Below are 57,671 nucleotides of genomic sequence, written 5' to 3'. Positions count from 1 at the left end.
GAGCGCGTTGCGCGTCTGCCGGGCCTGCCGCGCGCCCTGCATGTGCACGCCCATGCGCGCCAGCACTTCCTTGGGCTTGATCGGCTTGGTGACGTAATCGACGCCGCCCGATTCGAGCGCGGCGACCAGGTACTCGGTCTCGGTCAGGCCGGTCATGAAGATGATGGGGACGTGCGCGGTAGCGGGCGACGACTTCAGCCGCCTTGCCACTTCGAAGCCATCCATGCCCGGCATCATCGCGTCGAGCAACACGATGTCGGGGACGACCTGGGCTGCACGCTGCAGGGCTGCCTCGCCGCTGGTTGCAACGAGCACGGTGTAACCCGATTCGTCGAGCGCGTCGTGCAGCACGGCCAGGTTATCGGGCACGTCATCGACGATCAGCACGACTTCGGCTGTCGCGCGGTCGAAGCTCGCGCCCGGCAGTTGCGGCTGGCGCGCGCTCATCGCAGGTTCTCCTGCACCGGCCCGGCCCAAGCATCTGCGCCCGCGAGCCGGCGCGTCATGGCCTCGAACTGGAATTGCCGCGCGAGTTCGCGCATGTCGGCTGCGAACGATGCGCAGGCAGGCTGTGATGCTTCGATAGCGTCGAGTTGATTCATGATGCCCCGGTAGTAACCCAGTTGAACGGCCTCCTGCAACGCAGCCAGCGCGTCAGGCGCGGGCCATGTCCAGGCCGCTGCACCCGATGCTGCCGCTGGCAATCCGGCCGGTTGAACGGGCGCCGCGATCCACTGCAGCGCGAGTTGCCGCTCCAGCCAGTCGAGCAACTCGCTGTGCCGCACCGGCTTGGTGATGAAGTCTTCGGGGCGTATGCCGCAGTCGTTTTCGAGGTTCTTGTCGAAGGCGTTGGCAGACACCACCGCGACCTTCGCGCCGTGTTGCCCGATCTGGCGAATGCGCCGTATCGTCTCCCAGCCGTCGATGCCCGGCATGGCCAGGTCCATGAAGATGGCATCGGGCGCGAGGCCCGCAGCCACCAGGTCCAGCGCATCGTGGCCGCTCGCAGCCGTGCGCAACTCGAAGCCGAGCGGCTCCAGCAGGTGAACGAGCAACTCGCGATCGGCCTCTTCGTTGTCGACGACCAGAATCCTGCGGCGCGCGCCCAGGTAACCGCGCCGCGGCTGGGGCTGTGCTGCGGGCTTCAATCGAGGCGTGCTGCGCACTTCAGGCAGGAACAGCTTGATGCTGAACTTCGAGCCTTCGCCCGGCGCGCTCACCACCGTGAGCTCGCCGCCCATCAGGTCGGTGAGCATCTTGGCGATGGTCAGGCCGAGCCCCGCGCCCGGCGCCATCTGCGCGACGCTGCTGCCGCGCGCAAACGGCTCGAAGATGCGTTCCAGATCGGTTTTCGACATACCCGGCCCGGTGTCCTCGATGTCGATCCACGCCATCTCGCGCGCATGCTTGACGCGAAAAGTCACTTGCCCCTGGCTGGTGAACTTGATCGCATTGCCCAGCAGGTTGATCAGGATCTGGCGCACGCGCTTCTCGTCGGCGCGAACGACATCGGGCAACACGCCCACATGCTCAAAATGAAACGCCAGCCCCTTGGCCGCTGCCTGCGGTTCGAACATGCCAGCCATCTCGTGGACGAAGTCCGCAAACTCCATCGGCCGGACATTGAGCGTGAGCTTGCCGCTTTCGATGCGCGCAATGTCGAGCGTGCCTTCAATCAGTGACAGCAGATGCTCGCCGCCACGCTTGATGACACTCACTGCCTGCTTGCGATGCGGCGGCACTCCGGTATCTTCGCCCATCAATTGCGCATAGCCCAGGATGCTGTTGAGCGGCGTGCGCAATTCGTGGCTGATGGCGCTGATGTAGCGGCTCTTGGCCTGGTTGGCCTGCTCGGCCGCATGGCGCGCGTGCTCGGCTGCGAGCTTGGCTTGCTCGGCCACGAGCCTGGCTTGCTCTGCGAGCTGCCTTGCGTTCTGCAGCGCCTCGTCGGTCTGCTTGTGCAGCTCGATTTCGCGCAGCAACAGGTGCGACTGGCGATTGGATTCCTCTTGCGCGACCTGCCGGCTCTTGTGCGCGAGCACCAGCCACCACGCGACGATGCCGGCAATGACGACGAGCGCGAGATAGGCCTTGAGGAAACCGGAGCGCAGCGACCCCTGCGAAAGCCCGGCACTGTCCACCATCAGGGCCAGCGTCTGCACTTCCTGGTGGTAGAGCAGCCCGAACACGGTGGCCAGCAACGGCACGACGACGAGCATCAGCAGCAGGAAGTGCCCCAGGCCCGTGTCCAGGTAATGCCATGCGCGCCGGGGCAGCACCCACCGCAAGGCGCCTGACCACTGCGCCGACAAGGCTGCATGCGGCTTGCACAGATCGCCGCAACGCGCGTCCAGCGTGCAGCACAGCGAGCAGATATGGCCCTGGTACGCAGGGCAGTGCGCCATGTCGGGTGCCTCGTATTCGCGCTCGCAGATGACGCACTTCTTGAGCGTCATCGACTGGTTGTCATCGGTGGGCGCGTTGCGGGCGATGTAGTACTTGCCCTGGGTTGCCCAGGCGATCAGCGGCGAAGTGACGAACGCCACACTGAGCGCGATGACGGCCGAGAACGCCTGCGCGGTCGCACCGAACAAGCCCAGGTGCGCGGGAATCGACAGTGCAGAAGCCAATGCCATCGCACCGACTCCGACCGGGTTGATGTCGTAGAGATACGCGCGCTTGAATTCGATGCCCGGGGGCGACAGGCCCAGCGGCTTGTTGACGACCAGGTCGGCGACCACGGCCATCATCCAGGCGATGGCGATGTTGGAGTAGAGCCCCAGCACATCGCCCAGCGCCTGGAACACGTTCATCTCCATCAGCATGAACGCGATGAGGGTGTTGAACACCACCCACACGACGCGGCCGGGGTGGCTGTGTGTCACGCGCGAGAAGAAGTTGGACCAGGCCAGTGACCCGGCGTATGCGTTGGTGACGTTGATCTTCAACTGCGAGATGACGACGAAGATCGCGGTCGCCGCCACCGCCCAGCTGTAGTTCGGAAAGACATATTCGTACGCGGCCAGGTACATCTGGTTGGGGTCCACGGCGCGGTCGACCGGCACCATGTGCCTGATCGCCAGGTACGCGAGCAAGGCGCCGCCCAGCATCTTGATCACGCCCAGCACCACCCAGCCCGGGCCGCCCACCAGCACACCGAACCACCAGCGCTTGTTGTTGGCCGCCGTCCTGGCGGGCATGAAGCGAAGGTAGTCGGCCTGCTCACCCATCTGGGTGATCAGCGCGATGCCCACCGTGAGTCCAGCCCCAAACAGGTGCAGGTTGAAGTCGGAATTGACGCCTTTCTCACCGGCGTAGTGCATGACACCGGCAAATGCACCGGGATCGCGCGCCAGCACGTAGGCAAACGGCACCACCAGCATCACCAGCCAGATCGGCTGCGTCCAGACCTGCAAGCGGCTGATCGCCGAGATGCCGTGCGTGACCAGCGGGATCACCACCAGGGCGCAGATCAGGTAGCCCCAGCTCGGCGGGATGCCCAGGGCAAGGTCCAGCGCATAGGCCATCACCGCCGCTTCGAGCGCGAAGAAGATGAAGGTGAACGAGGCGTAGATCAGCGAGGTGATGGTCGAGCCGATGTAGCCAAAGCCCGCGCCGCGCGTGAGCAGGTCCATGTCCACCCCATAGCGGGCCGCGTAGATGCTGATCGGCAGCCCGGTGAGAAAGATGATGAGCCCGGTGGCGATCACCGCCCAGAACGCATTGAGAAACCCGTACTGCACCATCAGCGTGGCACCGACGGCTTCCAGGATCAGGAACGACGCCGCGCCGAAGGCCGTGTTGGCGACGCGAAACGCGGACCATTTGCGAAACCGCTGCGGCGTGTAGCGCAGCGCGTAGTCCTCCATCGTCTCGCTGGCGACCCAGCTGTTGTAGTCGCGCCGCACCTTGACGACGCGTTGAGGCGCGTCTTGCATCGGAACGCGTTGAGGCGGGTCCGCGGGGTAGATGGGGATGACTTCACTCACCCCTGCTGTTGCGCAGTTTCCGTGCCCGGTCTCTCACGAATAGGCAGCGGCCTTCCACGCGGCAAACTTTTCGGCCGCCTCGTCAGCCGACATGCGCGGTTCGAACGTACGGTCGTAGGTCGCAAAACCAGCCACCTCAGCGGCTCCCAGCAACCCGACCCCCCGTGCGGCACAGATGGCAGCGCCCGCCGAGGCCGCCTCCCGAAGTGCGTGCCGGGTAACAGGCAGGCCCATGATGTCCGCCTGCGCCTGCATCAGGCTGTCTGAATGGGTCAGCCCGCCATCGACCTTGAGAAGGTCGCAAGGCGGCAGTCCGGCTCCTGCCCTGACGGCATCCACCGCCTCGCGTACGCGGCAGGCCAGACCCTCCACCGCTGCACGGACAATCTGGCCCTGGGTGGTGGCGCTGTTGAGGCCGCCAATCAGGCCGCGCCTGGCAAAGTCGCCATGCGGCGCGCCCAGGCCAAGCAGCGCCGGCAGGAACACCACGCCACCCGCATCAGGCGTTGCAGCAGCCAGCGCCTCAAACGCTTCATGGTCCTGGATGGCGAAGAGTTGCCGCAGCCAGTCCAGTGCGGCACCGGCAGTCAGCACCATGCCTTCCAGGCAGTACTGTGTGCGCCCACTGCCCGACGAGAGCACATGCGGCGGCATGGCCAGCGATATGAACTTCATCGCCGCACCGGTCGACACATTCACCGTCGCCGAGGTGCCATAGCTCACCTTCATCTGCCCGGCCGCTTCACACCCATGGCCGATGAGCGCACTTTGCTGGTCGCCAATGACAGCGGCGATGGGGACCTCGGCACCGAAGACGGCGATGGTGGTCGTGCCCAACACGCCCCAGGTATCGACCAGTGCCGGAAAGCTTTTGGGATCGACGGCCTGCCCTGCGATGACTGGCCCGTTCCAATCCAGAGTCTTGCCATCGATGTAGCCCATGGCCCAGGCCTGGCTGCGGTCCGTCACGTGCAGGCTTGCACCGCTCAGCTTCCAGATGATCCACGAATCGACATTGCCCCAGGCCAGGTTGGCGCGATCCAGGCCGGCGAGAACGACCTCAAGCTTGACAGCCACCAGGTGCGGATGAGCCGGGTAGCCAGCCTTCTGGTACTCGGTCGCACGGGGAGCACCGCGCAGGTCGCTCCAGACGACCACCGGGCCCAGTGGCTCGCTGGTGATCCTGTCCCAGCACACGATGCTTCCGCGCTGCGAGGTCACCCCGATGGCGGCCAGGTCGCCAGGCGCAATACCGGCCCGGGCGAGCGCCTGCTGGATCACATGGAGCGTCGAGGCCCACAACTGCGCCGCGTCCTGCTCGACGTGTCCCGGCAGCTTGCTCCATGAGTGCACCGGCGCGAAGGCGCTGGCCTTGAGCTGGCCGCCAGGGGTAAATACGCACGCGCTCAGCGAGGTCGTCCCGATATCGAGGGCGAGGATGAGTTCCGGCATTGGGCTTATTTTCACCGAACCCGCAAGCCTCCCAAAACCGGAAAACCGCAAGTCCGCAAGTGCCCATGTTCGTCTTCTGGCGTATAGCCACTGCCCGCCCTTGCACTAAACTGATCCCGCCATGGAACTCACCCCCCGCGAGAAAGACAAGCTGCTGATCTTCACAGCGGCGCTGCTGGCCGAACGGCGCCGCGCGCGCGGCCTGAAACTCAATTACCCCGAAGCGATGGCGCTGATTTCGGCAGCCGTCATGGAAGGCGCTCGCGACGGCAAGACCGTGGCGCAGCTCATGAGCGAGGGCCGCACCATCCTCACCCGCGCCGATGTGATGGAAGGTGTCGCCGACATGATCCCCGACATCCAGGTCGAAGCGACCTTCCCCGATGGAACCAAGCTGGTCACCGTGCACCAGCCGATCGTGTGAACAACGCCTGACGAACAAACCCCAGGAGAAACCAAGTTGACGCTCAACCAGCTCGCCGTCGCCGCAGCAGCGCTCTACACCGGGACCCATGCCTTCGCCCACAGCGGACATGGCGCCCACGCTGCCTTGCACTGGCACGCCACCGACACTTTTGGGCTCCTGGTCGTGGGCAGTCTCGCGGCAGCCGCCGTCTGGCTCGCCCGCAAGTAGCGTGCAGATCGTGGCCCAGGCAATGATCCCCGGCGAACTCTTCACCGACGAAGGCGACCATGTGCTCAACCCCGGTCGCCGCACGCTCACGGTGGTGGTGAAAAACACCGCCGACCGCCCCATCCAGGTCGGCTCGCACTATCACTTCGCAGAAACCAATGGCGCGCTCGATTTCGATCGCGCGGCCGCGCGCGGCATGCGGCTGAACATCGCGTCGGGCACGGCGGTGCGCTTCGAACCCGGCCAGCAGCGCACGGTGGAACTCGTCGATGTTGCAGGCGATAGAACCATCTACGGATTTCGCGGCCTTATTCAAGGAAAGCTCTGACCATGGCCACGATTGGACGGCGCGGCTACGCCGAAATGTTCGGCCCGACGATTGGCGACAGGGTGAGGCTGGCCGACACCGACCTCATCGTCGAGGTGGAAGACGACTACACACTGCGCGCCGGCGGCTACGGTGAAGAAGTGAAGTTCGGCGGCGGCAAGACGATTCGCGACGGCATGGCGCAATCGCAGCGCACCAGGGCCGAAGGCGCCATGGATTGCGTGCTGACCAACGCACTCATCATCGACCACTGGGGCATCGTCAAGGCCGACATCGGCATCAAGGACAGCCGCATCGCCGCCATCGGCAAGGCCGGCAACCCGGACACGCAACCGGGCATCGACATCATCATCGGCCCCGGCACCGAAATCATTTCGTGCGAAGGCAGCATTGTCACGGCCGGCGGCATCGACAGCCACATCCACTTCATCTGCCCGCAGCAGATCGAGGAAGCGCTCGCCTCCGGCGTGACCACGATGCTGGGCGGTGGCACCGGTCCGGCCACCGGCACCTTCGCCACCACCTGCACGCCCGGTCCGTGGAACATCGAGCGCATGCTGCAGGCCGCCGACGGGTTCGCGATGAACCTGGGCTTTCTCGGCAAGGGCAATGCGAGCCTGCCTGCTGCCTTGCACGAACAGATCAACGCAGGCGTGATCGGCCTGAAGCTGCATGAAGACTGGGGCACGACGCCTGCTGCGATCAGCAACTGCCTGGACGTGGCGGAGCTGACCGACACGCAGGTTGCGATCCACAGCGATACCTTGAACGAATCGGGCTTTGTCGAGAACACGATCGCCGCGACCAAGGGCCGGTCGCTTTGTGCGTTCCACACCGAAGGCGCGGGCGGCGGTCATGCGCCGGACATTTTGCGAGTGGTTGGTGAAGAAAATTTTCTTCCGTCATCGACCAATCCGACGATGCCCTACACCCACAACACGCTCGACGAGCACGTCGACATGCTGATGGTGTGCCATCACCTGGACCCGGCAATTGCCGAAGACCTCGCGTTTGCCGAGAGCCGCATTCGCAAGGAAACGATTGCAGCCGAAGACATCCTGCATGACCTGGGCGCGATCAGCATGATGTCCAGCGACAGCCAGGCGATGGGGCGCGTGGGTGAAGTGATCATCCGCACCTGGCAGACGGCGCACAAGATGAAGGCGCAGCGCGGATCGCTGGCGTCCGACGGTTCGCGCCATGACAACTTCCGAGTCAAACGCTACATCGCCAAGTACACGATCAACCCGGCCATCGCACACGGCATCTCGCACGAAGTCGGCAGCATCGAACCCGGCAAGTGGGCCGACATCGTGATCTGGAAGCCGGCCTTCTTCGGCATCAAGCCGGCTGTGATCATGAAAGGCGGCTTCATCGCCATGGCCGCGATGGGCGACCCCAATGCGTCGATTCCCACACCGCAGCCCGTGCACTACCGGCCGATGTTCGGCAGCTTCGGCGGCGCCATCGCGAAAGGCTCGATCACGTTCGTTTCGAAGTCGGGTCTGGATGCAGGCATAGCGGACAAGTTCGGGCTGCGCAAGAATCTGAGCGCCGTGAAGAACATCCGTGGCGTGAAGAAGCAGCACCTGATCCACAACAACTACCTGCCGAAGATGGAAATCGATCCGCAGACGTATGCAGTGCGCGCCGATGGGCAACTGCTGGTGTGTGAAGCAGCGACGGTATTGCCGATGGCGCAGAGGTATTTTCTGTTTTGAACCGGCAGTGATTGCGCACCCGAGGCTGTGATTGCGAACCCTTCGACAAGCTCAGGAGAGCCTTGATCCGCTCCAGAGGCTGTCATTGCGGACTTGATCCGCAATCCATGCTTGATCAGGCGCAGTCGCCGCTTCGCGGTGGATTGCGGATCAAGTCCGCAATGACAGCCAAGCCAGGTCCTCACTGACAGCGATTTGAAACTACCATCCCCTCATGCTCCAAGTCTCCAAAATCCTGGCCGGTGGTCACGGCCTTGCGCCGGTGTTGCTCAAGCGTGCGGCCACCGTCCAGCTCGACTGGGACGTGCGCCAGAAAAGCCGCTTCGACTGCACCGATTCGCAGGGCCGTCACCTCGGGGTCTTCCTGCCGCGCGGCACCGTGGTGCGCGGCGGTGATGTGCTCGTTGCCGAAGACGGCTCGCTCGTCAAGGTGATTGCCGCGCCGCAGCCGGTGCTGGTGATCACGCACTGCACCCAGCACGGAACGCCCTTCGACCTGACCCGCGCCGCCTATCACCTGGGCAACCGGCACGTCGCGATCGAACTCAAGCCCGACCATCTCAAGATCGAACCCGACCATGTGCTCGCGGACATGCTGCGCGCGATGCACCTGATCGTGCGAGCCGAAGAAGGCGCGTTCGAACCGGAAGGCGGTGCCTACAGTGCTGGCGGACATTCGCACGGCCCATCGCACGCGCACTCGCATGCACACGCCCCGGCAGTCGGCCCCCTTGCGCAGGGAGCCTATGGAGACGATGGCCACGACCACACTCACTGACGGCGACCTGCTGGCCCTGGTGTGGCTTGCGTCACCCGCGTTGCCCGTGGGCGGCTTCTCGTATTCGGAAGTGCTGGAAGCCGCAGTCGAGAGCGGCCTGGTCACCGATGAGGCCACAGCAGCCAGGTGGCTCGCGGACCAACTGCATCTCACGCTGTCACGCGGCGACCTTGCGGTGCTTGCCGCCGCTGTCACCGCATGGCGGGACGGTGACATGGCACGCATCGCACAGCTCAACGACTGGGTGCTGCACACGCGCGAAACCAGCGAGCTGCGCCAGCAGACCGAGCAGATGGGCCGATCGATGGTCGAGTGGTTGCGCTCGATCAGGCCCGAGACCACGTCCGCCCACTGGACCTACCCGATCGCGTATGCGCTCGCATCGTCTGCGGGCACGGCATCGCCGCGCGCCATCGCCCTCACCTTTGCATTCGGCTGGGCCGAGAACATGATCCAGGCGGCCATCAAATCGATACCGCTGGGACAAAGTTCGGGCCAACGCATCCTGTCGCGGCTGGCCAGCGAAATTGCCGCAGCCGTTGACCACGCGCTCGCATTGCCTGAGGATGCGTGGCAGGCCTTTTCACCGATGCTGGCCATCCTGTCGGCGCAGCACGAAACCCAATATTCAAGGCTCTTTCGCTCATGACGTTTCACCACATCGCCAACCGCACCAAAAAACTGCCACCGCTGCGCGTGGGCATAGGCGGCCCGGTCGGCTCCGGCAAGACGACGCTGCTTGAAATGCTGTGCAAGGGCATGCGCGACAAATACGACCTGGTCGCCATCACCAACGACATCTACACCAAGGAAGACCAGCGCCTGCTCACCGTCAGCGGCGCGCTCGCAGCCGAGCGAATCATGGGCGTGGAGACCGGTGGCTGCCCGCACACCGCGATCCGCGAAGACGCATCGATCAACCTCGAAGCCATCGACCGGATGCTGGTGGATTTTCCGGATGCGGACATCGTGTTCGTCGAATCCGGCGGAGACAACCTTGCCGCGACATTCAGCCCCGAACTGTCGGACCTCACGATCTATGTGATCGATGTGGCGGCGGGCGAAAAGATCCCCCGCAAAGGCGGCCCCGGCATCACCAAGAGCGACCTCTTCGTCATCAACAAGACCGACCTCGCGCCGTATGTGGGCGCGGACCTGGGTGTGATGGAAGCCGACACCCAACGCATGCGCCGAGACAAGCCGTATGTGATGACCAACCTCAAGACCCAAACCGGCCTGGCCGAAGTCATCAGCTTCATCGAACGCAAGGGGATGCTGGAGCAGGCGTGAACGCGCTGATCATGGCGAGGCTCGCAGGGCAAGGCTGTCATGCCGAGGCTGTCATGCGGGGGGCTGTCATGCCGGACTCGATCCGGCATCCACTGCGAAGCGGAGACTGCGCCTGATCGTCGATGGATTGCGGGTCGAGCCCGCAATGACAGTTCAAGCGTGGCTGTCATGCCGGACTCGATCCGGCATCCACCGCGAAGCGGAGACTGCGCCTGATCGTCGATGGATTGCGGATCAAGTCCGCAATGACAGCCACTGGCTTCAGGGTCGATTGGAACGCCGGACCGGCAACCGCCTAGAATACGTGCCTTCGGAGAGTTGGCAGAGCGGTTGAATGCACCGGTCTTGAAAACCGGCGATGTTGAAAGACATCCGTGAGTTCGAATCTCACACTCTCCGCCGCTGTTTCTTGCCAAGAGCTGCGGCCGCTATGCAACCAGCTCCATCAACTTCCCATAGCCATCCACGACGTCGTACTTAACCTGGTCAGACGTGATCCTGGCGAAGAATTTACGGGCGCACTCGATCTTGCTTTCCTCGATTTTTCGCAAGTCCATGCTGGACATCGATCCCTTGGTTTCGGCAACAAAGTAAACGTGCTTGACCTTGCCTTCCTGGAAGGCAATGGCCCAGTCGGGGTTGTAGTTGCCGACCGGCGTGGGAATGAAGAACCCACGCGGCAGCTTGGCATACACCACAACCTCGGTGCTGGTATCCAGCTCGCGTACAAAGTCGCGCTCGTTTTTGGAATCCGTGAAGACGTAGTCGTAGATGTGGTGGTCGGCCTTGACCGCCTTGCTGAAATCTTCCTTGGGCTTGTCCTGGGTGAAGATTTCCATGGTGTGCGTTTCACCCGTGGGGTCGTAGGCGATGTGCTCCACGATCACCGTTGCCTTCTGCTCGTTCATCAGGCGCGCTGCCTTGCGCATGAAGTCTTCGGGGTTGGTGCGGTACTGGCTGAACACGGCCTTGTTGATGCCCTGCAAGATGCTGGCGACCGTGGCTCGCGTCAGTTGTGTCTCGTCGGCCAGTCGGCCAATCAAGTCGTACTTGACGGCGGAATGCGCCGAGGCACGGTGGTAGTCCGTCGTGGACTCGCTTACCTTGAAGGACTCGCCCAGGCGAATGCCGTCATAAGTTGCCGTTTCGGCCTGCTCCCCGGCCACCACGGTGTACTGCATGGGGCTCACTTTGAGTTCGGCCTCCAATGCCTTCACGCACTTGGCTACCAGTTCCGGCGTCTCGAATTCCACCGTGTACGCGGCCTTGCGGTTGATGCGACTCCACAGCGCCTTGAATTCGGCCTTCTCAAAATTGCCGTTCAGCGGATTGGTCCTGGCCTTGCGATCGTCATCCGGCAATGGCAACTTCGCATCGCTGAATACGGTGTCGATCAGCGCAAAAACCGCTTCGGCATGGGCTGCTAACTCTTCGGGCAGGTCGGTAAGCTGGCCTTCCTTTTTGGCGTCGTGATACTTTTGCGCTATTTGGCGCTTCATGTCTACGTAGCCGTTTTGGATCAAATAGAACTCGATGACAGTCGCCATTTCGGAACTGACTTCGACATCGCCGCCAGATGTTTTGAGAACCTTGCCTTGGAAATAGGCTTGGTTCGCCACCCGTGGCCGCTCCGACAACCCCTCGCTCATGTCCCGCTGCAAGGCGGTGACGAAATCCTTGTAGCTCTCGCTGGCCACAACCGTCAACACGTTGACCTGATGCACCGTGGCGGGGTCGTCCATCCGGTCGCCATGCTGATTGACAGATATACGCAACCCGCGCCCCACTTCCTGACGGCGGCTGATGGTGTTGTCGCTGTGCTTCAACGTGCAGATCACGAACACGTTGGGGTTGTCCCAACCTTCGCGCAGAGCGGAGTGAGAGAAGATGAAGCGAACCGGCTCGTCGAATTTCAACAATTGCTCCTTCTTGCGAAGGATCAGGTCATACGCATCCACGTCGTCTGTTTCCGTGGACTTCTTCCCGGTCTCGGGGTCCACCATGCGCTTGCTCTTCTTGTCGATTGAGAAGTAGCCCTCATGCGTGCGCGCGGTCGCAATGCCTTTGAGATACCGGTTGTAGGCTGTGTCTTCCAGCGTCATCACCTCGGCCAGTTGCTGGTTGTACTCCTCCTCGAACATCTGGGCGTACTCGCCATTGCGCTCGCCTGCTTCGTCATAGCTGCGGTACTTGCTGACGGCGTCAATGAAGAACAATGACAGCACCTTGATGCCCTGCGCAAACAAAGCCTGCTCTTTCTCGAAGTGGGCTTTGACGGCCTCGCGGATCTGGATGCGGCGCAACGCGGATTCGCTGACATCGCCCGTCGCCTCCCCCGCCACCAGCTCATGCCCATTGAGGAAGCTCACGGTGTTGGTCAACGCATTGATATCGGCCACCACAAAGCCTCGGTACTGCTCCAAGCCACCGGACAGATCGAACAGGTTGTCGTTGCGCGACAGCTTGCGCAGCACCCGTTTGATGCCGCTGTTCTGCTTGATTTCCAGCTCCACGCGCGCCACGGGTGCAGCGGTGGACACCTCGATGGACTCTAAAAACAGATAAGCATTGGTGCCGGTCAGACCCTTGACCGAAATGCCGCGCACTGCAATCTTCTTGACCAGCTTCTGGTTGTAGGCATCCAGGGCATCCAGCCGGTGGATCTTGTTGTGCGTTGTCTTGTGCGTGGCCGAATACCGCAGCACCGCCAGCGGCTTGAAATTGGCCAGCGAGTCCAGCGTCTTGGCGCCTTCCATCTTCTGCGGCTCATCCAGGAACAGGATGGGACGGTTGGCGCTGATCACATCAATCGGCCTGCGGGACTGAAAGTCGTCCAGCTCTTCATAAATCCGGCGCGCATCCTTGCCCGTGGCATGGAAGGCCTGCACGTTGATGACCATGACATTGATGCCCGCATCGCTCGAAAAGCTTTCCAGGTTGTGCAGCTGTTTGGAGTTGTAGATGAAAAAGCGGGCGCGCTTCTTGTAGTCGTCCATGAAGTGCTCGGCCGTGATTTCCAGCGACTTGAACACGCCTTCACGAATCGCAATGCTGGGCACCACCACAATGAACTTGCTCCACCCAAACCGGGCGTTCAGCTCGAACATGGTCTTGACGTAGCAATACGTCTTGCCCGTGCCGGTCTCCATCTCGACGTCCAGATTGATGTCGCACACCCTGGTTTTGACCAGAGCGGCAGACTGCGGTAGGTTTTGCCTGCGCTGCACCGCGTGGATGTTTTCCAGCACCTGGCCGGGGGTCAGCGCCAGATCAGCGTTTTTGAAGCCGGATGACTCCAATGCCGCCGTCGCCTGGCCGCTGGCGTCCACCGCGCGGCCCGGGTCAATGCGGTAGTTCAGCCCTTCGCGCCTGGGCTGCCCGGCAAAGCAATCCGCCACGGCCTCCACTGCATGGGTCTGGTAGGCCTGTTTCTTGAATTTCAGCTTCATGAGCAAGCCTCCTCTGTGTGGAAGATCCCACTTGGTTGTCCCCCCAACTCGTGGGCCGAGCCCAATCGGTCCAGAAGCACCTCACCCTTGGCACTAAGAGATTCGCCAGACACCGTCTGTTGAATCTTTTGGAGTCCATGGACTCCGAATATCCTTTTGTGGAGTGCGTAACCGGAAATAGGCTCCACAAATGATTTCGTGGTGGATGCAAGCTCCGTAAACACCTTAGAGCACCTCACGGCCTTCGGCCAAGTTGACCAGACGAGGAAAACACAGCGTAGCGGGCCTTCGGCCGCTGCCTGATTGCAGTTCCCTCAAGATGCCAGCCTCCTTCATCTGCCGGAGCAAACCAGGGGTCGTTTTTTCGTGAATGCCAAACTCCTTGTGCATCTGTGCCGTGAGGTCGGATGAGCGAAAAATAGGCTTGCTGAAAATTGCATCCAACACATGCACCGTGTACTGCGAGTGAGTGGCCGCCTGGATCGCCAGCTTCATCTCTTCGTACAAAGCCTGAATGGCCGAGACACGAGTACTGTTTTGGGCTGCCTGCGTGGTGATCGCTTGCAAAAAGAATGCAATCCAACCGTTCCAATCGCCCTCAGCCGAAATGGCTTTGAGCCTTTGGTAGTAGTCTTCCCGATGGGTTTCGAGATACTCAGACAAATAAAACATGGGCTGGGACAACGCCCGCTTTTGATACAAAAACAGCGGGATCAAGATGCGACCGATCCGCCCGTTGCCATCCTTAAACGGGTGAAGTAACTCGAACTGTGCATGCACCACTGCCGTTTGCAGCAAAAAATCGAGATCGTCGCTGTCCATGTAGTGCTCCCAGTCCTGCAAGTGGTCTGGCAGCTGTATGGGGTTGGGCGGCACGAAACTGGCTTGCTCCATGGTGCAGCCATGCCTGCCAATCCAATTCTGGTCCAGGCGGAAAGCCCCCGGTGTCTTGTCTTGCCCACGAACACTGCTCATCAGAATACGATGCAGCTCGCGCACAAAACTCAGTCGGATGGGGTAATCCTTCAAGTATTCACGTGCTGAATAAAGGGCCTGTCGGTAGTTGGAAATTTCCCGAATGTCTTCGTATTTTTCCCCCTCCTTGATCAACCCTGCCTCCTGCTCCAACACCTCATCCACCGTGGCCTGCGTGCCTTCGATCTTGGACGACAACACCGCTTCCTGCGTTGTCAACGGCGAAAGCATCACGGCTGCGTTGGGAATACCTTGCAATAGGCCGTCGTAGCGGGCGAGCGCTGCATTGGCTTGCCCAACCAATGGCAAGAGCACACGGTAGTCCAGGGTAGTAATCGGCAATGCGTTGGGAATGTAGGGCTGCATGGTTACGCCCCATCAAATGCACTTGACTTCGGTGCCGGGTGACATCAGCCGGAAGATTTGTTCCACGTTGATCTTCACGCTGTCGCTGGCGAAGCCCGCATCGCGAAACACCACGCGCAGCGGCTCGCGCCTGGCCAACAGCTTGACGAACTCTTCGCTGATACCTTCTTCAAAGCACGCCGCCAGCGCATTGCCATCAACGAAAAAAACCGTCTTTCCCGCAATGGTCTCCTGCGTGATGGGCAGCGCCAGATCAACGCCCCAGTCCAGCAACACCTGGAACAACAGATCTTCGGAGGTGCGGTCTTCGCGGATGTTGTTGACCTGATCGGACAGCAGGTCTTGGGAAACCGCGTTGGGGGTGTAGAACACGTCCTTCATGTTGGAGCTGTCGATTTTTAGGACGCGGAAGCCAACTTCCGCTTTCGCTCCATCGATCTGCCCGCGCACCTCAGCTCCATAGTTGCGCACACGGGTAAGCCCCATCTCAAAGATAGAACCGAGCCCCGGCTCTGGCTTCGGCAAAGGCTCAGCAATCTGGACACCGATAAAACGCCGGTTGCCGCCATCCTCAAAGTTTTGTTTCAGTACAGCGTGGGCTGTCGATCCGCTGCCACTGAAAAAATCCAGAACAATGCTGTTGTCATTCGGTTTCCCAGCCAATTGCAGGATGCGTTGCAACAACTCCACCGGCTTCACTGAATTCAGGACGTTTTCCGTTTCCCGAAAAGGCACGTATTTGAGCAACGTCTTCTTGGCGTCTTGCGTATGGCCTACTTCCTTGTACGACCAGAATGTTTGGGGAGTACGGCCTTGTTGAACTTCGGACAAAAAGCGTTTCAGGCGAGGCATGTTGTTGCCTTCATCACCCCACCAAATACGGTTCTCCTGCATCAGCTTCGCGAAGCTTGCCTCGCTAAACCGCCAATAGCTACCTCGCGGCGGGCCGTCAATGACGCGGCCGGAAGGGCAAGTAACGGGATACAGCCCAGCGTCATATCGGTTTCTTGCGGCAAGGTCGCTTGATGCCCAGGGGCCGCGCGGATCACTGTCTGGATTCTTGTAGCGTGCTCGCATCTCGTCTGTCTGCGGCAAGAGATTGGGAGTCCATTGATCAGCCGACTTTGCATAGACGAGCACATAGTCATGGTCCTCGGAAAACCACCTTGCCGAATTTTTAGGCGAAAAAACTTTTTGCCAGATGATTTGCGCTACGAAGTTCTCTTCTCCAAAGACCTCACTGCACAACTTGCGCAGGTTGTCCACCTCGTTGTCATCAATCGAGATGAACATCACGCCATCATCGCGCAATAGGTTACGGGCGAGTTTCAGTCGCGCGTAGATCATGCTCAGCCAGTCGGAGTGAAAGCGCCCATTGGCATCGGTGTTCGCTACCAGACGTGCGCCCGACTCATCGGCTTGGTTCGATCGGATGAGGTAGCTCTCCGCGTCATCCGAGTAGTCATCGTCGTAAATGAAGTCGCGGCCAGTGTTGTACGGCGGATCGATATAAATCAACTTCACCTTGTTCAAGTAGGTCTCTTGCAGCAGTTTCAGCGCGTCAAGGTTGTCCCCCTCGATGAACAGGTTCTGCGTGGTGTCGAAGTCCACGCTCGCTTCTCGGCAAGGGCGTAGTGTCTTGGCAATGGGGGCATTGGCGGTCAACAACGCCTCTCGCTTGCCGGGCCAATTGAGCTGGTAGCGCTCCTGCGGACCTTCGACGATGCTCCCCGACAGCTCCTGGCGCAACTGATCGAAGTCGATGCTGCGCATGACCTCACCATCGGCACCACGCGTTTCGGTCAGGCAGTTTGGAAAAAGCTGGGCCAGTTTGTCGATGTTGGCCCGCGTCAGGTCGGGGCTGTGCATTTTTAGTTTATTCATAGTCAATTTGGGCCAGCGCTTGAAGCTCGTTGCGAATGGTACGCAACTGGGCGTTGATTTCGACCTTGCGGTTGAATTGCTTTTCCTGGGTCAGCCGGGACTCCAGCCTGGCCGCTGCGGCCTGCCCGGCTTGCAGCTGCGCCATCCGTTCCAACTGGTCGCGCAGCGACTCGCCAGCCCGTGCTGGCACCGCCAGGTGCCGGCGCAACAGTTGCTCGTACAGGCCTTGCAGATCCAGCGCAACGGGCAGGCCGTGTCGGGGCAAGTCGTCTGGCTGCCACGGCGCTGCATGGTAGTCGCCCAGCACCCACTGGCCGCTGACGGCTTCGCTGGGGCGTTTGTAGGCTGCAATGGGTTGGCTGCGACCGGCATGCCGCAGAACAAACAGGATGGGAAAAGGGATGGCCTTGTCGATGCAACGCAGCACCGAATGACTGACATCCGGCAGCTTCAAGGCGATTTCAAACACCTCGATTTCAGGCACGTCGAGTTTGGCAGACAGGTTGATGCTCTCGGGGGCTAGCTTGTGGGTCCAGGTGATGCTTTCTACCTGCTTGACAAAGAGCGCGCGCAATGCGGCGGTGGGTTTCCCATGCGCGTAGATTTTGGCCTTGGACACTGGCCGCGACACAGCGGCTTTTGCAGGCCATGCAAACAATGCGCAGGCGATCGCGGGCGAGGAGTTGAGCGATGAAACTGGTGCGGTCATACAGGCTGCACCACGAGGAAGCTGACCAGCTCGAAGTCTTCCAGCCCTGCCAGGTCTTGCACCAAGGCGCTGGTCTTGCCTGGCGAGAACAGGCTGTCCACGTCCTGCTCTTGTTGGCGCTCGATCATCGAGTGGATGGCCTGGTCGAGTAGCGACGAATACACCGCCATTTCGCGGCCATCGCTGGTGGCTGCGTTGAAGGGCTCAAATGCGTTGGGCACTGGGTCACTGCAGCCCTTGCAGGCGTTGCGGGCCAGGTCCAGAAGGGTCTTGACCTCTGTGTGGTCGGCAATGATGGTGCCGTCCATGCCGATGTAGATCAGATAGTAGGGGTGCAGGCGGTTCTTCTGCCGTACCACCGCCCCGGCCGTACCACTGAGCAGCCGGTTGCGCAGCGTGAAGATCACGCCAGGGTGAAGGCCTCTTTCTGCATCGGCGGGCACCACGGCATGCAGGCCATTGGGCAGGCGCGACAGGTCGCCATGGGTCTTGATGTAATTCAGCAAGTCCATGCGGAAGTCGTTGAGCCCCAGGTCGGTGATGGAGACGCCGGTTTTGAGGTCTTCCATCGCGATGACATCTTCTTGCAAACGGCGCAATTGCTCCTTGCGGTAGGCCACATCGTTGGACTGCGCGGACAGCACGTTGTCATCGCCTGTGGCCGTCACGTCGGCAATCATCATGCGGCTCTCTACGCGCTCTTTCAGGCGGATGTATTCGTCCAGGCTGATGTCGGGCCAATAGTTGACCAGCTGGATGCGCGCATTGGGCGAACCAATGCGGTCCACCCGGCCGAAGCGCTGGATGATGCGCACAGGGTTCCAGTGGATGTCGTAGTTGATGACGGTGTCGCAGTCCTGCAAGTTCTGGCCTTCGGAGATGCAGTCCGTGGCGATCAGCACGTCAATCTCGCCGGGTTCATGGGGCAGCGTCAGCGCCTTCTCTTTGGCACGGGGCGCAAAAAGGGTGAGCATGGTCTGAAAGTCGATGCCTTGGCGCGGGTTCGCGGCCAGCCGCAGGGTGGTTTTAGGCTCTGTGGTGCCCGTGACCTTGCCAACGTGAATGCCATGGGCCTGAAGCAGGCCCATTGCCAGGTTGTCGTAGAGGTAGTTGGCGGTATCTGCAAACGCGGTAAATATCAGCAGCTTGCGGTTGCCCGGATTGATGGGGTTGGCCAGCTTGTGCTCGATCTGGACTTTGAGGTGTTGAAGCTTGGCGTCGTCAGCCGGGGTGATCTTGTCCATTTCGGCCAGCAGGCCATCAATCACGCCCATGTCGGCGCTCAGGTCGTACTCCCACGATGGCAGGTCCATATCGGCCAGGTCGATCTTGACCTTGCCGCCCGTGTTGCTGTCGCCTGTGTCGTCAAACTCGGGTAGCTCTTCGTCGTCGAAATCGGCATCCTCAAAAACCGATGCCTGATCGGTGAAAGGCCTTGCCCGACCCGTTTTCTTGAATGCGTCGATCTGGGCCAGCGCCTTCTGGTGGTTGTCTTGCAGACTCTGCAAGGTGAGCCGGAACGATGCGACTGAACTTTCAAGGCGCTTGAGCAAGTTGACGGTCATCAGCGCTTGCAAGCTCTTTTCGCGGTCGGCCTGTTTGAGCTTGCCGCCGCCACTGGCCACCTCAGTGTCGTACATGTCTTCGTACTTCTTGATGCGGCTGGGCAGGATGTAGCCTACAGGCGCATACACGGCCAGCTTCAAGAGCGAGAGCTGGTTGAAGATGTCGTTGAAGTCGATGACATCGGTTCGCTGGGTCAGAGGGCAGTGGAACGACAATGGTTTGAGGCGTTCGGGGAAGGTCCCAATGTCCTTGGTGTCGTAGAACGTCTCGATGTGTCTGCGGGATCGGGCAATGGTTACGCTGTCCAGCAGCTCAAAAAAATCGAAGTCCAGGGCACCCAATATGGCGTTAGCAGTGCGCTCTTCTGGCGGCAGCCTGGTCCAGTTGTTAAACGCTGCCTGCGCCCTGCGAAAAATCTCCTCAACGTCCTTTTCGGTGTGCAGCTTGTCACCAAGTTGCAACGAGTTGCCCTCGTAGGCCAGCGCCAACTGGTTGCGCAAGTCGTTGAAACGGTTGTTGACCGGCGTGGCAGACAGCATCAGCACCTTGGTCTTGACGCCTTGCCTGATGACGGAGTCCATCAGCTTCTGGTAACGCGTCTCCTTGTCCTTGTAGGCATCGTTGTTGCGGAAGTTGTGCGATTCGTCGATCACCACCAGGTCATAGTTGCCCCAGTTGACCCGGTTCAGCGGTGTGCCGAAAGACTCGCCACTCGTGCGCTGCAAGTCGGTATGGCACAGCACTTCGTAGTTGAAGCGGTCCCTGGAGAAGATGTTGGTTTTGAGATTGCGGTTGTAGGTCAACCAGTTGTCGGCCAGCTTCTTGGGACACAGCACAAGCACGGACCGGTTGCGCAGCTCGTAATACTTGATGACGGCCAGCGCCGTGAAGGTCTTGCCCAGGCCCACGCTGTCGGCCAGGATGCAGCCGTTGTATGTTTCGAGCTTGTTGATGATGCCGGTCGCGGCGTCGCGCTGGAAGTTGAAGAGCTTTTGCCACACCAGCGTATCGAGGTAGCCCGTACGATCGTTGGGCAGCACATCCTCGTTGAGGTCTTCGAGGAACTCGTTGAAGATGTTGTAGAGCATCAGGAAGTAGATGCGCTCGGGGGAATTCTCCTGGTACACCGATGCAATGTGCTCGCACACGAGGCTGGTTACGTCGTTCAGCTTGACCGGATCGGCCCAAATCTGGTCGAACAAGCTCAGGAAGACGCTCGTGTTGGCGGGCTCATCGAACTTGTTGACGATGTTCGATACAGCGTTGCCCGGTCGGTACCCCAGATCGACGGCGGTAAATCCATGCAAGGGCATATAAACGGCACTGGGCACGTCCCCGGTTTCACTTGCGGCCTGCACCGCGGCGAACTGCTGCATGGGCGCGTTGCCACTGTTAGTGCGGAACTTGGCCTTGCGGCGCATCCAGTCCGCGCATTCACGGGCGATGGCGCGCTGGGTCAGTTTGTTTTTGAGCTGCACCTCGAACTCGGTGCCATAGAAGCTACGCTCGGTCTTGGTGTTTGATGGTGGCTTGGGGATGTGGAACTCGCGCCGCTCTTTCCTGGCTGCGTCCGTCGCCTCGTCGGGCATGAACGACGGCGAGGTGAAGATGAACTCGAAAGACTCGACCGATTCCAACTCGAGCTTCAAGGCCTCGTAGGCATAGATGGAAAAGCAGGAGGCCGCGATCTTGAGGCGTCCGCCCGGCTGCACCGCCTGCTTGATGTCATCGCCCAGCAGCTCGTTAATGTTGTCGATGAGTTTCACGCCCTTTTCCAGCCGCTCCTTGGTTACAACATTTGCGCCCGCTCAATGTGCGTCCGAGTTTGGACGCGCAACTCTCTACCGTCAAACCCGAGCCCGCCGAGGCGCCCTGGTCAGCGACTCATCCAAACCCCATCGCTTCGCAAACTCCGGGTCTAGCAATTCATGCGCAGGCACATTGACTGCGACGCACAATCGCTCGACATTGTCGATTGAAACGTTTCGCTCACCACGCTCCAGCGTCCCCACAAAGGCCCGGTCGAGCGAGGCCTCGGCGGCCAGGGCTTCTTGCGACATCCCGAGATGCAGTCGCTGCAACCTGAGATTTTTCGCAAACACTTCACGCAGTGACGGCGGCTTCTTAGACCTGCTTGTTGCTCCAGACATCCGCCGCATGCTCTGTTAATGTCGTGTTTAAATCCACGGTGTTTGAGCATCTTTAATTCAGCGGTGCCGAACATTGGCTCGACCTTGGACCCACTCGGCGCAAAACCAGATGCACATCGCGACCCCAGCTTTGCAGGTATCCCGTCTGATCGACGAAGACCTGACCATCCTCCATGCCCTCTCCATCCTGCGGTCCCGCTTCAAGCGCCGTGACGTCTTCGATAGCCCGTCCTCCGTCATGCACTTCCTGCGCCTGCAGGCCCAGGGCCTTACGCACGAAATCTTCGCCGTGATGTACCTGGACACGCATAACCGCCTGATCGACTACGAGCGGCTCTTTCGCGGCACCCTCGCCCAGACCGCCGTGTACCCGCGCGAAGTGACCCGGCAAGCACTCGCAAAGAACGCCGCTTCGGTCGTCCTGCATCACAACCACCCGAGCGGCATGTGCCTGCCCAGCAAGGCCGATGAGTCGCTGACCCAAACGCTCAAGGTCGCACTCGGCCTCGTTGAGGTCCGCGTGCTCGATCACATCATCACCAGCGATTGCGGAGCGGTTTCCATGGCTGAGGCCGGGTTGCTCTAACGACTTGCGTAAAGAGTACGACTTCTCTGCGACGAAGATGAGCCCATATGCTTCGGGCAGCACCGAACCCGCCAGTTTCAGGTACAAACCCACTTCACTCCCCGCATCAAGAGGCCCCCGACATGCCCACCGGAACCGTGACCCTGCATCGCGTGCTCAAGGCCCCGCCCGAGCGCGTCTATCGCGCATTCATCGACGCGGATGCCAAGGCCAAATGGCTGCCGCCTTACGGCTTCACCTGCAAGGTCCATCACTTTGAAGCGAAGGTCGGCGGTACCTACAGGATGTCGTTCACCAACTTCACCAACGGCAGCGCGCATTCATGGGAGGGTCGGTTCCTTCAGCTGGTGCCTCACGAAAAAATCGTCTACACCGACCGCTTCGACGACCCCAACCTGCCCGGCGAAATGACCGTAACCGTGACACTGCGGCAGGTGATCTGCGGCACCGAACTCAGCGTGGTGCAGCAAGGTATCCCGGAGATGATCCCGACCGAGATGTGCTACCTGGGCTGGCAGGAATCGCTGGCGCAGCTCGCAACGCTGGTGGAGCCGGAGATCCAGGGTTGATGCCGCGCATGTTCACCCGCATTCGCCCCTTCATCGCAGCGCTCGGCCTGATGCTGTGCGCTATCGCCGCCACGACCGCCAGCACGGCCAATGCAGCCGATGCGCCCGCTGACAAGGTCGTCTATGTCAGCCCCCACACCAGCGAAGAGCCTTTCAGTTCGTACTACGCGGGATTTTTCAGCAAGCTCGTGGTGGGCAGCATGGCCGAGCCGCCCAAGGGGGTCAACGGTCAGCCGGTGGAAGGCAGCGTGCTGTTCGTCGTCACGGTTGCGCCAACCGGTGCGGCCGAGCGAATCGACATCGTCGAATCGTCGTCGCCTATCGTCGAAAAGCATGTGCTGGCGTTGATCCGAAAATCGCAGCCCTTCGCAGCCTTCAGCCCCGAGATCCGCGGCAAGGCATCAAAGCTCGTGATCACGTCGCACCTGAACTACGTCAGGGAGCGATAGCGGCCCCTTCGCCGCGTGCGATAGCGGCTCCCTCGATATGGGCAGGCACTTCACCGCCCATCGCCTGCAGCAGTGTCGCGGTGACGTCCTGCGTTTTCACGACGGGCAGCCGCACGCCTTTGCCGAAACCCTCGCCGATCGCGAGCATGAACCCGACCGTGGAATGACCCCCCGTGCGAAAAAACGGCACCGGACCGATGCGCCCGTACTTCGGATGCTCCACAACATCGGTGACCACGCCTTCCCGCCACTGCACCATCAGGTCGGCGGGCGACTGGTCCGGGTTGTTGTCCATAGCGTCCTGGCGCACCTGCAGCACCTTGGATGCCAGCGGCTTTCCGGTGCGGGCGTCGACCAGCCCCGCCACCACGGCGCGCAGTTCGTCGCACACGGCGGTGAAGTCTTGCGGCGCAATGCCGTCAGGCCCGTCGCGCCCGGCAATATTCAGGCGGATCAGCCCCTCTGAATAACCCGGCAGCGCAAAGGCGCGCATGCCGGCCCACTGCGGGCGGAACCAGTTGCCCGGGTCCCAGTCGAGCGGGTCGCCGCGCTCGCTTTGCACCAGCGGTGACTCCAGCGCCTGTTCGCCGTGCGGGGTTCGCAGGCCCCAGACTTCTTCGCGCCAGTGCCGGGAGTAGCCCAGGCTGGGCTCGGGGATGGGCTCGGCAATGTCCTGGTAGCACAGCGCCGGCTTGCCGGTGCTCCAGCGGTAGATCAGTTCCGGCAAGAAGAGCATCGACGACATGTCGAGCGTGTTGCTTCGCATCCCGTGCGGCGAGAAGATGAAGATCTGTGTGTCTGCGGGCGCAGCAGCAACCAGTTCGCCCACGCCCCTGTCCACCGCCTGCGCCACGTCCAGCAGGAAGTCGCCGCCCGCTTGTTCACGCATGCGGTCAAACAGCGCATGGGGCTGGCTCAGGTGCCAGAACAGGTGCCCCGCGGTGTGGATTTCGCCGTAGGCGGCCAGCAGCAGGTCCCAGCGCTCCTGCGCCATCAGGTCTTTCAGGATCGCCGTGCGCTGGCCGGCTGCGGTGACGAGCTGGTCGCGCACCTCGCGCATCGTCTGCGAGTTGTAGAGGCTGGGGATGCGATAGGACAAGGTCTCCGATCCGTCATCGGCATTGGTGATGGTGTCGTAGAGCGGATGCCTGCCGTGCTTTGCAATCAGTTGCGCCATCAATCCGGGGGGCGACGACTGGCGCAGGATCTGGTTGACCTCGGTGCCCCATCCCAGCAACTGCACGCCATCGACGCCATCGACCATGCGGGTCAGGGGCAAGTCGAAGATCGCGACCCGCTTGCCCTGGGGCAATGCATAGAACGGCGGGTATTTGGTGAATTGGTACGACGCACGCTCGACCATGTTGTAGCCGCCGTCGTCCTTGTAATCCTGGTGGCCCCATTCGTGGCTGGTTTCAGGCGAGCACCCCTGCAGCAGCGTGAGCCAGCTGTTCTCCACGCGATACAGGCCAAAGTTGGCCTGGCGCGCATAGGTGCCCTGCCCGAAGAGCCGGGCGAGGTGGGGAAGCTTGCCTTCCTCGACCCAGCGTTCCAGCAGTTTGGGGGCCATGGCGTCAAGGCCGATTGCAATCACGGGCGCGGTCAAGTTCTGCTCCTTGCTTGAAAGGTTTCAGTAGGCAAAGCCATAGGGCTTCATCGCTTCATGGTTGCCCGATGCGGCCATCTGCGCGGCTTCGTGCAACCAGGGGCCGAGGCGAAAATTGATGCGTACTTCAAAGTCATCGCGCACCTGGTCATGAAAGGCAATCGCGTCCTCCAGCACCGCCTCGGCTGCACTGCGCCGGCCCTGCGACGCGTGGATGCACGCCAGCACCATCGATGCGTTGAGCGACTCGACCGGAAAACCTGCGGGCCTTTGCCGGTGCAACTGTTCGAACTGGTGACGAGCCTCTTCGAGGCGTCCCTGCCGGTAGTGCATGTAGCCGCTGAACCAGCAATAGCGCAGCCACTGCGGGTCGCGCGACTGGGCGCACGCCAACCGCCATTCGTAGCGCGCGTCCTTGGCCTGGCGGCGCGAGAGATCGGGGTAATGATGCAGCCGCAGTTGCGATGACCAGTTCGCGGTTTCACCGGCTTCGCGCAAGCTCGGCTGCACGGTGTCGTGCACAAAGCCCCGGTGGTGGTGGCCACGCCTGAACAGGCACAGCTTGTAGTCCTGGACCACATCGCCTTCGCCCATGTCGGTATCCCATCCACCGAAAAGGCCCGAGGGCAGGTCGCGGTCATCGAGCGCCAGCACCGCCTTCAGGCCGTCGCGGTCGATTCGCTCATCGGCGTCGAGCGTGAGCACCCAGGGCGTCTTGAGTGCGTCGAAGCTGCGGTTGCGCTGGTTGGCGAGCGTGAAGCACTCTTGGGCATGGATCTCCCCTTGCAGTGCCGTGATGCCAAAGTGCTCCTGCAGCAGCTCCCGGGTGCGATCGGTGGAGCCGGTGTCAATGATCACCACTTGCGAGAAAAGGTCCACGATGGGCGACAGGCAGGCAACGATGTTTGCCTCCTCATTCTTGACCATCATGCTCAACCCGGTATCCGGCATCCCTGTTCCCTGCTACGATTTCTCGACCCACCGATCCTAAGAGAGAAAGTCACCATGTCCATCCAGCTCGACCTCACGAAACTCTATGGCTTCAAGATTGTTGCCGGCAATGACGGCAAGATTGCAGGTCAGACCACCAGCTCGAAGATTGGCCAAAAGGATGGCGTCAAGAACGCGTCGGCTACGGCCAGCAAACTCGGCGGCAAACTCGGCGAGAAAGCCGGCTTGAAGCCCTGATACGGGCGTCCCTATTCTGAGTCCCCTGAGTCCCTTTCGTTTTCCGCCGCAGGGCGAGCGCGCCCAATTTCTGGATGCCAAGATGCGCCTGTCGCTGGCCGACAGCCTCGCACATATCCGCGACCAGGTGCGCGGAGAGATCGCTTTCGACGAACCCGCACTGACCGGCCTTGTCCAGGCCATGCGTTCAGGCGCACGCTTTCCGCTTTCCACCTTCGGTATTTACAGCGAACTCGTTCTCGCACTCCTTGACGCCGACGAACCGGAACAGGCACAGGCGCTGCTCGAAGAACTGGCATGCGAAAAGCCAATTGAGACGGCCACTCCGAGGTGGCGCCTCAATGCCCTCGACGCGCCCGTCCACGCACCCTACGTGGCCCTTTACGGGCGACTGATGGACAGCGGCATCGGTGCCAGTTTCAAGATCCTGCCGCCGCCGCCCGACCTGGCCACAACTTACAGCGAGCGCCTCGTTCGCAGCTTCAAGCTCATGGAGCGGGTCATGCCAGACCTTGCCGCCGAATTCAACGCGCTCGTGAGCGATGTGCTCCTGGTCGTCGGAGATCGCGGTGCAAAGTACCAATTTGACGGTGGATCGTGCTACATGCTGTGGGGCGGCCTGTTCCTGAACGCGACGTCTCATCCTGACGAGGTCACCATGATCGAGGTCATGGCGCACGAGACAGCTCACATGCTGCTCTATGCCTGCGCTGCCGATGAAGCACTGGTCGAAAACGAAGACGATGAGCTCTTCACATCGCCCTTGCGCGTCGACCCGCGTCCGATGGACGGCATTTATCACGCCACCTTCGTTTCAGCACGGATGCACTGGGCCATGTCGCGCCTGGCCGAAAGCGCGCTGGTCGATGAGGCTGCTCGCGCCGCAGCCGCCAAGGCACGCGAGAGCGATGCAGCCAACTTCTGGAACGGCTACGCCGTCGTCGCACAGCATGGCCGCCTCACGGCCACCGGCCAGCGCGTGATGGATTCGGCGCTCGCCTATATGGAATCGCAGCGGTAGTGCGCCAGCAGCTCGCGCATCGGCGCCAGCCAGGGCATCTGCTTCGCATCCTGGGTTTGCGTCACTTGCGTGATGCGGTCCACCGGCAAGCCCGTGCGCAGCAGCTCATCCGACTGGATCACCATCACAAGGGCATCGACCTGCGAATCAAACAGCATGGCAAGCGCCCGGCTGAACAGGCCCTGCGCCGCCAGCACCACACGCTCACCGCCAGCTGAAATCGCGCAGTCATGCGTGACCAGGTGACATCGCAATCCACGGGCCGCATAGCCTGCGCGAATCTGCTCCCCCGTGGTGAGCGCTTCATCACCGCCGATCACGGCCTCGACCGGAATGCGGCCGTCAGCCGCGATGAACTTGCGCAGCAGCCCCGGCAGCACATGCGCTGATTGCCGGTTGGGCAGCAGCGACGAGTAATTCACTTCGTTGAGCATCGCGCCGTTCTCGTGCCAGGGGCGGCTGATGTCGTCGGAGATGATGTCGATGCCTGCGATCGAAAGCCCGAAAAGGCGCGCGGCCTTGATGGAGATGGCTGCGTTGTCCGGGTGGATCACATCGGTCAGGTGCTCGACCACGCCGCCGAATTCGCTCGACTGGATGCGGCGCAGCGGCACGAACTGGCCCTGCGCCGGAACCGCCTCGCGCGACAGCCCGACCGATGCCAGGCTCTGGAGTGCCAGGTCGTCGAGCGGAAAGGGCTTCAGGCGCGACCATGGCGCCGCGAGTTGCTCGGTCTGGTTGGCGTGCAACACCAGTTGCTCGACGCTGCGCACGCCATCGCCCCTGACCGACTTCGCCATGCGCTTGGAAACCAGCAGCACCTGGTCGCCGGCCACCACCACGCGATGACAGGTGCCGCTCACCTGCCGCTCCACCAGCACCCGCCGCGAGAACGAAGCTGCATGCTGGAACGCGGTTGCGAGAATCTGTTCGTCGATGACATCGACCGTCACGCCCTCGCCGCGATCGCGGTCCACCGGCTTCACAACCACCGGCCAGCCCAGTTCAATGGCGGCACTTCGCGCATCTTCGAGGCTGGAGACCAGCACATGCGCCGGTGAAGGCAGTCCGGCGTCGCGCATGCGTTGTGCCGCAACCCACTTGTCCTGCGCCATGCGTGCCCCGATGGCCGAGTCGAACTGGATCGCACCGCGTTCGAACAGGCGCGCGGCGCTGCCCCAGCCCAGCTGGAAGGTGCCCTTGCTCACATGGCGAAACGGGATACCCAGCTGGGCCGCCGCCGTGAGCAGCGGCATCGTCGATTCGCCGCCGCCGACCTGCAAGGGCTTGACGAATCCCGAATGGAGCGAGTCCTGCAATGTCGCAGTGAACGCAGGTCCGCGGTCTGTCGAGGCAATCATGCGGCGCATGAGTTGGACCGCCTGATCGGCCGCGCGCACATACAGCTTGTCGCCGATGCCGTCGACGCGCGGCAGGACGGCCGAAACCGTGAATTTCGATTTCTCAATTGCAGTGACGGCAAGGACACGACATCCGGCAATGGCCGGCACCCGGATCGCCCTGAGCAACGCCGTCGCCAGATGCAACGCCCGCCACGCGAAAGCGCGCATGGCCGCCTGCGCAGCATCGTCGCCTGGTTCGACAGGCGCCGCAGCCATCACCACCTCGAAGGAGCGCTTGAGCGATTCGTCGATGCTGGCGTAGTCGCAAACAGGCACGCTCTCCAGGCGCAACGTCATCGCAAGGACGGGTTGCGCCAGGCCGTGTCGATAGCCTGCGCGCCAGGGTGTGGGTAAGGGTGTGGGTGCAGTGCCGGGGGTCATTCAAAGGAGGTTGCGGATTTCTCGCAAAGCCACCGACAGCATAGCGAGATCGGGGTGCGCCGTTTCACCCAGGTCTGCCAGCAGCCGACGCGCGCGCGCGAACGTCAGCGGATTGCGCGCCTGCCAGCCTTCGAGCCGCTGCGCCGCGTCGCCCTTGCTTCCGTTCACCGCGTCGAGCACGACGGAATGCTGCAGGTCCGCGAGATCTCCTGCGAGCGCAACCTTGGCCAGGCCCTGCCAGTAGTTGTCCGCAGGCAGCAGGTCGATCTGCTGGCGCAGCTTCTCCAGTCCCAGCCGTTCGCCGACCCCAAAGAGCACGTCCGCCGACGTGCCCAGTTCGCACTTGCCGGCCTCTGCCACTTCTGCGATGTCCAGCGCGTTGAAGATCAGGTCGGCAGCGCCCACTTGCTGCGCCAGCACCTGAGGCACACCCGCTTCGACCCAGGCATGAACCGGCGGCAACGAACGGGCGACGGGTTCCAGGCGTTGCCGCAGGAATGCGACGGCAGGCGCCAGCCGCGCGACTGCGCGATCGGTGGTCTCGCGTAACCGGCGTGATCGCAAAAACCACATGGTTGCGCGCGTGATGAGCTTGCGCCAGGCCACGATCAGCTCGTACTGCACGCGGTCGGCCACCAGGTTGTCCAGCGCCTCGATCTGCTGCCAGATCTGGACGCTGCCAAACACCTCGCGCGCCAGCAGGTAGGCACGCACCACCTGGGATGGCGTGCCCCCGGTTTGTTCGGCCATCTGGTGCACGAAGGTCGGCCCCACGCGATTGACCATGCTGTTGAGCACATGCGTGGCGATGATTTCGCGGCGCAGCGGATGGCGCGCGATGCAATCGCCGAACTGTTCGCGCATCGCGACCGGGAAATAGCGTTCCAGCGAAGCGCCGATCCACGCGTCTTCCGGCACATCGGACTCGACCAGTTCGTCGGAGAGCCACATCTTGCTGTAGGCCAGCAGCACGGCATGCTCGGGGGTGGTCAGCCCGATGCTGCGCGACTTGCGCTGGGCGATTTCGTCTTCGGTCGGCAGGAACTCGATCGCGCGATCGAGGCGTCCGGCTTTCTCCAGGAACCGCATGAAGCGCGCATCGCCGTCCAGCAGTTGCGCCGACTCGCGGCGTGCAACGGACAGCGCCTGTGTCTGGAAGTAGTTGTCGCGCAGCACCAGCGCTGCAACGTCGTCGGTCATGGTCGGAAGCACCGCATTGCGCTCGTCGGCCCTGAGCTTGCCGTCGGCCACGGCAATGCCCAGCAGGATCTTGATGTTGACTTCATGGTCGGAGGTATCGACACCGGCAGAGTTGTCGATGGCATCGGTGTACAGGCGCACGCCATTGAGCGCTGCCTCGATGCGGCCTCGCTGGGTGAAGCCGAGGTTGCCGCCCTCGCCCACCACCTTGCAGCGCAGTTCCTTGCCGTTGATGCGCAGGCTGTCGTTGGCACGGTCGCCCACATCGGCGTGCGTCTCGCCCGATGCCTTCACATAGGTGCCGATGCCGCCGTTGTAAAGCAGGTCCACCGGCGCCTTGAGGATGGCGGTCACCAACTCGGTTGCGGTCACTTCTTCGGCCGTGATGCCCAGCGCGGCCCGCGCCTGCGCCGACAGCGGTATCGACTTTTCGGAGCGCGCCCACACACCGCCGCCTTCGGAGATGAGGCTGGCGTCGTAGTCGGCCCAGGACGAACGCGGCAATGCGAACAGGCGCTCCCGTTCTGCGAAAGTGGTCGAAGCGTCTGGTGTCGGGTCGATGAAGATGTGGCGGTGATCGAAGGCGGCCACCAGCCGGATGTGACGCGACAGCAGCATGCCGTTGCCAAACACATCACCGGACATGTCACCCACGCCAACCACGGTGAAGTCAGACGACTGGATGTCGGTGCCGATCTCGCGGAAGTGGCGCTTGACGCTTTCCCACGCGCCACGTGCCGTGATGCCCATCACCTTGTGGTCGTAGCCGACGCTGCCGCCCGAGGCGAACGCATCGCCGAGCCAGTGACCGTATTCGGCGCTGACCGCATTGGCGTAGTCGGAGAAGGTGGCCGTGCCCTTGTCTGCCGCGACCACGAGGTAGGTATCGTCGCCATCGACACGAACCACGTGAGGCGGCGCCACGGTCTTGCCGTTGACCAGGTTGTCAGTGAGGTCGAGCAGGCCGCGCAGGTAGTCCTGGTAGCAGGCGATGCCTTCCTTCATGAACGCATCGCGGTCGGTGGACGGCGGCGCTTTCTTCAGCACGAAGCCGCCCTTGGAGCCGACCGGGACGATGACGGTGTTCTTCACCATCTGGGCCTTCACCAGGCCCAGCACTTCGGTGCGGAAATCGTCGGGCCTGTCGGACCAGCGCAGCCCGCCGCGCGCAACCCTGCCACCGCGCAGGTGGATGCCCTCGAAACGCGGCGAATAAACGAAGATTTCGTACAGAGGCCGGGGCGCCGGCAGGCCCGGGATCTTCGAGGAATCGAACTTGAAACTCAGGAACTGCCGGCGCGGGCCTGCTTCACCGGAGTGTCCGACACCCGTGCGCCAGTAGTTGGTGCGAAGGGTCGCCTCGACAAGCGCCAGCATCTGCCGCAGCACGCGGTCTTCATTGATGTTGCTGACTTTCTCCAGCGCCTTCTCGATGCCATTGACCTGCGCCTGAGCCCCTTGCACATCCGCGCCCTGCGGATCGAAGCGCAGCTTGAACAGGCCAGCCAGCATGCGCGCAATGCGCGGATGCGCGACCAGCGTTGCGGCAATGGTCGACTGCGATTGCGCAAAGCCGATCTGCTTGAGGTACTTGGCATACGCACGCAGCACCACCACTTCTTGCGCCGCGAGACCCGCGAGCAGCACGAGGCGATTGAAGTCGTCACTTTCGACTTCGCCGCGAAGCACCTGCGCAAAGGCATCTTCGAACAATGTGGCGAGCGTTTGCGCGTCTATATCGCCGGTGAGCGGCGCTTCCAGCGCGAAGTCATGCAGCGCGATCGGTGCAGACGGGCCTTGGGTCCCGATGCGCCAGCTCGATTCGGCGATGACGCGCGCACCCATGTGCTCCAGCATGGGCAGGCTGTCGGACAGGACCATGGGCGCGCCGAGCCGGTACACCTTCAAGCCGAGGGCGCCCGGATTGTTGGCATCGCGCTGGTACAGCGACAGCGCAAGCGGCGCCCCGCCCGATAGCGAGGCGAGCTTGGCGACATCCGGCAGGGCTTCGCGCGCCGCCGTGCGGCCACGATAGTCAGCGGGAAAAGCGGGGCTCCACTGCTTGAACAAGGCAAGCCCGGTGGCTTCACCCTGCCCCGCAACCAGCGCTTCGCGCAGTTCGTCTTCCCAGCGCCGGGCTGCTGAGGCGAGTTGACGCTCGATCGCGCGCGTGTCGAACGCCGGAACCTGCCCGGGGGTCGTGCGCACCGTGAAATGAATTCGCGCGAGCACGGCGTCACTGAGCAGCACGTCGAACTCCGCCGATGCGCCATTGAACGCGGTGAGCAGGATGCGCTGGAACTTCAGGCGCAGGTCGGTGGAATACGACTCGCGCGGCACGTACACCAGGCACGACACAAAGCGGTCGAACGGATCGCGCCAGAGGAACAGGCGCAGCCGCTGCCGCTCGCCGAGCGCGACGATGCCCAACGCCGTTTCGTAGAGGTCTTCGTCGGGTATCTGGAAGAGATCGTCGCGCGGAAAGGTTTCCAGCACGTGGTCGAGTGCCTTGGAAAGATGACCGCCTGGCGGAAGTCCCGCGCGCCGGGCGATCGCACCCACCTTGCCGCGCAGCAGCGGCGTCTCTGCGATGCGGGCGCTGTAGGCGGTGGATGTGAACAGGCCGATGAACCGGTGCTCGCCGATCACCTCACCCTGTGCGTTGTACCGCTTGACGCCCACGTAGTCGGTGTAGCCGCTGCGATGCACGGTGGACCTGGTGTTCGACTTGGTCACGACCAGTATCGGCAGCGGCGAAGCAGCCACTGCACGCGCTGCTGCCGGGAGCGCCGAAAACGTTGCGGACACGGCGTCGCTCGCGGATTCGCCGAGCAGGCCCAGGCCGCTGCCCGGCACCATGCGCAGGGCCACCTCGCCCTTGTCCCTGACGAGGTCCTGCTGGCGATAGCCCAGCAGCGTGATGTGGTCCTGTGTCAGCCATTGCAGGAAGGCGCGGCTTTCTTCGATCGCTTCCGGCGGCAATGCATCAGGCGCGTTGCCGAGTTCCTGGATGGCCTCGTTCAACCGCGCGAGTATGGGTTGCCAGTCACGCACAGCCGCCCGGACGTCGCCCAGGACGCGTGCAATGTCGGTTTCAAGCTGCTGGCGCTGCGCTACGTCGACCAGGCGATCGATCTCGATGTACATCCACGATTCACGCGAGGCATGGGGCGACTGCCCACGCGGTGCTATGGCCTGGAGCTTGCCGGGCGCATCGCGCGTGACTTCAAAGATCGGATGCACGATGAGGTGCAGGAGCATGCCGTGGCGACTGATTTCGAGCGAGGTCGAGTCGACGAGAAACGGCATGTCGTCGTTGACGATCTGCACCACCGAGTGACGTGAGGTCCAGCCGTCTTCTGCGGCTGTGGGACTGAATATCCGGATCTGGGGAGTGCCCGGCGTGCGGGTCTCGCCGAGTTTCAGGTGGGAGACCAAAGCGCCGAGCAGGTCTTCGGGCGTGCGTTCGGCGAGGTCGTCGGCATCAAGCCGCGCGAAGTAGGGGTGCGCTATTGATTCAACAAGCTTGTGCAGGGCTGGATCGCTGCGAGTGGCGGAAAGTGCGACGACAGCAGCGATGCGGTCGTGCAGGGCCTGGATGGGAGCGTTCATGGCGCGCCTTCTTCCTGAAAAGATTGGGATGCGCCACTCTAGGCACCCTCGCCGCGCAGTGCAAATGCCGTATGGGAGCTGCGTTATGCAAAAAACGCATTTCCCTCCCAACAGCTCATCCGCTCACTCTGGCTTCAGGCCCAGCGTCGCTGCAAGGCGACGGTAATAGCCCAGGCGATCCGCCACCGTCTGGGCAAGGCGCTCGGGCGGATTGTTGGCTTCGAGCGCGCTGCCGCGCGCCACCATGAAGGCGCGCACCTGCGGGTCTTTCAATGCATCGGCAAACGCCTGGTTGAGTCTGCGCACGAGGTCGGCAGGCGTGCCGGCCGGCGCGAAGATCGCAAGCAGCCCCACCACCGAAAAGCCCGGCCATGTTTCGCTGACCAGGGGAAGGCCGTCAAACGGAGGCAGTGCAGCGCGCGTGCCGGTTGAGGCAAATGCCGATGCGCGCCCACCTTCGACGAACGGCAACGCGGCGTCGTACGGCGCGAGCATCACGTCCACCGTGCCGGCTGCCAGCGCATTGATGGCGGGTGCGACTCCGGGATAGGGAACGGTGACCACCGCGCCGCCGAGTGCCTGCTTGAGTTGCTCGCAGCCCAGCGCCATTTCGCCTGGAGGCGCGCCGCAATTGAGCCCGCCGCGTTGCGCTGCAGCGGCTGCGCTCAGATCGGCGGGGCGCTTGATGTCCAGGCCCTTGCGGGCCAGCATCACCATGCCCGCCTGCGTGAGCTGTATCACCGGCTGGAGGTCGCGAATCGGGTCGTAGTTCACCTTGTAAAGCACGGTGTTGGTCACCACAAAACCGGACCCCAGCAGCAAAGTCCTGCCGTCGGGCGGCGCTTTCACGACCGCCTCGGTTCCGATGATGCCTGCCGCGCCCGGACGGTTCTCGACGATGACGGTTTCTTTCAGGTCACGCGCGACCGCGCTCGCCAGCGTGCGTGCGACCACGTCGAGCGGGCCACCGGCTGTGGTGGGCACAACGAGGCGTATCGGTGCTGTGCCTTGAGCGCTGGCAGGCACCACGGCCCAAAGAAGGCCGATCACGCCCAGGGCGCGCAGCAAACTGGAAACTGGTTTCATGTCGATATCTCGTTGCCCCTGGCCTGCGTCCCATCCGCCAGCGAAGGAAGTTGTGCTCGCGCCAGCTTGCCAGCGTCCGTGCGCGGCAGGCTTGCAACGACCTGAACGCGCGAAGGCTCGTGAAGCGATCCCATGCTTGCGATGACGTGCGCCTTGAGCGCCGATTCCTGCGGCGGTGCGGATTCGTCCGCCGCAACGACCAGCAGCACCAGCACGGGACGCCGCGACGCTTGCGCACTGAGTGTGACGGCCGACTCCTTGACCGACGGGTGGCTGTTGAGCGCTTCTTCCACGCGCGACGGATCGAGCTTGACGCCCAGCAGGTTGATGACGTCGTCAGAACGGCCGCCCAGGCGCACGATCCGGCCTTCATCGATGGAGCCCGTGTCGCCCGGATAGAACCAGCCATCCCTGAACGCAGCAGCTGTGGCCTTCTCATCGCCGACATATCCCTGCACCATGACAGGCGATCGAAACCGCAAGATACCGGTCTGGCCGGGCGGCAATGGGTTGCCGGCAACGTCCACGGCCTGGCCTTCCACCCACGGCACGAGGCGGCCGGCGGCGCCGGGGTGTTCGCGCGCGATCTGCACACCCGCACGTGCGGTGCTTCCCATTTCGGTAGAACCGTAATTGACGATGAGATTGGGGCACAGCAGCTGCCTGACTTCAGCGCGCAGTCCTGGAGGAACAATGCTGCCGCCGAGCATCACGCTGCGCAGGCTGTCCGGCTTGAAACGCTCGCTTTCGGGAAGTCGCCTCAGGTACCCGGTCAGTCTTGTCATCACTGCCGGCGTGCTCAGGATTCGAGTGGGTCTGTCGCGCTTGAGCGATGCGGCCATCTCGGGTGCCAGGAGTTCCTTGAGGAACACCACCGTCGCGCCGGCCGAAAGCTGCTGCATGCAGTGGCCCAGCGAAAATCCAATGCCCAGGTCGGCGAGCAACAGCAGCTTCTCGTCTGCCTGTATCGGCCACGCCTCGAACGACAGTTGCTGCTGCCTGGCGGTTCGCGCATGGGTGAAGGGAATGCTCTTGCTGACGCCGGTGGTGCCCGAAGACGAGGCGATGCGCCAGACCTGGTCGTCCAGGCCGGACACCAGCGGCGGCAGGACTGCATCTTCGCCAAGCGGCTGCACGAGGTCCCCGATCGGAATCAGCTTGATGTCGTCGCCGCCAATGGCGTCGGGATGCCCGATCCACGCCACCACCTGGTTGCGCGCAAAGATCTCGCGGCGCACTGCATCGGTTTGACCGGCACGGAAGTAGGTCGAGATCGCACCGATGCGAGCCAGCGCCATGACGACCACCAGGTCGGCCTGCATTCGCAGCCCGGACACAGCGACGCACTGTCCCTGCTGTATGCCCGCACGCACCAGATGTGCCGCAACGCCAGCGGCGCTACGCCACAGCGCTGAATAGCTGATGGCGTCTCCATCGTTGATGACGGCGGTGCGGTCGGGATGGGCGCGCGCCTGGCGCGCGATGGAATCGAGAACATTCATCGTGGTTACAGCTTCATCAAAGAAAGAGTTCCTGCAGGTCGCTCAGGAAATCGAATCCGCGTGCCGTGGGCCGCACGCGGGCAAGGTCTCGCTCGATCAGGCCGCGTTTTTCGGCATCGACCAGCTGGGCTTCAATCGTGGTCAATGGCAAGCCGGTGCGCTCACTGAAATCGCGCAACGCGAATCCGTCCTTCAGGCGCAATGCATTGAGCATGAACTCGAAGGGAAGTTCGGCGCGCGGCACTTCGGTTTCCTGCGCGATGGGCTTGCCTGCGAGGGCGTTGTCCATATACAGGCGCGGCTCGCGAAAGCGCACCTGCCGAATGACGCGATGCGGAAAACTGAGCTTGCCGTGCGCGCCTGCCCCTATGCCCAGGTAATCGCCAAACTGCCAGTAGTTGACGTTGTGCCAGCAGCGATGTCCGGCCTTTGCGTAAGCCGAGACCTCATAGCGCTCAAGCCCCGCACCGGCCGTCGCTTCGGTGATGCGGTCGAGCATGGCGTAGGCCACGTCGTCTTCCGGCACGCGCGGAGGGAATTTTGCGAAGTAGGTATTGGGCTCGATCGTGAGGTGGTAGACCGACAGGTGCGGCGGGGAGAGCGCCAGGGCCTGAGCCAGGTCCGCATCGAGCGCCTCCATCGACTGGCCCGGCAAGGCGTACATCAGGTCCAGGTTGAAGGTGTCGAACGAAGCGGCCGCCTCCTCGAGCGCCGCAATCGCCTGCGCCCTGTCATGCACGCGACCCAACGCGCGCAGGTGATCGTCGTTGAAGCTCTGCACACCGACTGAAAGCCGCGTGACTCCGGCTGCGCGAAATGCCTTGAAGCGATTTTTCTCGAACGTGCCCGGATTGGCTTCAAGCGTGATCTCGCAGTCGGGCTCCAGCCGCAGGCGCGCGCGAATATCGCCCAGCAGGCGGTCGATCGCCTGCGGAGAGAACAGGCTGGGCGTGCCTCCGCCGATGAAGATGCTGTGCACCGGGCGCCCCCAGATGAGCGGCAGCGACGACTCCAGGTCTGCGACCAGCGCGTCGATGTAGCGTTGCTCGGGCACTTCGCCCGACCGGATTTCGTGCGAGTTGAAGTCGCAGTACGGGCACTTCTTGAGGCACCACGGCAGGTGAACATACAGCGACAGCGGCGGCAGCGCAGGTAGCTGCAGCAGACCGCCTCGAAGGTAATGAGTGACGTCCTTCACCGCAACGCCCTCGGCTGCGGCCTGTGCGTTCACTGCCCGGATCGCAATCACAGCCAGCGCTCGCGGATGAGCCCCAGCATCTGCTGCGCAGCCTTGCCGCGATGGCTGTTCGCGTTCTTCACCTCTGGCGGCAATTGCGCGAAGGTCTGGCCGAACTCGGGGATGAACATGACCGGGTCGAACCCGAAGCCGTGCTCGCCTGTGGGCTCCTGGGCAATCACGCCTGCAACCCGGCCCGATGCGATCAGCGGCTCCGGATCGTCGGGCGTGCGAACCGCGACCAGCGTGCTGACCAGGGCCGCGCGCCGGTCGGCATGCGGCTTTAACTGTTCGAGCAAGGCGCGCACGTTGTTGTCGTCGCCCTTCTCATAGCCGAACTGCATGGCATAGAACGCGGTATCGACGCCAGGCAATCCGCCGAAGGCCTCAACACACAGTCCGGCGTCGTCCGCAATGGCAGGCAGGCCGCTTTCGCGCGACGCATGACGCGCCTTGGCCAGTGCGTTCTCGACAAAGGTGCGGTGCGGCTCTTCGGCTTCCCCGATACCCAGCTCCGATTGGCGCACCAGCTCGATCGGCAGGGACGCGAACATCGCGCGCAGCTCGGCGAGCTTGCCCGCGTTGTTGGAGGCCAGGACGATGCGAGAGATCACTTGTCGAACTTCACCGCCGGCCTTCACTGGCCGAGCGCTTGTCCCTGAAGGGTGACGAGCTCGCCAATGCCCTTTTCGGCCAGGCGCAGCAGCTCGTCCATCTCGGCGCGCGTGAAGGCGACGCCCTCGGCAGTGCCTTGCACTTCGACGAAATGGCCCGCACCCGTCATCACCACATTCATGTCGGTGTCGCAGCTCACGTCTTCGATGTATTCGAGATCGAGCAACGGCACGCCTTGCACGATTCCCACCGAAACAGCCGCGACTGGACCGGTGATCGGCGAAGCGGTGAGCTTGCCCGCCGCAATCAGCTTGTTCACCGCATCCTGCGCCGAGACGAATGCGCCGGTGATCGCCGCGGTTCGCGTACCGCCATCGGCCTGCAGCACGTCGCAGTCGAGCTGGATCGTGCGCTCGCCCAACGCTTTCAGATCGAACACCGCGCGCATCGAACGGCCGATGAGCCGCTGGATTTCCTGCGTGCGACCGCTCTGCTTGCCGCGTGCGGCTTCACGGTCGCTGCGCGTATGGGTCGAGCGCGGCAGCATGCCGTATTCGGCTGTGACCCAGCCTTCGCCGCTGCCGCGCTTGTGCGGTGGAACCTTCTCTTCAACCGACGCGGTGCACAGCACGCGCGTGTTGCCGAATTCGATCAGCACCGAACCCTCGGCATGGATGGTGTAGCCGCGGGTGATGCGAATCGGACGCAGCTGGTCTGCGGCACGGCCGCCGCTTCTTGCAAATTCAGTCATTTTTTGGGAACTTGGTTTCAGGTTTTCCGCGCCGCCGAGCGCCGGATGGCTTCGTTGATCTCGGCGATCGAGCGTTCGATGGCTTCATCGTCCAGGTCTTCGACCATGCCGTCGAGAACGCCGGCCTGTATGGTGGAAGCAAATACGCCATCGGTGATGCTGTCAGTGGAAATGCCGCGCGTGGACTCGAACGAGTCTGGCGTCTCCCACTCCAGCGCTATCACCGTCACGTTGTCGCAATGGTCGCCGCCCTTGCGCAGGGCGGCCTCGACCAGGTCGGGCACTGCCTCGGTCACCGATTTTCTGCTGAGGTCGTTAACGATTTCATCATCGGTCAAGGTACCCCAGAGGCCGTCGGAGCACAGCAGGATCTTGTCGCCCTGCTGCAATGTGACCGGGCCGGTGATATCGAACACCGGCTTGGTCGGAGAGCCCAGGCAGGTGAACAGGATGTTGCGGTTGATGCGGTCCAGGCGAACGACCCCTGCGCCGCTTTGCTGCTCCAGGTACGAGTGGTCGCGTGTGCGGGTGAGCAGTTCGTTGCCGCGGACCACATACAGGCGTGAATCGCCGCAATGGACCCACGTTGCCGATGTGCCCTGCACGACCGCCGCGACCAGGGTCGTTCGCGGCGTGTCGAGCATGCCTTTTTCGCTGGCGTAGCGAATGATCTGGTGGTGCGCCGCCATGAGTGCCATCGACAGGAACTCATTGACGTCCTGCACCAGCGGGCGGGCTTCTTTCTGGTAGAGCGCCGAGACCGTTTGCAGCGCGAGCTGCGCGGCGACCTCGCCCTCGGGGTGGCCGCCCATGCCGTCAGCCAGCACGAAAAGCCCCGACTCCCGCGTGTAGCAATAGCCCATGCGGTCTTCGTTTTTTTCGCGGCCGCCGCGGCGGCTGATCTGGAAGACAGAGAATTTCATCGTGGGAGGTCGTAGGGGCCGGTCACTTGGCCTTGACGCCGCCGAACCCGGTGGCCTTCTTCACATTCTTCTTGGTGTCCGTCACCATGTTGTCGAACTGAAGGCGCATCTTCTCGCCCACCGACAGCTTGGTGTAACGGCGCTCGCCTTCACGGCTGAGTTCCTTTTGCAGCGCGAACACGGATTGCGGACGCGACAAGGGGTCCAGCGACATGCACCACTCGACCACCTCGATCAGGTTGTCGGAATAAACACCGCGCAGCCTCGAAAGCGCAAGCGCCAGGCGGTCTTTCTCCAGACGCTGCGGCGCATCGTTGGGCGGATAGCCCTGCATGCAGGCATAGATGCACGCGCCGATCGCGTAGATGTCGGTCCAGGGACCCATCGACGAATCACGCCGGTACATCTCCGGCGCCGCAAAACCGGGCGTGTACATCGGACGGATGAAGTTGCCTTCTTTCGACAGCACTTCACGCGCTGCGCCAAAGTCGATCATCACGGCCTTGTTGTCGTCGGTGATGAAAATGTTGGCAGGCTTGATGTCCAGGTGGAGCATCTTGTGCTGGTGCACGATGCGCAAGCCCCGCAGGATTTCGTCGAAGAGCGAACGGATGGTCGATTCGCGAAAGACCTTCTGCTTCTTGAGTTCACGCGCGGTGATGATGAAATCCTGAAGGGTCGCGCCCTCCAGGTAATTCATCACCATGTAGACGGTTTCGTTCTCGCGAAAGAAGTTGAGCACGCTCACCACCGAGGCGTGCGAGATCTGCGCCAGGGCGCGACCTTCTTCGAAAAAGCTTTTCAGGCCCAGGCGATACAGCGACAGTTTTTCGGGCTGGACCTGGGGAAGCAGTTCGCCCGGCGCGCGTCCGGCGAGCGAAGCAGGAAGATATTCCTTGACGGCGACCTGCTGGCCTTCGTTGTCGACGGCCAGGTACACCACGCCGAAGCCACCAGCCGAAAGCTTGCGCACCACGCGATAGCCACCAATGACGGTGTCGGGGGGCAGAGGCGCTGGTTTGACCTTGGACATGTATTAAGAAGCGATGTAATAGGCTGCAGCCTAAGAATGTTGGGCTGCAGGCCCATCCCGGTTATTCTCGCAATCCCGCAACGACTCCGAGATCGGCAAAAGACCTCCATGGCAGTTTACAGCATGACCGGCTTCGCAAGCGGCCAGCAAAGCGCAGCAGACACGCGCTCGCAGGCCGAGACACGGAGCACGCCGCCAAGCCGCCTGGGCCTTGAAATGCGCTCGGTGAACAGCCGCTTTCTTGACCTTACATTCCGCCTGTCCGAAGAACTGCGCCCTTACGAGCCCGCGCTGCGCGAACTGATCATGTCGCGCCTGAAGCGCGGCAAGGTCGAGGTGCGAGCCGCCGTGGAGTCCAACGCCGGCGAAGGCCTTCGCGAGCCGACGCCGCGCATGCTCCAGCGGCTCAACTCGCTGCAGGACCACGTCAGGGCATGGCTGCCGGACGCCAAGTCCCTGAGCGTGGCCGACGTCGTTCGCATGAGCGCCTCCGAGGGCGCCTCGGAAGCCGACTGGAGCGAGGTCGTGATTGAGCTGGCCAAAACGACGCTGGACGAACTGATGTCTGCGCGCGAGCGCGAGGGCGCACGCCTGGCCGAGATGATGATCGGTCACCTCAAGCAGCTGCGCGCGCTGGCCAAACAGGCCGGGCCTCTGGTGCCGCAACTCGTGGAGCAGCAGCGCAATCGCTTTCTCGACCGCTGGAAAGAGGCCATGGCCCTCACCGATGGCGCCACGCTGCCCGAAGCCGCGCAGGACCGCGCGCTGAGCGAAGCGACTGCATTCGCCATCCGCATCGATGTGGCTGAAGAGCTGACCCGGCTCGCATCCCACCTCGACGAGATCGAGCGGCTGGTGAAAAAGGGCGGCGAGGTCGGCAAGCGGCTCGACTTCCTCATCCAGGAACTGCATCGCGAGGCCAACACCCTCGGATCGAAGTCTGCCGCGCTGGAGATGACCCGTGTGTCGGTCGACATGAAGGTCTTGATCGAGCAGATGCGCGAGCAGGTGCAGAACCTGGAATAGTGCGGGCAAGGCTGCTTGCTAGAATCGCCACCTCCATGGACTACCCCGGTAACCTGTTTGTTGTAGCGGCCCCCAGCGGCGCCGGCAAGTCCAGCCTCGTCAAGGCGCTGCTCGAGCTCGACGCGCAGGTGCAGCCGTCTGTTTCTCACACGACGCGCGCGCCCCGCGGGCAGGAAAAGCACGGGCGCGAGTACTTCTTTGTTTCCACGCCCGAGTTCGACAGCATGGTGCTGGCCGATGGTTTCGTCGAATGGGCATTCGTGCACGGCCACCGCTACGGCACCTCCAAGCGCGCCATCGAAGAGCGTATCGCCACCGGCGCCGATGTCATCCTGGAGATCGACTTCCAGGGTGCCCTGGCGATCAAGCGCATCTTTGCCAATGCGGTACTGATCTTTATCCTGCCGCCCAGCTGGGAAGAACTCAGGTCACGACTGGAACGCCGCGGCGAGGACGCGCCCGATGTCATCGATATCCGGCTCAAGAACGCCGCTGAAGAGATGGAACAGGCGCATGAGTTCGATTTCGTTATAATTAATGAGTTATTTGAACGCGCGCTTTTCGACATGAAAGCGATAGTTCACGCCCAGCGGCTTAAATTTTCGGCTCAGCGCCGTGCCCGGGCCGCAACGTTCAAAGCCCTCAACATCAGCTGATTCCTCCTGGAGTATTCATGGCCCGCATCACCGTCGAAGACTGCCTGCAACAAATCCCCAACCGCTTCCAGCTTGTGCTCGCCGCAACCTACCGCGCCCGCATGCTGAGCCAGGGACACGCCCCCAAGATCGAAAGCAAGAACAAGCCCTGCGTCACGGCCCTGCGTGAAATCGCCCAAGGCAAGGTCGGCCTCGAGATGCTCAAGAAGGTTCCCGGCGGCTGATCTGCCTGGCACCCCATCCAAAAGCACCGCATTGCGGTGCTTTTTTCATGGGCCAAGCTCTTCCTGGGGGTGGCACGCTACATTAAAGGCATGAGCGCCGTGCTGACCCCTTCCGGCAAAGGCAAGCGTCCCCCTGTGCCAGCCGTTCCCAGTCCCGCCGCAGCCAATGCGGCAGCGGCGAGTTTTGCCGCGCTCACGGCCAGCCTGGACTATCTGGACACGGGCGATGTCGACCTGGTCCGCAAGGCCTATCGCTTTGCCGATGAAGCGCACCTGGGCCAGCTCCGGGCCAGCGGCGAGCCCTACATCACGCACCCCATCGCCGTCGCGGCGCAATGCGCCGAATGGAAGCTCGACGCCCAAGCACTCATGGCCGCGCTGCTGCACGACGCGATCGAAGATTGCGGCGTTACCAAGCCGCAACTGATCGAGCGATTCGGAGCGCCCGTGGCCGAACTGGTCGACGGTCTCACCAAGCTGGACAAGCTGCAGTTCAACACCCGCGAAGAAAACCAGGCGGAGTCGTTTCGCAAGATGCTGCTGGCGATGGCGCGTGATGTGCGCGTCATTCTCATCAAGCTGGCCGATCGCACCCACAACATGCGCACGCTCGAAGACGTGCCGCGCGAAAAGTGGACGCGCATTTCTTCAGAGACGCTTGAAATCTACGCACCGATCGCGCACCGCCTGGGCCTGAACCAGACCTATCGGGAACTGCAGGAGCTGGCCTTTCGCCACCTTCGGCCGTGGCGACACGCGATTCTCAACAAGGCCGTCATCAAGGCCCGCAACCGCCGCCGCGACCTGATCCAGAAGGTCGAGCGTGAGGTCGAAGCCGCCTTTCACGAAGCCGGCATCGCCATGCGGATCGAAGGGCGTGAAAAGACGCTCTACTCCATCTATCGCAAGATGGACGAGAAGCACCTGTCGTTCGCGCAGGTCACCGATATCTATGGATTTCGCGTCATCGTGCCGTCGGTCATCGACTGCTATACGGCGCTGGGCATGCTGCACCAGATGTACAAGCCGGTGCCGGGCAAGTTCAAGGACCACATCGCCATCCCCAAGGTCAACGGCTACCAGTCGCTGCACACCACGCTGGTCGGCCCTTCGGGTGTGAACGTCGAGTTCCAGATGCGCACCGAGGCGATGCACCTCGTGGCGGAGTCGGGGGTTGCGGCCCACTGGCTCTACAAGGCCAACGACCAGGACAGCGACAACGCGGACCGGCTGGGCACGAAGTGGCTGCAGTCGCTGCTCGACATCCAGCACGAAACACGCGATGCAGCGGAGTTCTGGGACCACGTCAAGATCGACCTGTTTCCCGATGCCGTGTATGTGTTCACGCCCAAGAGCCAGATCATGGCGCTGCCACGGGGCGCGACGGTCGTTGACTTTGCCTACTCGATCCACAGCAACATCGGCGACCGCACCGTCGCCGCACGCATCAACGGCGTGCAGGTGCCGCTTCGCACCGAGCTCAAGAATGGCGACGTGGTCGAAGTCGTCACTGCACCGGTTTCCACACCCAACCCGGCCTGGCTCGGGTTCGTTCGCACCGGCCGCGCACGCTCCAAGATCCGGCACCACCTCAAGACACTGGCGCAGGTCGAGTCCCAGGACTTGGGCGAAAAGCTGCTCACGCAGGCGCTGCGCTCGGAAGGCATGGAAAAGCTTCCCGCCGAAGACGGCGAATACCACCCCATCTGGGAAAAGCTGCTGCGCTTCACCGGCAACCGCAACCGCGCCGAACTGCTCACCGACATCGGCCTGGGCAAGCGAATCGCCACCATCGTCGCCAAGCGGCTCGTGACGATGCTCTCGGAACGCGGCGAGAAGCCCGACGCGCTGCTGCTGACCCGCGAACGCTACACCGCGCACGAAAACGTGTCGCAGGGCGAGGTCGTGCTCGACGGCAGCGAGAACGCTTCCGTCAAGTTCGCCAGCTGCTGCCGGCCCGTGCCCGGCGACTCAATCGTCGGCTACCTCGGGCGCGGCGAGGGCCTGGTCGTTCACTGCGACGACTGCGCCGTGGCCAAGCGCCTGCAGCACAAGGACAGCGAGCGCTTCATCAGCGTCGAATGGTCCGACGAACCGGTGCGTCCGTTCGAGACTGCGGTGATGGTCACCGTCGTGAACGGCAAGGGCGCACTGGCTCGCGTGGCAACGTCCCTTGCCAGCGCCGAGGCCGACATCACGCACGTCGACATGGGTGAAGAAAAAGCGCAGGACGCCGCCGACCTGCGGCTGATCATCGCCGTGCGCGACAAGACCCATCTCGACTCGGTGCTGCGAATCCTCAAGCGCACCCCTTCCGTCATGAAGGTGCAACGCGTGCGTCCCGGCTTCAGCACCGACCGCTAGGCTTGCGCGGGCGGCGGGTAGTCCACCTTCAACACTTCGACTTCCTGCACCCCCATCGGCGTCGTCAACCTCACGACATCGCCTTGCCTGGCCTTGATCAACGCACGCGCAATCGGTGATACCCAGCTCACCTGGCCGGCGAGCGTATCGGCCTCGTCGATCCCCATGATGGTGACGGTGCGCTCGTCGCCCGCTTCATCCGCATACGTGACCGTGGCACCGAAAAACACCTGGTCCCCGCCGTGGTGCAGCGCCGGGTCTGCGATCTCCGCGATTTCAAGGCGCCGCGTGAGAAAGCGGATGCGCCTGTCTATTTCGCGCAGCCTCTTCTTGCCGTAGATGTAGTCACCATTCTCCGAACGATCGCCGTTGCTCGCGGCCCAATGCACGACTTCCACCACCTTGGGGCGTTCCTCGTCGATCAGTTGCAGCAATTCATCGCGCAGGCGCGTGTATCCTGCGGGTGTGATGTAGTTTTTGGTTCCGGCGGGGAGGGAAGATGCTGCGCCGTCCTGGTCGTCGTCATCGCCCTCGCCTTCCGTCTCACGGGTGAATGCTTTGCTCATGGTGCCAAGGATAGCCCCGGCGGCTTTTTCCTACAGGCTCATGCGCAGGTGCCTTGCGAGGTTTCTGGCGCGGCAGTGCAACAGTCGCCTGTCGTCAATCGAAGGACAAAGACATGGTTGCTGATGCAGCAAATTCGACCCGTGCCCAGCACGCCGGCGCCGAGTCGGCGCGTTACGGAGTCTTGCGCCGACTGGGTCCGGCCCTCAAACATGACATGGTGGTCAACCTGCAGGCCATCGCGATGATGGCCGAAGTGCTCAACGCACGGCTGGAGCGCGCATCGCCCTCTCCCGAGGAATTCCGAACGAGCATCTTCAAGCTCAATCGCCTCGCGCGTGACGCTGTGGCCAATTGCCTGAAGGTGGCAGCGTGGCTGGAGCCTCAGGAAGACGAAGGCGTGCGCCTGGGCGCGGGCGTCGAAGATTGCATCGCGCTGCTGGCGAGCAACTTCAATTTCCGGGGATTTCTTGTCGAAAAAGAGCTGACGGATGCGCCGTTCCAGGTGTCGACCGTGGCGCTGCGCAACCTGCTCATCGCCTCACTGATCACGCTCACCGACGCAGCCGGCGGTCCGTGCGTCGTGCGTATCCGCACAGAAGTGGTCGACGGCACCGCCGAAATCACGATGCAAGTCGCGCCTCGCACCGATGGATATGAAGCCTTGCCATACGAGCCGAGCTACCGGCTGCTCGATTGGGCTGATGTCGAGGCTCTTGCGATGGCTGAATCGGTGGATCTGAGACGCTCGCCAGACACCATCGTGTTGCGCATGCCACGCATCGTTCCCAACACGCCCCTGCAGATCGCGCCGGTCTAGGTCTCGAGTGCTGCAGCTCCGGCGTCAAGGCGGGTCATGAACGACTCCAACTCATCAATGGGCAAGGGCCGGCTGAAAAGATAGCCCTGGTATTCGTAGCAGCCTTGCTGGGCCAGGTACACGCGTTGCGCCTCGGTTTCAACGCCTTCCGCGACCACGCCCAACCCCAGGCTCTGCGCGAGGCCGATGATGGTTCGGGCGATGGCCGCATCATTCGCGTCAGTCAGGATGTCCTTGACGAATCCCCGATCGATTTTCAACTGGTCCAGCGGCAGGCGCTTGAGGTACGACAGTGACGAGTAGCCCATCCCGAAGTCGTCGAGCGACAAAGTGACGCCCATCGCCTTCAGGCTCCCCATCTTGGCGACCGTCACTTCGATGCCATCGGCCAGCAGGCTTTCGGTCAATTCGAGCTTGAGCTTGTGCGGGGCAATCTGCGATCGCGCGATGGCGCTCATCACCTGATCGACAAAGTCGGGATCGCGAAACTGGCGAACGCTCACATTCACTGCGATGCTCAAGTGGCTGCGCGACGGACTCTTAGCCCAGAGCGCAAGCTGCTCGCACGCCTTGTCGAGCACCCAGCGGCCGATCGGCACGATGAGCGAGGTTTCCTCGGCCGCAGGAATGAAATGCGACGGGGGCACCATGTCGCGATCGGGATGTTTCCAGCGAAGCAGTGCCTCGACACCGGTCATCCGTCCATCAGCGCCGACTTGCGGCTGGTAGTCGAGCAGGAACTGGCCTTCGCGCCATGCCTGCCGCAGATCCATGGCGAGCGACGCGTTCGCCGTGGCGTTAGCCTGCATCTGCGGATCAAAAAAGCGAACGGTATTGCGTCCTGCATTCTTGGCCTGGTACATCGCCAGGTCCGCCTGCTTGAGCAGCTCGCTCATGTCCCACGGCGTCTTGCCAAAGAGCGTGACGCCGATGCTGCAGGTGCTGTGGTGCAGATAGCCCGAAAGCAGGTAAGGCTCGCCCAGCCGCGCGAGGATGCGCTCACTCACGATCTTCGAGGCCGCCACCGGCTGCAGCGGCTTGCGGCTGCTGTTCTCGATCAGGATCACGAACTCGTCGCCACCGAGCCGCGCCACGGTGTCCCCGGCGGCGACACACGACCGCAGGCGCTCGGCCACCTGCTGCAGCAGTTCATCGCCCTTGGCGTGCCCCAGCGTGTCGTTGAGCACCTTGAAGTTATCCAGGTCGATGAACATCAGCGCGCCTTCCCGCGGCTTTTCCTCATCGGTCAGCACGCGCTGGAGCCGCTCGAGCAGCAACTGCCGGTTGGGCAGGCGTGTCAGCGGGTCATAGAACGCGAGATACTGGATCTTCTCCTCGGCGGTCTTGCGTTCGGTGATGTCGCGGCCGACCGCCACCCAGTGCGTCAGCTTGCGCGCTTCATCCCAGACCGGTGACACCTCCAGGTCGACCCAGTACGCCTCGCCGGTCTTTGTGTAGTTGATGAGGTCCACGCGCGCGGGCAACCACTGCTCCATCGCAGCGCGGATCCTGTCCAGTTCCTTGCGCTGTGTGCCCGGGCCTTGCAACAGGCGCGGTGTGCGGCCGATGACTTCTTCGGGAAGGTAGCCGGTGCGGCGTTCGAATGCCTCATTGACGAACACGATACGAGGGCCGGGTTCGCTGAAAGGCCCGGCCTCCGTGATGATCACGATGTCGTTCAGGCGCGCGATGCTGCTCTCCAGCAGCCGAAGGTGCTCCTGCGAATCGTGCCGCGCAGTCACATCGCGCAGATGCACCGCCAGGCCTGCGCCAAAGGGAAAGCCGCGTATCTCGATGCGCCGGGAAAGCTGCGCGTCCAGCTCTTCGGTCTCTACCTGCCTGCCATCGCGAAGTGCTTGCCTCAAGTTTTCTTCCAGGCGCATCCGCACCGACTTCTGGAAGAAGCTCCAGATCGGCCGCCCGATGAGGTCCGCAGCAAGGTGCCCCAGAAGCGACTGCGCCTGTTCATTGAGGTAGGTGAATCGCCCCGTCTTGTCGACGGTCGCAAAGGGTTCGCCGCTGCCCATCGCGCCGCCCATGCTGACCGTGTGTCGCAGCAGCGTTCCGGGTCGATGTGTATGAGGCGCGATCTCCTGCACCGCACCCTCGACCCGGACGACGGCGCCGCCGGCATCGCGAACGGCCTGGCCGACGGTGCGCACCCACGAACGACGGCCCGTGAAAGTGATGATCTGCATCTCGGCATCGAATGCCTCGCCGCGTGTCGCACAGGCCGCCACGAGGGCACGGACACGGTCGCGCCACTCAGGGGCGTACCGGTTGAACGATTCTTCAAGGCCGGGCTGCCAGCCAACCGGTGCCTCGTGAATCAGCGCGAGCTGTGTCGTCCATCGCACAACGCCGCTGGCGACGTCGAGCGACCACACGCCGACGTTGGCCGTCTGCTCCACCAGGGCCAGCAGCGAACGAGCGCTATCGGCGCTTTGGGCGTCGTCTGCGCTCATCGTAGGCAATCGATCTTCATGCCACCTATCGTAGATGCAAGAAGTGATTCAAGAGGTAGGCATCGTCCTACCGGCGTTCGGGAGGTCGTCTCCCTGCTCAAGCGCAGCATCGCCCCCCATCATGAGAGTCCCACCCCATCCGTCCCACCCGAGTTCCCGTGCATCTGCAAACGTTTGTCATTGAAGATAACCCCACCATCCGCGAAAACCTCATCGGCACGCTGGAGGAACTGACCTGCGTGAAGGTCATGGGAACAAGCGCGACTGAAGACGATGCACTGAGGTGGATCGAGAAGCACCGCAGTGAGTGGGACGTGTTGATCGTGGACCTGTTCCTCAAGCAGGGCAGCGGCATGCATGTCGCCCAGTGCGTCAAGCGTGCGCGTCCGAACCAGAAGATCGTGGTTTTCAGCAACTACATCAACTCAAGCGTGAGAAAACGCTGTGCCCAGCTGGGCGTTGATGCCGTGTTCGACAAATCGACAGAGATCGACGCGCTGGTCGATTACTGCGCGCACCAATGTTTCCGGGTGGCGCAGACGCAGGCGGCCTGACGCCAGCGTCAGCAGCGCGAGCGAAGGTCAGCCAGGTGAGTTGCCGAGCGCCGCTGCCAGTACGGCAAGTGGCAAGGCGATGGCCAGCGCGACGCCCAGCAAAGTGCCAATACCCAGCCCGCCTGCGAAAGAATCAATCGCCAGCGTGAGCAAGGCGGTCGTGAGGCCGCTGAATACCAGGTGGAATGCAAAGTCACCACCGGCCGCGGCCAGAGGCGTCGCCAGTTGGGATTCATGGTTTGGTGCAAGCATCAACCCATGCTAGGAGGCCTGCGAAGAATGCCAACAGACGATGGTCTCAACCGCGTCGCACATTCAATTGCAGCACCGGCCAAAGAAAAACGGTCCGGAGAGCGAACTCTTCGGACCGTTTGATTTGACTGACTTGCTGACTAATTATTGATTTGGTGCGGCTGGCAGGAATTGAACCCACGACCCCTTGGTTCGTAGCCAAGTACTCTATCCAACTGAGCTACAGCCGCTGAGCCCACAAGTATATCAGGTCTCTGGCCCCAGTTTCTGCGAGCCCACCTGGTGAGGTGTCTCCAGCAAGGCAAGCTGGGCGGGCAGGCAGTGCCTGCGCAAGTCGTATCCATCCACGATGGTCTGGCGGGCCGCCGCCCGCAACGGCGCGAGTTCGTCCCGGCGCTCCAGTGCATCCGCGACGCAATGGGCCAGCGCCTGGTGATCGAAGAAGTCGGTCAGCAAGCCATTGCGCCCATGCTCGACCACTTCGCGCACCGGCGCTGTGTCCGAGCCGACGATCAGGCATCCGATGCTCATGGCCTCCAGCATCGACCACGACAGCACAAAGGGATACGTCAGGTACACATGTGCAGCCGATACTTGCATCAGTTGCGTGAGCGCGGTGTGCGGCACGCGGCCCACAAAATGGATGCGACTCATGTCGAGCTGGCTCGCCACCTCGGCCAGGAAGATGTCTTTCCAGGTCTTGCCCGCTGGCGGCGCACTTCCATAACTTGCCCCATCCCCACCCACCAGCACCACGCGGGCGTTGGGCCGCAGCTTCTGCAACAGCGGCAATGCGCGCATGAAGATGTGATACCCCCGATAGGGCTCAAGCTGGCGCACGACGAACGTCACCACTTCATCGCCGGGCCGAAGCGTGAGGCCTGCGGATTTGAGCTGCACGCTCGCATTGGCATCGGGCTTGAAGCGCTCGGTGTCTATGCCTTCGTGGATGACGTGGATCTTGTCCTGCGCCCACGCGGGGTGACGACCCTTCTGGAACCGGGTCGGCGCGAGAGCCGCATCGCAGGCATCCAGTGCGTGCAGCAGATGCGTGTTCTTGATGCGGATGCGCTGCGCGGAAGCGGGCGTCGGACGCGAAAATTCCGGATCGAAAGCCGTATCACCGCCCTCGCCGCCGTAGTAGTACTCGGCGTAAGTGATCAGGCGCGCATGGGGGAACACGTCCCTGGCGAAGAGTGCCTCGCCCCAACCTGGATGAATCACAACCACATCGGGCTCGAAGCCCTGGGACTTGAGGCCCTGCATCGCGCGTGCCGCGACCTCGCCACGCGCCACCTTCGCGTGCAGTTCGGTCATCGCTGCGGCCAGCGGTTGCGACGTGTCTTGCGCAGGCAGCTTCGGTTCAGGGTACAGCGCATGGCGCACACCAGCCACGGGCTCGCCGGGCTTGTTCACGCCCAGCGCATAAACCTCATGGCCCCGGGCCGCCAGCGCGGCGCTGACGTGCCTGAACTGCCCGGGAAAATTCTGGTGGACGAAAAGGTATCGCAGAATCGGCTATCCCAGTGACGCCGGTCTCCCGGCTACTTCAGCGGCGCTGAAGTTTCCGAGACGATAACCCAGTTGCCACCGGCCTTCTCCCATCGCAGCGTCTTTTGCGTACGGTCCTGGTATGAGGCTGACCGGTAATTCTGCGCAAAGACCGTGGTCGCCCGCTCCCCGCCGTTTTCCAGTGTCGTCACCACGTTGCTGATTTCCACCGTGACGCCCGACGAGCGTCCAATCACGGCTTGACGGCGCGCCTGCCAGGCCTTGAATGTTTCGCCGCCTGCCGGCTGGAACGCAGGCGAATACATCTGCAGGTATCCAGGGATGTCGCGGCTGCTCCACGCCGAACGCCAGCTCTCCAGCGCCTTGCCGACCGTGCCCTGGGGGACTTGCGGCGCATTGGGTGTGACCACTGGCGCAGCGGGTGCAGCAGGTGCAGACTGCGCAATCGCGCCGGGGACGGCAGGCATCACGGCTTGCGGCACGGCGACTGCTCGCGTTTGCTGCATCGCGCGTGTGGTGAGCGCTGACTTGTCGACCGTGTAGACCGTGACGGCCTCGACCGGACATTGCTGCGCGCCATCGCCCTCCATGCGCCAGTTCGCCACTGTTTCCTGACCACCTGTGTCGATGGTCGTGAGTTCGAGCGCGCGCAGCAGGCTGCCGACCGACGCGTGGACGCGTGCATGCGCAAGGTTCAGGTCCTGCTGCGCAATGGCCACGGCGCGGCGTGCCTGGAACAGCTCGTTTTCGGTGTCCAGCAGGTCCAGCAACGAGCGCTGTCCGATATCGAATTGCTGTCGATACGCGATCAACGCCTTGCCGACCGATGTTTCATGCGTTGCCAGGTAACCCAATTGCTCCTTGAGCTTTTGCACGTCGTTGAATGCGATCAGGAGCGTCTGGCGCAAATCGCGGCAGGTCTTGTCGCGGATGTCCTTGGCGATGTTGACCTGCTCGACGAACTGGCGCTCGCGCGAACGGTCTGCAAACCCGTTGAACAGGTTCCAGGTCATGACGACTTCAGCCGTCGTTGTGCCCACGTTGCCGACCGGACCGAGCTGGTTGTTGCCCTGGTCGCGCTTGAGGCGGAAGTCCAGCCGCGGCTGGTAAGCGCCCTTGCGCGACTGGAGCGCCGCATCGGCTGCGCGCACGCTCTCGATCGAAGCCAGCAGCGCCGGATGCTGGACCTGGGCGCGTTGCACGGCAGACACGGCGTCAGGCGGCAGGTCCCGATTCAGCACCGGCGGCGCAGCCATCACCTGCGAAGGCAGGCGTCCCACGATGCGCTGGAAACGGGCTGTCGTGTCATGCAGGTTCGCGGTTTCGATCAGCAGGTTCGCTTCGGCCAGCGCAAGGCGTCCCGAGATTTGTTCCAGGTCCACCGCGCGCGCGACCTTGGCCTGCACGCGCTTGTCGGTCTGGCCGAACACGGCGCGATGTTCGACGAAGTTGTCTTCCGCGAGCTTGACCAGTGCGCGATAGCGCAGCACATCGAAATAGGCGCGCGCGGTTTCGAGCGCCGTCGCCTCGGAGATGTCGAAGAACTCGAACAGGCGCACCTTGACGTTGTGGTCGAGACGGTCGATTTCCTGTCGGGTGAACCCGTCGTAGAGCAGCTGCGTGAGCGACAGCGATGTCCAGTTGCGGCTGTAGTCACCGGTGGTCGCGCCAGTCCGGCGCTCAGGCCCCGCGGTCGCGTTCAGGTCCACGCGCGGCAGCAATCCGCCCCGCGCGGCTTCGCGCTCGGCTTCGGCGGCCTTGATGGCATGCCAGCGAGCCAGTACCTCCGGGTTCTTCAGCACAGCCAACTGCGCCGCCTCCTTCAAGGTGAAGGGTGCCGCGGTCGAGGCCAGGGCCACAGGTGCCTGCACAGGCTGCGCAATTGCCGCCGGAAGCAAAGCGGCTGTGCTGCCGAAAAGTCCTGCGGCAGCCATCGCCCGCCAGATCGTCTTTCTCATCATGTTTTTCAGTCCGTCAATATCTTGTTGTTGGCCAGCAGGTTCTGGATGATTTGCTGGTCGCTGGTTGTACCGGTGACCAGGTCCACGCCCTGCAAGATGATCGTCTGGTCTTCGCGCGCCGCGGTGTAGCCATTGGCGAAGCCGCCGGTGGTGCTCACGTGCACCCGGGTGTCCCCACCGGACAGATCGAAGTGCATGAAGAACGTGAGGTTACCGGTTGGAAGGTAGCTGGAGGTGTCGCCTGCCAGCAGGTCACGCAGGTCGAGCTTGTCGCTTCCGGCGACCGTGTCGAAATCGGTGACCGTGTCGATCCTCGGCGCACCATTGCTGCCGCGATCGGCAAGTGACCAGCTGAAGACGTCAGCAACGCCATTGCCGCCGGTGCCGGTCATGGTGTCATTGCCTGCACCGCCCACCAGCGTGTCGCTGCCCAGGCCGCCGATCAGGCTGTCATTGCCTGCGCCGCCCACCAGGCTGTCGTTGCCGTCGCCGCCATCGAGCGTGTCGGCTCCCGCATCGCCGCGCAGCAGGTCGTCGCCGTTGTCGCCAGCCAGATAGTCTGCGCCGTCACCACCCGCGAGCGTGTCGTGGTTGGTACCGCCGCTGAGCGAATCAGCGCCGGTGCCGCCGTCGAGAATGTCGTAGCCGACACCGCCGTTGAGCGTATCGGCGCCGGCTCCACCGACAAGGCGGTCGTTGTTCGTCGTGCCGGTGATAGTCTCGGCCGCCGCGGTGCCGTAGGAATTGTTGGTAATGATGTTGAGCGTGAGCTGGGCGCTCGACGTGTCAGGCACCGCATCCGTATCGGACAAGGTGTAGCTGATCACTTCAGGGGCAATCGCGCCCGGCTGTGCCGGCACGGTGACTGACTCATAGGACAGCGCCTGAATCCGTGCGGACGCATCGCCCGAAGCCTCGACAACAATCTTTCCGATGCCGCTGTAGGTGCCGGGGATCGATACCGGCGTGCCTTCCAGTCCACTTGCAAACTGCCCCAGGAAGGCGCCATCTACACCGTAGACCTTGTAGGTCAAGGTGACGCTGTTGGAGAGATCGCTTTCCGCGGCGTTGACCACCAGCTTGACGTTTTGCACGCCCAGCGGATGTGTGGTCTGGCTGAAGTTGAAAATCAGCGATTCGAGGTTATCGAGTTCGGCGCCATCGCCGCCTCCGCTCACGCCGGCACCGGTGGCGCTGTAGGCGACTGTCTGGTCGACAACCGGACTGGCGCGCGAAATCGCCTGCATCGTCAAACCGGATGCCACCGATGGTGCTGCTGTCAGCAACACCTCGTATTGCGGGCGCGCGTAAGTCACACCGGAAATGCGGGCTTGTGTCCCGGTGTTGCCCAGGATGGTCATGGATGCAACATTGGCATACCCGGGCATCGCAACCACGCCTTCCGCGTTGGAGACGAATGACGTCCCAATCTGGTTGCCAGCCAGATCGAAGAAGCTGTACGTCAACGTGGTGGCGCCGCTGAGGTTGCTGGCACCCGCATCAATGGTCACGGACTGAATCGTCACGCCAGTAGGGCGGGTACCGGCGGCAATGCTGACTGTCAGGCTCTCTCCCTGACCGAGCGTCCTTCCGCCGTTGCTGCCGTTGTTGCCAATACCCGCGCCTGTGGTCGCGTCGTAGTGAATATTGTCCGAACCAGTCAGCGTGATTGCATTGGTGCCTGCCGGGTCGGAGGTGAATGCAGTAAATACCCCTGTCACATCCTGGCTCGGCGGCACCGGCACCTGTGTCGTCGGGGGCGTGTACTTGTAGAAGCCCGTCTCGTCGAACTCCAGGGCCGATCCGTTGGAGTTGTGGGTCCAGGTGAACCGGCCAATGCTGCCTGTATTGGTGACGCTATAGGTTCCGCCCAATGCTGCGGTCGAGCCGACAGCCGCGGTCAGGCTGAACGTCTGGCCCTGGAACACGATGCTCGTGACCACGGCGCCGTCAACGATCTTGTCGACACCAGCGCCGGATGAGGCGAATGGAAGCACTGCAGTGCCGGTTGCAACGCCCTGGTCAGTGCCACTGCCGGAGATGACATTGCCCTCCAGGAACGTGTGCTTCGCCAGCAAGGTGTCGCTGTCGTTATTGGCAATGGGCTTGCCGTCAACGACCGTGATTGTCTGCAGCGACGACGCTGTGTCGCCGTCGTTGTCGATCACGACGGAGCTCAAGGTGAATGTCGCTCCGGCTACCGCCTGCACAGCGCCACTCGTGAAGTAGCTGTAGTCACCCGTCTTGAAGTCAAAGATCAGCGTGCCCAGCATGAAACCTCGCGTGGCATCGAGCGTCAACGTGGTTGCCGAGATGGGCGTCGTGCCGCCGATGGCGCCTCCGTTATGCGTGACCTGGTTGGTGCCATTGAACGTGAAGGTGACGTTGGTGTCCGCGATCTGGTCGCCATCGGGGCCATCGAGCATCAGGGTCAGCGTTTGCACATAACCGCCGTCTGCACCGAACGCCACGTTCTGGCTGGCACCGCTGGCCACCACGTTACCGCCGAATGTCTGGGGCACGGTGGACAACAGACGCTCTTCCAGCTCGTTCAGGTCAGGCACCGAGATCGCGGGGTCGTTGATGCCATCGCCGAGTTGGTCAACACGATGAATCCCGTTGAGCTGGGTGAAGCTTGCAATGCCGCTGCCGATACCCACTGCATAAGACAGCAATGCCGGGTTGTTGTTCAGGTAGGTCGTGTACCCCGATGCGCCCGCCGGGTTGACCGTATCGCCTGCGGTGGGCACGCCGTCCGACAAGAAATAGACGATGTTGGTCCGGCCGGCGTCAGGCGTCGGCGTCTGCGTGATCACCTGCTGGAGCGCAGCCTGGTAGTTGGTGGTTCCAGTAGCGGTCGTGCCATTGATCGCCGCGGACAGCGAGGTGATGTTGGTGTACGCAGCTCCGCCATTGAGCGTCGTCGCTCCAGATGAGAAAGTCACGACCTTGATTGCAACATCATTGGATTGCTGGAAGTACTCGGTCGCCAGCGCAATGAGCGCATCCTTTGCCATCTGCAGGCGCGTCGTGAGCTGGATCGTGCCGTCAGGGCGCTCCAGGCGCACTGCGCCGGACGTGCCGACCATGCTTCCCGAAAGGTCGAGCACCAGCGTGATCGAGAACTTCTCGACCGACCCTTCCGGGATCTCGACGTTGGCGTTGGACGCGATCGGGAAGTCGTCATTGATGGTGACGCGCAGGTACGCATCCTGGCCGTTGCTGGTGTAGTCGTAGCCGATCAGCTCGCTGGTGCTGCTGTTGGTGGGAGCCGTGTTGTTGTTGGCAGGGCTCTTGAGCGTGTATGTGTAGTCGCCCTGCCCGGCGCCCGTGCGGTCGATCGTGATCTGGCCCCGCGGGGTGTTGGCGGTGATAAAGCCGTTTGCCGCTCCGTCAAGGTCGCCTACGCCGCCGTCGGTGATCCAGTTCGTCCCGCCGTCAACCGTGATACGTGTGATCCCGCCCGCGCCTGCTGCGCCATCGTTGGACAACACGTTGCCCGTTGCAATGTACGACCCGCCGCCTGACCCGGTGTACGTGCCGTTGTCGAGCGCCGACTCGTCAACCGTTGCGTTGTCGGTGGTGGCGGCGCCGACGTTCATCGTGACGGTTGCCGTGCTCTGCTGGCCGCCGTCGTCCTGCAACGTGTAGGTGAAGGTAGCCGTCGCAGGCGTTGCCGGCGGGGTATAGGTCAGCGTGCCGTCGCCGTTGTTGACAAGGGTTCCGCCTCCGACAGGCGTGGTGAACGACAGGAACGCGGCATTGTCGGGCAGCGTATCGTTGCCCAGCAGCGCCGCGATGCTGATGATGTACGGCGTCGTGATGACGATGTTGTAGGTGTCTGCTACAGCGACCGGCGGGCCGTCATCGACGCTGGCGACATTGATCGTTGCCGTAGCGCTGGCCGACGTGTCGCCGCCGTTGTCGGTTGCGATGTAGTTGAAGACCGTGCTGCCGTGCCAATCGGTCAGCGGCTGGAAGTACAAGGTCAACGCATTGCCGCTGGCCGCAATCGGCGTGCCGACAGGAGCCAGCTGTGTTCGAGCTGCATCGAGGTACAGCGCACCGTTGGTTGGCAGCGAAGACAGCGTGAAACTGCTGACGCTGCCGCCAGTGTCCGTGCCAGTCAAAGTGACCTGGATCGGCGCAACCGGGTCTTCATTGCCATTGGCCACCACGTTGGCCGCCGTGGGTATGAAGTCATCGTCGGTGATTGTGCCGATGCCCAGGGCATCACCAATGGTTGCATTGGTCGGCGACGACAGGTTGATATTGAATGTTTCGCTGCTTTCGGCAACCGCGTCATTGACGATCGGGACCACGACGGTTTGCGTGGTCACGCCTGCGGCGAACGTTAGCGTGCCGCTGGCGGCTGTGTAGTCGGAAGTGCTGAGCGCCGAGCCGTTCGAGCTGCCGTAGACCACAGTGATCTGCTGCGTAGACACGGAGGACAACGACACGGTGAACGTAGCCGACCCTGCAGCCTCGCCCACTGTCACGTCATTGATCGAGATGCTGGGCGGCAAATCGTTGTCGTTGATCGTGCCGATGCCCGACGCGCCGCCGATCGCCAGCGTATAGGACTCATTGCCTTCGTAGATCGTGTCGTCGATGGTCGGAACGGTCACCGTGAAGCTGGTGGTGCCTGCTGGCACGATCAGGTTCGTTCCAACCAGGCTCACGCCATCGCTGAACGTCGGAGGCGTTGTGTAGTCCGTGCCGCCGCCAGTGGCGGTTCCACCGCCGAGGGTGTACGCATAGGTCGTGTCGACACTCGACGGATTGCTCAGCGTCACCGTGTGGACCAGGCTCGTGCCTTC

At 62.6% G+C, this 57,671-nt stretch carries 43 protein-coding genes, 2 tRNA genes and 1 pseudogene (1 of these 46 running past the window's edge); 19 read left to right on the top strand and 27 right to left on the bottom strand.

Translation table 11 applies throughout. The annotated features are described in order from the left end of the window. The 3 genes from AQ12_RS10470 to AQ12_RS10460 form a co-directional block, all read right to left on the bottom strand. A protein-coding gene (locus AQ12_RS10470; protein WP_048439852.1) for a response regulator transcription factor crosses the window boundary here: on the bottom strand, positions 1-447 show its 5' portion. 525 nt of this gene lie to the left of the window's left edge; the window shows 447 of its 972 coding nt (coding positions 1-447); it begins with the start codon at positions 445-447; its stop codon lies beyond the left edge, outside the window. Then, positions 444-3,938 (bottom strand): ATP-binding protein, encoded by a 3,495-nt coding sequence (locus tag AQ12_RS10465; RefSeq protein ID WP_048439851.1) that lies wholly within the window; start codon positions 3,936-3,938, stop codon positions 444-446. Before AQ12_RS10465 ends, AQ12_RS10470 begins: the two co-directional genes overlap by 4 nt. An 84-nt stretch (positions 3,939-4,022) precedes the next feature. Further along, entirely contained in the window at positions 4,023-5,441 is a 1,419-nt protein-coding gene (locus AQ12_RS10460; RefSeq protein WP_048439850.1) for an FGGY family carbohydrate kinase, read from the bottom strand. Positions 5,442-5,562: 121 nt separating this feature from the next. On the opposite strand from AQ12_RS10460, the gene AQ12_RS10455 reads away from it, so the two are divergent. From AQ12_RS10455 to AQ12_RS10425, 8 genes are all read left to right on the top strand, one after another. Next, the gene (locus AQ12_RS10455; RefSeq protein ID WP_048439849.1) at positions 5,563-5,865 is read left to right on the top strand and encodes an urease subunit gamma; all 303 of its coding nucleotides are present in this window, start codon (positions 5,563-5,565) and stop codon (positions 5,863-5,865) included. Positions 5,866-5,901: 36 nt separating this feature from the next. After that, complete coding sequence (locus AQ12_RS22980; RefSeq protein ID WP_161799012.1) at positions 5,902-6,075, top strand: hypothetical protein; 174 nt, start codon at positions 5,902-5,904, stop codon at positions 6,073-6,075. Between the two features lie 22 nt (positions 6,076-6,097). Next, positions 6,098-6,403, top strand: a complete 306-nt coding sequence (locus tag AQ12_RS10450; protein WP_048439861.1) for an urease subunit beta — start codon at positions 6,098-6,100, stop codon at positions 6,401-6,403. A gap of 2 nt (positions 6,404-6,405) precedes the next feature. Continuing rightward, positions 6,406-8,124 carry an urease subunit alpha gene (gene ureC, locus AQ12_RS10445; RefSeq protein WP_048439848.1) on the top strand — a complete coding sequence of 573 codons (1,719 nt, stop codon included), beginning with the start codon at positions 6,406-6,408 and terminating at the stop codon, positions 8,122-8,124. A gap of 214 nt (positions 8,125-8,338) precedes the next feature. Further along, positions 8,339-8,902 carry an urease accessory protein UreE gene (gene ureE / locus AQ12_RS10440; RefSeq protein WP_048439847.1) on the top strand — a complete coding sequence of 188 codons (564 nt, stop codon included), beginning with the start codon at positions 8,339-8,341 and terminating at the stop codon, positions 8,900-8,902. Beyond that, positions 8,871-9,551, top strand: coding sequence for an urease accessory UreF family protein (locus AQ12_RS10435; protein ID WP_048439846.1), 681 nt, complete (start codon positions 8,871-8,873; stop codon positions 9,549-9,551). Before ureE ends, AQ12_RS10435 begins: the two co-directional genes overlap by 32 nt. Beyond that, entirely contained in the window at positions 9,548-10,192 is a 645-nt protein-coding gene (gene ureG / locus AQ12_RS10430) for an urease accessory protein UreG (protein WP_048439845.1), read from the top strand. The genes AQ12_RS10435 and ureG overlap by 4 nt, the downstream gene beginning before the upstream one ends. 312 nt (positions 10,193-10,504) lie before the next feature. Beyond that, positions 10,505-10,591: transfer RNA gene (locus AQ12_RS10425), tRNA-Ser, on the top strand. Between the two features lie 29 nt (positions 10,592-10,620). Here AQ12_RS10425 and AQ12_RS10420 read toward each other — a convergent pair. The 6 genes from AQ12_RS10420 to AQ12_RS10395 form a co-directional block, all read right to left on the bottom strand. Next, complete coding sequence (locus AQ12_RS10420; RefSeq protein WP_048439844.1) at positions 10,621-13,641, bottom strand: type III restriction-modification system endonuclease; 3,021 nt, start codon at positions 13,639-13,641, stop codon at positions 10,621-10,623. A gap of 225 nt (positions 13,642-13,866) precedes the next feature. Next, positions 13,867-14,982, bottom strand: a complete 1,116-nt coding sequence (locus AQ12_RS10415) for a Fic family protein (protein WP_048439843.1) — start codon at positions 14,980-14,982, stop codon at positions 13,867-13,869. A gap of 12 nt (positions 14,983-14,994) precedes the next feature. Then, positions 14,995-16,851, bottom strand: a complete 1,857-nt coding sequence (locus AQ12_RS10410; protein WP_202967498.1) for a site-specific DNA-methyltransferase — start codon at positions 16,849-16,851, stop codon at positions 14,995-14,997. A 7-nt stretch (positions 16,852-16,858) separates the two neighbouring features. After that, the gene (locus AQ12_RS10405) at positions 16,859-17,575 is read right to left on the bottom strand and encodes a DUF4391 domain-containing protein (RefSeq protein WP_048439841.1); all 717 of its coding nucleotides are present in this window, start codon (positions 17,573-17,575) and stop codon (positions 16,859-16,861) included. Beyond that, positions 17,572-20,907, bottom strand: coding sequence for a helicase-related protein (locus AQ12_RS10400; protein WP_048439840.1), 3,336 nt, complete (start codon positions 20,905-20,907; stop codon positions 17,572-17,574). Before AQ12_RS10400 ends, AQ12_RS10405 begins: the two co-directional genes overlap by 4 nt. Positions 20,908-20,988: 81 nt before the next feature. Continuing rightward, positions 20,989-21,291, bottom strand: a complete 303-nt coding sequence (locus AQ12_RS10395) for a helix-turn-helix domain-containing protein (protein WP_048439839.1) — start codon at positions 21,289-21,291, stop codon at positions 20,989-20,991. A 208-nt stretch (positions 21,292-21,499) separates the two neighbouring features. Between AQ12_RS10395 and AQ12_RS10390 the strand changes: the two are divergent. The 3 genes and pseudogenes from AQ12_RS10390 to AQ12_RS10380 all read left to right on the top strand — a co-directional run. Further along, positions 21,500-21,877 (top strand): annotated as a pseudogene (locus AQ12_RS10390) (RadC family protein); the annotation flags it as partial. A 122-nt stretch (positions 21,878-21,999) separates the two neighbouring features. Further along, positions 22,000-22,446, top strand: a complete 447-nt coding sequence (locus AQ12_RS10385; RefSeq protein ID WP_048439838.1) for an SRPBCC family protein — start codon at positions 22,000-22,002, stop codon at positions 22,444-22,446. Further along, positions 22,446-22,895, top strand: coding sequence for an energy transducer TonB (locus AQ12_RS10380; protein ID WP_048439837.1), 450 nt, complete (start codon positions 22,446-22,448; stop codon positions 22,893-22,895). The genes AQ12_RS10385 and AQ12_RS10380 overlap by 1 nt, the downstream gene beginning before the upstream one ends. Here AQ12_RS10380 and AQ12_RS10375 read toward each other — a convergent pair. Next, the gene (locus tag AQ12_RS10375) at positions 22,882-24,501 is read right to left on the bottom strand and encodes an alkaline phosphatase family protein (RefSeq protein WP_053076668.1); all 1,620 of its coding nucleotides are present in this window, start codon (positions 24,499-24,501) and stop codon (positions 22,882-22,884) included. The two genes, AQ12_RS10380 and AQ12_RS10375, sit on opposite strands and share 14 nt — an antisense overlap. A 24-nt stretch (positions 24,502-24,525) precedes the next feature. Next, the gene (locus AQ12_RS10370) at positions 24,526-25,431 is read right to left on the bottom strand and encodes a glycosyltransferase (RefSeq protein ID WP_161799011.1); all 906 of its coding nucleotides are present in this window, start codon (positions 25,429-25,431) and stop codon (positions 24,526-24,528) included. Between the two features lie 75 nt (positions 25,432-25,506). Here AQ12_RS10370 and AQ12_RS10365 point away from each other — a divergent pair, with 75 nt between their 5' ends. Together AQ12_RS10365 and AQ12_RS10360 are read left to right on the top strand one after the other, a co-directional pair. Further along, entirely contained in the window at positions 25,507-25,689 is a 183-nt protein-coding gene (locus AQ12_RS10365; RefSeq protein ID WP_048439835.1) for a hypothetical protein, read from the top strand. 82 nt (positions 25,690-25,771) lie between these two features. Then, on the top strand, positions 25,772-26,710 hold the full coding sequence (locus AQ12_RS10360; protein WP_082151528.1) for an HEXXH motif-containing putative peptide modification protein: 939 nt from the start codon (positions 25,772-25,774) through the stop codon (positions 26,708-26,710). On the opposite strand, the gene AQ12_RS10355 is transcribed toward AQ12_RS10360, so the two are convergent. The 9 genes from AQ12_RS10355 to AQ12_RS10315 form a co-directional block, all read right to left on the bottom strand. Then, positions 26,689-28,494, bottom strand: a complete 1,806-nt coding sequence (locus AQ12_RS10355; RefSeq protein WP_152682749.1) for a hypothetical protein — start codon at positions 28,492-28,494, stop codon at positions 26,689-26,691. The genes AQ12_RS10360 and AQ12_RS10355 overlap by 22 nt on opposite strands. After that, positions 28,495-33,306: an NAD-glutamate dehydrogenase gene (locus AQ12_RS10350; RefSeq protein WP_048439832.1), complete on the bottom strand. Its 4,812-nt coding sequence runs from the start codon at positions 33,304-33,306 to the stop codon at positions 28,495-28,497. It abuts the gene before it with no gap. 123 nt (positions 33,307-33,429) lie between these two features. Further along, the gene (locus tag AQ12_RS10345) at positions 33,430-34,392 is read right to left on the bottom strand and encodes a tripartite tricarboxylate transporter substrate binding protein (protein ID WP_082151527.1); all 963 of its coding nucleotides are present in this window, start codon (positions 34,390-34,392) and stop codon (positions 33,430-33,432) included. Beyond that, positions 34,389-35,894: a class I adenylate-forming enzyme family protein gene (locus tag AQ12_RS10340; RefSeq protein ID WP_048439831.1), complete on the bottom strand. Its 1,506-nt coding sequence runs from the start codon at positions 35,892-35,894 to the stop codon at positions 34,389-34,391. Before AQ12_RS10340 ends, AQ12_RS10345 begins: the two co-directional genes overlap by 4 nt. 16 nt (positions 35,895-35,910) lie before the next feature. Continuing rightward, a complete protein-coding gene (gene hemW / locus AQ12_RS10335) occupies positions 35,911-37,125 on the bottom strand; it encodes a radical SAM family heme chaperone HemW (protein WP_238587696.1) in 1,215 nt (404 codons plus the stop codon). A 14-nt stretch (positions 37,126-37,139) separates the two neighbouring features. Beyond that, the gene (rdgB, locus tag AQ12_RS10330; RefSeq protein ID WP_082151529.1) at positions 37,140-37,742 is read right to left on the bottom strand and encodes an RdgB/HAM1 family non-canonical purine NTP pyrophosphatase; all 603 of its coding nucleotides are present in this window, start codon (positions 37,740-37,742) and stop codon (positions 37,140-37,142) included. A 26-nt stretch (positions 37,743-37,768) separates the two neighbouring features. After that, a complete protein-coding gene (gene rph, locus AQ12_RS10325) occupies positions 37,769-38,497 on the bottom strand; it encodes a ribonuclease PH (protein ID WP_048439830.1) in 729 nt (242 codons plus the stop codon). Between the two features lie 17 nt (positions 38,498-38,514). After that, the gene (locus AQ12_RS10320) at positions 38,515-39,420 is read right to left on the bottom strand and encodes a PP2C family serine/threonine-protein phosphatase (RefSeq protein ID WP_048439829.1); all 906 of its coding nucleotides are present in this window, start codon (positions 39,418-39,420) and stop codon (positions 38,515-38,517) included. Between the two features lie 22 nt (positions 39,421-39,442). Next, the gene (locus AQ12_RS10315; protein WP_048439828.1) at positions 39,443-40,453 is read right to left on the bottom strand and encodes a serine/threonine-protein kinase; all 1,011 of its coding nucleotides are present in this window, start codon (positions 40,451-40,453) and stop codon (positions 39,443-39,445) included. A gap of 108 nt (positions 40,454-40,561) precedes the next feature. On the opposite strand from AQ12_RS10315, the gene AQ12_RS10310 reads away from it, so the two are divergent. The 4 genes from AQ12_RS10310 to AQ12_RS10295 all read left to right on the top strand — a co-directional run bounded on the left by AQ12_RS10310 (position 40,562) and on the right by AQ12_RS10295 (position 44,723). After that, positions 40,562-41,479 (top strand): YicC/YloC family endoribonuclease, encoded by a 918-nt coding sequence (locus AQ12_RS10310; protein ID WP_048439827.1) that lies wholly within the window; start codon positions 40,562-40,564, stop codon positions 41,477-41,479. Positions 41,480-41,514: 35 nt separating this feature from the next. Continuing rightward, positions 41,515-42,135 carry a guanylate kinase gene (gene gmk, locus AQ12_RS10305; protein ID WP_048439826.1) on the top strand — a complete coding sequence of 207 codons (621 nt, stop codon included), beginning with the start codon at positions 41,515-41,517 and terminating at the stop codon, positions 42,133-42,135. Between the two features lie 17 nt (positions 42,136-42,152). Then, a complete protein-coding gene (gene rpoZ / locus AQ12_RS10300) occupies positions 42,153-42,359 on the top strand; it encodes a DNA-directed RNA polymerase subunit omega (RefSeq protein WP_048439825.1) in 207 nt (68 codons plus the stop codon). Between the two features lie 90 nt (positions 42,360-42,449). Then, positions 42,450-44,723, top strand: a complete 2,274-nt coding sequence (locus tag AQ12_RS10295) for a bifunctional (p)ppGpp synthetase/guanosine-3',5'-bis(diphosphate) 3'-pyrophosphohydrolase (protein WP_048439824.1) — start codon at positions 42,450-42,452, stop codon at positions 44,721-44,723. Here the strand turns inward: AQ12_RS10295 and greB are convergent. Next, complete coding sequence (gene greB, locus AQ12_RS10290; RefSeq protein WP_048439823.1) at positions 44,720-45,289, bottom strand: transcription elongation factor GreB; 570 nt, start codon at positions 45,287-45,289, stop codon at positions 44,720-44,722. The two genes, AQ12_RS10295 and greB, sit on opposite strands and share 4 nt — an antisense overlap. A 113-nt stretch (positions 45,290-45,402) precedes the next feature. On the opposite strand from greB, the gene AQ12_RS10285 reads away from it, so the two are divergent. Beyond that, positions 45,403-46,107 carry a hypothetical protein gene (locus AQ12_RS10285; protein ID WP_048439822.1) on the top strand — a complete coding sequence of 235 codons (705 nt, stop codon included), beginning with the start codon at positions 45,403-45,405 and terminating at the stop codon, positions 46,105-46,107. On the opposite strand, the gene AQ12_RS10280 is transcribed toward AQ12_RS10285, so the two are convergent. Beyond that, a complete protein-coding gene (locus AQ12_RS10280) occupies positions 46,104-48,572 on the bottom strand; it encodes an EAL domain-containing protein (RefSeq protein WP_048439821.1) in 2,469 nt (822 codons plus the stop codon). The two genes, AQ12_RS10285 and AQ12_RS10280, sit on opposite strands and share 4 nt — an antisense overlap. Positions 48,573-48,730: 158 nt before the next feature. Between AQ12_RS10280 and AQ12_RS10275 the strand changes: the two genes are divergently transcribed. Then, on the top strand, positions 48,731-49,126 hold the full coding sequence (locus tag AQ12_RS10275) for a response regulator (protein ID WP_048439820.1): 396 nt from the start codon (positions 48,731-48,733) through the stop codon (positions 49,124-49,126). A 27-nt stretch (positions 49,127-49,153) separates the two neighbouring features. On the opposite strand, the gene AQ12_RS10270 is transcribed toward AQ12_RS10275, so the two are convergent. The 5 genes from AQ12_RS10270 to AQ12_RS10250 form a co-directional block, all read right to left on the bottom strand. Then, on the bottom strand, positions 49,154-49,378 hold the full coding sequence (locus AQ12_RS10270; RefSeq protein ID WP_048439819.1) for a hypothetical protein: 225 nt from the start codon (positions 49,376-49,378) through the stop codon (positions 49,154-49,156). A gap of 153 nt (positions 49,379-49,531) precedes the next feature. Beyond that, positions 49,532-49,608, bottom strand: a tRNA-Arg gene (locus AQ12_RS10265). A gap of 16 nt (positions 49,609-49,624) precedes the next feature. Then, the gene (locus AQ12_RS10260; protein ID WP_369799012.1) at positions 49,625-50,830 is read right to left on the bottom strand and encodes a glycosyltransferase; all 1,206 of its coding nucleotides are present in this window, start codon (positions 50,828-50,830) and stop codon (positions 49,625-49,627) included. A 92-nt stretch (positions 50,831-50,922) separates the two neighbouring features. Further along, positions 50,923-52,851 carry a TolC family outer membrane protein gene (locus tag AQ12_RS10255; protein ID WP_053076665.1) on the bottom strand — a complete coding sequence of 643 codons (1,929 nt, stop codon included), beginning with the start codon at positions 52,849-52,851 and terminating at the stop codon, positions 50,923-50,925. A 5-nt stretch (positions 52,852-52,856) separates the two neighbouring features. Further along, positions 52,857-57,671, bottom strand: a 4,815-nt coding sequence (locus AQ12_RS10250) for a Calx-beta domain-containing protein (protein WP_048439817.1), incomplete at its 5' end; no start/stop codon positions are given.

The sequence above is a fragment of the Caenimonas sp. SL110 genome (genome assembly GCF_001044395.1).
Taxonomy (GTDB): Bacteria; Pseudomonadota; Gammaproteobacteria; order Burkholderiales; family Burkholderiaceae_C; genus Ramlibacter.
This window is presented reverse-complemented; position numbering and strand designations above follow the sequence as displayed.

Excerpts from the sequence above, each read along its gene's own strand:
- AQ12_RS10370 (WP_161799011.1), bottom strand. The coding sequence starts at position 25,431 with ATGATGGTCAAGAATGAGGAGGCAAACATCGTTGCCTGCCTGTCGCCC.
- AQ12_RS10315 (WP_048439828.1), bottom strand. The coding sequence starts at position 40,453 with ATGTCCAAGGTCAAACCAGCGCCTCTGCCCCCCGACACCGTCATTGGT.
- AQ12_RS10295 (WP_048439824.1), top strand. The coding sequence starts at position 42,450 with ATGAGCGCCGTGCTGACCCCTTCCGGCAAAGGCAAGCGTCCCCCTGTG.
- AQ12_RS10465 (WP_048439851.1), bottom strand. The coding sequence starts at position 3,938 with ATGCAAGACGCGCCTCAACGCGTCGTCAAGGTGCGGCGCGACTACAAC.
- AQ12_RS10285 (WP_048439822.1), top strand. The coding sequence starts at position 45,403 with ATGGTTGCTGATGCAGCAAATTCGACCCGTGCCCAGCACGCCGGCGCC.
- AQ12_RS10410 (WP_202967498.1), bottom strand. The coding sequence starts at position 16,851 with ATGCACAGCCCCGACCTGACGCGGGCCAACATCGACAAACTGGCCCAG.
- AQ12_RS10255 (WP_053076665.1), bottom strand. The coding sequence starts at position 52,851 with ATGATGAGAAAGACGATCTGGCGGGCGATGGCTGCCGCAGGACTTTTC.
- AQ12_RS10310 (WP_048439827.1), top strand. The coding sequence starts at position 40,562 with ATGGCAGTTTACAGCATGACCGGCTTCGCAAGCGGCCAGCAAAGCGCA.
- AQ12_RS10450 (WP_048439861.1), top strand. The coding sequence starts at position 6,098 with ATGATCCCCGGCGAACTCTTCACCGACGAAGGCGACCATGTGCTCAAC.
- greB (WP_048439823.1), bottom strand. The coding sequence starts at position 45,289 with ATGAGCAAAGCATTCACCCGTGAGACGGAAGGCGAGGGCGATGACGAC.
- AQ12_RS10395 (WP_048439839.1), bottom strand. The coding sequence starts at position 21,291 with ATGTCTGGAGCAACAAGCAGGTCTAAGAAGCCGCCGTCACTGCGTGAA.
- AQ12_RS10380 (WP_048439837.1), top strand. The coding sequence starts at position 22,446 with ATGCCGCGCATGTTCACCCGCATTCGCCCCTTCATCGCAGCGCTCGGC.
- rph (WP_048439830.1), bottom strand. The coding sequence starts at position 38,497 with ATGACTGAATTTGCAAGAAGCGGCGGCCGTGCCGCAGACCAGCTGCGT.
- AQ12_RS10420 (WP_048439844.1), bottom strand. The coding sequence starts at position 13,641 with ATGAAGCTGAAATTCAAGAAACAGGCCTACCAGACCCATGCAGTGGAG.
- AQ12_RS10385 (WP_048439838.1), top strand. The coding sequence starts at position 22,000 with ATGCCCACCGGAACCGTGACCCTGCATCGCGTGCTCAAGGCCCCGCCC.
- AQ12_RS10365 (WP_048439835.1), top strand. The coding sequence starts at position 25,507 with ATGTCCATCCAGCTCGACCTCACGAAACTCTATGGCTTCAAGATTGTT.
- AQ12_RS10460 (WP_048439850.1), bottom strand. The coding sequence starts at position 5,441 with ATGCCGGAACTCATCCTCGCCCTCGATATCGGGACGACCTCGCTGAGC.
- ureC (WP_048439848.1), top strand. The coding sequence starts at position 6,406 with ATGGCCACGATTGGACGGCGCGGCTACGCCGAAATGTTCGGCCCGACG.
- AQ12_RS10435 (WP_048439846.1), top strand. The coding sequence starts at position 8,871 with ATGGAGACGATGGCCACGACCACACTCACTGACGGCGACCTGCTGGCC.
- AQ12_RS10270 (WP_048439819.1), bottom strand. The coding sequence starts at position 49,378 with ATGCTTGCACCAAACCATGAATCCCAACTGGCGACGCCTCTGGCCGCG.
- gmk (WP_048439826.1), top strand. The coding sequence starts at position 41,515 with ATGGACTACCCCGGTAACCTGTTTGTTGTAGCGGCCCCCAGCGGCGCC.
- AQ12_RS10340 (WP_048439831.1), bottom strand. The coding sequence starts at position 35,894 with ATGAATGTTCTCGATTCCATCGCGCGCCAGGCGCGCGCCCATCCCGAC.
- AQ12_RS10280 (WP_048439821.1), bottom strand. The coding sequence starts at position 48,572 with ATGAGCGCAGACGACGCCCAAAGCGCCGATAGCGCTCGTTCGCTGCTG.
- ureG (WP_048439845.1), top strand. The coding sequence starts at position 9,548 with ATGACGTTTCACCACATCGCCAACCGCACCAAAAAACTGCCACCGCTG.
- AQ12_RS10405 (WP_048439841.1), bottom strand. The coding sequence starts at position 17,575 with ATGACCGCACCAGTTTCATCGCTCAACTCCTCGCCCGCGATCGCCTGC.
- AQ12_RS10345 (WP_082151527.1), bottom strand. The coding sequence starts at position 34,392 with ATGAAACCAGTTTCCAGTTTGCTGCGCGCCCTGGGCGTGATCGGCCTT.
- AQ12_RS10415 (WP_048439843.1), bottom strand. The coding sequence starts at position 14,982 with ATGCAGCCCTACATTCCCAACGCATTGCCGATTACTACCCTGGACTAC.
- AQ12_RS10455 (WP_048439849.1), top strand. The coding sequence starts at position 5,563 with ATGGAACTCACCCCCCGCGAGAAAGACAAGCTGCTGATCTTCACAGCG.
- AQ12_RS10360 (WP_082151528.1), top strand. The coding sequence starts at position 25,772 with ATGCGCCTGTCGCTGGCCGACAGCCTCGCACATATCCGCGACCAGGTG.
- rpoZ (WP_048439825.1), top strand. The coding sequence starts at position 42,153 with ATGGCCCGCATCACCGTCGAAGACTGCCTGCAACAAATCCCCAACCGC.
- AQ12_RS10355 (WP_152682749.1), bottom strand. The coding sequence starts at position 28,494 with ATGACCCCCGGCACTGCACCCACACCCTTACCCACACCCTGGCGCGCA.
- AQ12_RS10350 (WP_048439832.1), bottom strand. The coding sequence starts at position 33,306 with ATGAACGCTCCCATCCAGGCCCTGCACGACCGCATCGCTGCTGTCGTC.
- AQ12_RS10320 (WP_048439829.1), bottom strand. The coding sequence starts at position 39,420 with ATGAAATTCTCTGTCTTCCAGATCAGCCGCCGCGGCGGCCGCGAAAAA.
- ureE (WP_048439847.1), top strand. The coding sequence starts at position 8,339 with ATGCTCCAAGTCTCCAAAATCCTGGCCGGTGGTCACGGCCTTGCGCCG.